Origin of the sequence: Enterococcus cecorum, assembly GCF_052119425.1 — a bacterium.
GTDB lineage: Bacteria > Bacillota > Bacilli > Lactobacillales > Enterococcaceae > Enterococcus_E > Enterococcus_E cecorum_C.
Map to the genome: position 1 here is coordinate 1 of NZ_JBQKFH010000020.1, position 43,683 is coordinate 43,683.

Genomic DNA, 43,683 nt, shown 5'->3' on the forward strand with positions numbered 1-43,683 from the left:
GCTAGGGTGGAAAAGTCCAGTTCAATACAGAATTCACCTTATGAGTGCATAAAAAAACGTAGTAGACAAAACTACTACGCTAATAAAGTCTAACTTTTGGGGGTCACATCATAAAGCATGTCGCTTTCTTCTTTTTTGTATTTTTTTCTAAAAAAAATCAAAAAAATGATTGACAACGATTTCAATCATGTGTATACTGAAAACGTAAACAAGGGACCGGTTCCATAAGAATGAAAGTTTTGCTCTTATCTTATTTTTTTGATCAATGTGGGAACGGTACCGTAAAGAAAGGAAGAAAAAAATGGAAAATCGTGAAATTGCCCAAGCGGTTATTGATGCTGTCGGAGGAAAGGAAAATATCAGAAGTGTTGCTCACTGTGCGACTCGTCTACGTTTAATGGTTAACGACCAAGATAAAATCGACGGTAAGACAGTTGAAAACATTGAAAAAGTTAAAGGCGCTTTCTTTAACTCAGGACAATATCAAATAATTTTTGGGACAGGTACAGTAAACAAAATTTATGATGAAGTGGTTGCATTAGGTGTTAGCGAATCATCAAAAAGTGAAATGAAAGCGGAAGCAGCCAAATCTGGTAATGTTTTCCAACGTATGATTCGTACCTTTGGTGATGTCTTTGTTCCTATTATTCCAGTCTTAGTTGCTACCGGGTTATTCATGGGGTTACGTGGATTATTGACACAACCACAGATTCTAAGTATTTTTGGCATGACACCAAAGTCAATTGATCCGAACTTCTTACTTTATACCCAAGTGTTAACGGATACAGCTTTTGCCTTCTTACCAGCTTTAGTTGCTTGGTCAACATTTAGAGTATTCGGTGGTAGCCCAGTTATTGGTATTGTATTAGGTTTGATGTTAGTTAACCCAGCTTTACCAAATGCTTATGAAGTTGCTTCTGGTGCTGCAAAACCAATTATGTTAATGGGATTTATTCCAATTGTTGGTTATCAAGGTACTGTCTTACCAGCCTTCTTTGCCGCATTACTTGGTGCGAAGTTAGAACAACGTCTACGTAAAGTGATTCCTGATACTTTTGACTTGCTATTAACACCATTCTTAACACTATTAGTGATGAGTTTACTTGGATTGTTAGCCATTGGACCAGTTTTCCACTCACTTGAAACAGTTGTCTTAAACGCTACTGAATTCGTATTAAACTTACCATTTGGTTTAGCAGGTATCATTATCGGTTTCTTAAACCAATTAATCGTTGTAACTGGTGTTCACCACATCTTCAACTTCCTTGAAGTACAATTACTAGCTAATACTGGTAAAAATGCCTTCAACGCAATTATCACATGTGCGATTGCTGCTCAAGGTGCTGCTTGTTTAGCTGTGGGTGTAAAAACAAAATCTGCTAAATTAAAAGCATTATGTTTCCCATCAGCATTATCAGCTTTCTTAGGAATTACAGAACCAGCTATTTTTGGGGTAAACTTAAGATATGTTAAACCTTTTGTTATGGGCTTAATCGGTGGTGCTGCAGGTGGTTTTGTTGCCAACATTTTAGGTTTAGCAGGTACAGGTATGTCAATCACTGTAATTCCTGGTACATTACTATACTTGAATGGCCAATTATTCCAATACTTATTGGCTAACTTAGTGGCAGTAGGTGTTGCCTTTGCATTAACTTATACAATCGGTTATAGTGATAAAATGCAAGAAAACGCGTAATAGAAATTAGAAGGGAAATATCAGATGTTAGATGGAAATGTAAAAAATTCAAAATATCCCATTGGTTATCATATTACACCTTTAGCTGGTCTATTAAATGATCCAAATGGTTTAGTAAAATTTGAAGGTATCTATCATGTGTTTTATCAATTAAATCCAACAGATACGATTCATAAAAATAAACACTGGGGGCACATCTACTCTGAAGACCTTATAACTTGGCATCGGGCGCCTATCGCTTTGGCTCCCGATGCTTGGTATGATAAAGATGGGGTGTATTCAGGTAGTGCAATTATTATCGAAAATCAACTACATCTTTATTATACAGGTAATGTCATCGATGAAGCAGGAGAGAAACATAGCTATCAGTGTTTAGCGATTTCAAAAGATGGCTTTACTTTTGAAAAACAAGGGCCAATTTTCGAACATCCAAAAGGTTTTACGCGCCATGTCCGGGATCCAAAAGTTTGGTATGATGAAAAAGAGCATTGTTATTATCTTGTTGTTGGCGCCCAAAGAGAAAATTTAACGGGGACAACTCTACTCTATCGTTCAATTGATGCCAAGAATTGGGAATGCTTAGGCGATTTAGTTACAAATCCAGACATACTTTCTCAAATTGGTTATATGTGGGAGTGCCCAGATTTAGTATTTATTGATAATCAAGCTGTTTTTATCTATTCACCTCAAGGAATTGAAGCACAAGGGAATCAATATCATAATATATATCAAACAGTTTATGCATTGGGAGAGTTTAATGAAGGGCATTTGCTGTTAGATGATGATATGCAAGAAGTTGACTTTGGCTTTGAATATTATGCGCCCCAAAGTTTTTATGATGGAGATAGAATTTTATCATATGGTTGGATGGGAATCACTCAGCCAGAATATGAATCAAGCATGCCAACGATTGAAGAAGGTTGGATTCATTGTTTGACAATCCCGAGAGAGTTAACACTAGACGGAAATAAATTATGCCAAAAGCCTGCAAATGAAATCTATCAATTAAGAAATCAAGAAGTTCAACTATTGAATGGAACGCAAGAAATACAGTCATCTATGATTGAGCTTATCTGCGAAGAAGAAGTTCAAGATGATTTTAATATTACGATTGATGATGTTTTCACCTTAGCCTATCAAGCCGACACCCATGAAATAACTTTGATACGAAAAAACTGGTATACAAATGAGGAAGAATACCGTAAAGTTATACTTGATGAACCATTACAAAATTTTGACTGGTTTATCGATGGTTCGGTAAGTGAACTATTTGTAAACTCGGGTAGATATGTTGCAAGTGCACGTCTTTTTAATTCAACTTATTGTCAATCAAAGAAAATTGAAATTAAATCCTCGCAGTCATTTGTTAAAGGTTATCAATTAGATGCAATGAATGTTCATTAATCTGAAATGGTTTTAGTCTTGTACTAGAACCATTTTATTTTTATAATTAGGAACGAGAAGGGATGAAATGCAACTAAGATTAGCACAATTAGAGGATTTATCTGACATTTTAACCATTTATGAATCAGCTATTCAATTACTGGCCGAGCAAGGTTCTACTCAATGGCAAGATGGCTATGGACCAACAAAAGAAAATATCCAGGTTAATATTTTGAATCAGGAACTATATTTATTAATCAATGATAGCCAAATTGTGGCGCTTGGAACATTACAAGCTGGTATTGATCCGGTGTATTCTGCCATCATCGGTCAATGGAAGGGTAAAAATAACTATTTATCGATTCATCGTATCTCTGTTAATCCATCGGTTCGACAAAAAGGCTACGCGAAACAGCTACTTCAAGCATTGATTTTACAAGGAAGAAAATTGGGGTATCATGATTTTAGGATTGATACACATCATCTCAATAAAGGTATGCAAAAAGCTATTCTAGATACTGGATTTCAATTTTGTGGCGAGGTCCATTTTCCAATCCCTGATGGACACCGTTATGCTTATCAGTTATATGACAAGGTTGATTAATACTTGAAATATTGTTAATATAAGAAGGTAAGGACGGTGCAATATGAAGAAAAGACTAAAAAAGAAAAAAGCGTACAAAAATTATATTCGTTCTATTTTTAAGGGCTATGAAGAAATGCTTGAAAATCCTGAAATTAACGAATTACGCTTTGAATACTTAAAAGAAGAAACGATTCTATCAAGAGATGACAAACAACAAATTCGCTTTAGAACTAAAGATAAGTGAGAAAGAACAATTTAGGCTTGATACATCAAGTCTAGATTGTTCTTTTTTTCAAGCGATTTCATGTAAATTTAATAAAAAGTATGTTAGAATAAATATAAAATGTTAGGAGGGATTTTCTATGCCTACATCTCAAGAGCAACAGCCAAGTTTTGGTGAGGTAAAAGCTAGTGCCTCAAAAAATATTGGACAATTATTACAAGATTTGCAGTCTTTTGAGCATGCAATTGAAACTGAAAATGTGGCTGAAATTTATCGCATTTATCAAGGAAAACTGCATAAAGAACTTAAAGAAACCTCAAACCAAAATCATGAAATTGACAACTTGTTAGCCAGAAAATTACATGATGCTTTATTAGCTAGATTTGAATATCTACAGTTTGTCAAAAAATTAAGTCCAACACTTTTACAATATCGAATTGGACAATATTATCATCAACGTCCAACGATTATGGTTGATGTCAGTGTGCCTAAAATCTATATTGAGCCAACAGTTTTAAATGAATGGCGTAACTTTAATGAAACGGATCAATCTCAACTAAAAGAAATCGAACAAAAAATCAATCAATTAGATGTACAAAATCTAACGTTACAGTCTGAAGTAGAAGAATTAGAGAAAAAATTATCGCCAATTAATAAGCAGATTCAACAAATGTCTCAACAAAAAACGATTTTTAACCGTGTGAAAAACGAGGAAGAATATTTACAATTGTTGAATACCAAAAAACAATTAGAAGCGGATATACAAAAGCTAAATGCCCAAAAAGATGATGATACAACGCTAAATAGAAGAAAAGAGGCTTATCAGCAAGATTATTTCAATATTCAGCTACATCGGGCATTAATTACAAAAGAATTGCGCTTAGTTCAAAAATACGCGACTTCTTTAGATCATTTAGAAGCTGAATTAATGCAATTTATTACTGATTATTTATTACCAAGAGAGGAGGGTCAAGCAAATGACAAAGGATTCTAAACTTGAAGTACAAGAAAAAGAAGTGATGCATTTTTCTGAATCATCCATTCCTCGAGAAGATATTGATTATACCGCTGTCAATGAAGAAATGAATATCCAGACAGTTTATGATGAAACCAAACAAAAAGATCATCAAAAAATTCTTTCATTAATTCAAGCAGCTGAAGATGAACTCGCCGATTTGAAATTACGTCGGGTGATTATGGAAGCAAATTTTGAAAAATTATTGTCGCTTTTTCATCATCATGTATTAGATGAACATAAAATCTCCGCTCTAGCAAAGCAAATTTTAATTGAATATATTAGCTACGAACTTCTTAGACCGTTATCTGCCATTGATTTGCAAAAAGGAGATAGCTTCAATCGTTGGTATACCAAGCATTTTCAAGTCATCCATCGCTTAGACGAGCAAAATAGACTCATTTTTGAATTTCAATTAAACGTCTTAAACCCAAGCATGAATGCTGCATTTATTCCATTGCTAGCTTTTGATTTACTTTCAAAAGAAGTGGAAATATTTGATCATCATATGGCTTCTTTGATCCGTTTATGGTATGAAGACCATATTTTATCCAGAAATCAACTGGCTTTATTTAATCATGACTTAAATCAGCTCTTACTCTATGCCAAAAAATTAGGATTTACGGTTGAGCAAAGTTTATTAGATAATGCTTATGAATTGATTGTTAACTTTACTAGTCAAAGAAAAGTTTCAGAGTTAATCATTGATCGCATCTTTATTAAATTAATGTCTGTCAAAGAATATGATTTTGAATTAGTTGAGCAGCAGGCTTTCGAAATCCTGCTTGATCATCAGCAAAAAGTAAAATTTTATCTTGATGAAAATCAGTTTGCTCAAATTACCATCGATTCTGCTCAACAGCGACGATCGATTCTTGATTTCTTAACTAGTTATCCATTCTTAGTGCCACTGTTAATTGGTAGCGAGTGAGAATGGTTGAATCTAATTGAAAATGAATTTTCTAACCAATATAAGATTTTACAATATGAACCAATTTTAAAATTATAATAATTATAACTAAAAGGTTGACCGATAACATATTTTTAGTTATATTTATATTGAGAGTTGTCTCAAATATTTAAATTATTGGAGGAATAGCCATGTCATTAATTGGTAAAGAAGTAATTGAATTCAAAGCAAATGCATTTCATAACGGAGAATTCATCGAAGTTACAAATGAAGATTTTAAAGGTCATTGGAGTGTTGTTTGCTTCTATCCTGCAGACTTCTCATTTGTTTGTCCAACAGAATTAGAAGACTTACAAGAACAATACGCTACGCTAAAGAGCTTAGGAGTTGAAGTATACTCTGTTTCAACAGATACACACTTTACCCACAAAGCTTGGCATGATCATTCAGAAGCTATTTCAAAATTAGAATACATTATGATTGGTGATCCATCTCATCAAATTTCATTAGGTTTTGATGTATTAGATGATCAAGGTTTATCACAACGCGGAACATTTATTATTGATCCAGATGGCATTGTTCAAGCACTTGAAATCAATGCTGATGGTATCGGACGTAATGCTGCGATTCTTGTTGATAAAATTCGTGCAGCCCAATATGTTCGTACACATCCAGGTGAAGTATGCCCAGCCAAATGGAAAGAAGGAGCAGAAACACTTAAACCAAGTCTAGATTTAGTTGGTAAGATTTAAGAAAAGGGGATTGTCAAATGGCTTTAGATACTGAAATTAAAGCGCAATTAGCCCAATATCTTGAATTACTTGAAAATGATATTGTTTTCGCCGCTCATTTAGATGAAAGTGAAAATAGTCAAAAGGTTCGCGAGTTCCTAGACGAAATTCAAGCAATGTCGCCTAAAATATCATTGGTTAATAAATCATTGTCTCGTACACCTTCCTTTATGATTAATCAAAAAGGGCAAGTAGATAGTGGTATTGAGTTTGCTGGATTACCACTTGGCCATGAATTTACTTCATTTATTTTAGCATTATTACAAGTAGGTGGACGTAAACCAAAAGTTGAAGAAGATGTGATTCGTCGTATTGAAAAAATCAATCGACCTTTACACTTCGAAACTTATGTTAGCTTAACTTGTCATAATTGCCCTGATGTTGTTCAGGCTTTAAACATTATGTCAGTCTTAAATCCAAATATCAGTCATACAATGATTGAGGGCGGTATGTTTAAAGAAGAAGTAGATGCTAAAAAGGTTATGGCCGTGCCTACTGTCTTTTTAGATGGTGAAGAGTTTGCAAGTGGACGTATGAGTATCGAACAGCTTGTAGATTTGGCTGCTGGTCCAAGTTCTGCTGAAGAATTTGAAGATAAAGGATTATTTGATGTACTTGTTGTCGGCGGAGGTCCTTCTGGTAGTTCAGCGGCAATCTATGCTGCTCGTAAAGGTATTCGTACCGGTATGGTTGTAGAAAACTTTGGTGGACAAGTAATGGAAACAGTCGGTATCGAAAATATGATCGGGACACCATATACTGAAGGTCCAAAATTGATGGCTCAAGTCGAACAACATGTCAAAGAATATCCAGTTGAAATCATGAAAGGTCAACGTGCAAAAGATATTCGTAAAACAGATGTCGTGGAAGTTGAACTTGAAAATGGTGCTGTATTAAAAGCTAAATCAGTGGTATTGGCTTTAGGAGCTAAATGGCGTAATATGAATGTGCCGGGTGAACAAGAATTCCGCAACAAAGGAGTTACTTATTGTCCACACTGTGACGGTCCATTATTTACTGGTAAGAAAGTTGCTGTAATCGGTGGAGGAAATTCAGGTATTGAAGCCGCCATTGACTTAGCCGGTTTAGCCGAACATGTCTATGTTTTAGAATTTTTACCAGAATTAAAAGCCGACCAAGTTTTACAAGATAGAGTAGCAAAACTAGACAATATTACTGTATTGAAAAATGTTGCTACAAAAGACATTGTGGGCTCTGATGAAGTAACTGGGCTTAACTATGTTGATCGTGCTACGAATGAAGAACATCATATTGATTTATCTGGCGTATTTGTACAAATCGGTCTTGTACCAAATACTGCTTGGTTAAAAGATAGAGTAGAACTTACAAATCGTGGCGAAATCATTGTGGATAAACATGGCCAAACAAGTATGCCTGGTGTCTTTGCTGCAGGGGATTGCACAGATTCAGCCTATAAACAAATTATTATTTCTATGGGTTCTGGTGCTACAGCTGCCCTTGGAGCTTTCGATTACTTAATTAGACAATAATAAATATCAATCGTCTAGAGAATAGTACTAGCTATTTTTCTAGACGATTTTTTTATAAAAAAAGTCGCAACGTATATTGCGACAGATTTAATATCTATGATGAGCAGTGGGATATTCTTGATCATAAATATAGAAATAATTGGATTGATTTTTGCTCTTTTGTTGTTTCATTTTACGTTTTAACATACGATTACGACGATCATCCCAAGCCATAATCCATAATATGACGATAGGCGCTAGATAGATAGGGATTTGATGATTGCCATAATCCCCAATGAATAAACCAAGAAAGAAAATGATGAGTAATAAGCCCATTTGTCGAATAAATTTCATAAATACCCCTCTTTTCGAACGTTTGTTTGTATATCATTATTATACGAATGTTTGTTCGAAAAGTAAAGAAAAAAATAAAAAATCTTCTAAAATAGATAAATAGAAGATTTTTTAAAGGAATTAATAATTACGATATAGGCCAACTACAACACCTAGAATCGTTACTTCATCTAATATAATCGGTTCTAACAAATCATTTTCAGGCTGTAAACGAAAATGATTGGCTTCTTTATAAAATCTCTTACAAGTGGCTTCATCATCTGCTGTCATCGCAATCACGATTTCACCGTTACGTGCAGATGATTGTTTGCGGACAATGACTTGGTCACCATCTAAAATACCTGCATTAATCATACTTTCTCCACGAATCGTAAGCATAAATAAAGGTTCACTTTCATCCGTTAATTCTGGTGGAACAGGGAAGTAATCCTCGGTCTGTTCAACTGCTAAGATTGGATTTCCGGCTGTAACTACACCAACAATCGGAATTTGTTGTTTGACGATACCAATTTTTTCCAAACCAAGTGCGGTGAGTTCTAAAGCTCGTGGTTTTGTTGGATCACGATGAACTAAGCCTTTTTTTTCAAGTCTTTCTAAGTGTCCATGTACAGTTGATGATGACGCTAAGTTTACAGCTTGGGCGATTTCTCTAACAGTCGGTGGATAATTCTTTTCTTGTAAGAAATCATGAATATATTTTAAAATATTCAATTGACGTTCTTCATTATATCTAGGCATTTTCATCACCTTTTCTTCTTTTTTTACAATTATAACATACTGCCACCGTTAAATCAAACAAGCGTTCGCAATTTGATTTAGATTGTTGCTTTTTTAGGAATATTTATATTATTATATAGTTATCACAAATATTCGGAGGAATAAAATGTTATCAGAAGAAAAAATTAAACGAATTAATGAATTAGCAAAAAAGAAAAAGGAAGAAGGACTCACTGAGGCTGAACAAAAAGAGCAACATTTATTGCGTCAAGAATACTTAGAAGCTTTCCGAGGTGGGATGCGTCACCATATTGAAGGGATGAAAGTTGTTGATTTGCAAGGAAATGATGTAACTCCTGAAAAACTTAAAAAAATTCAAAAGCAAAAAGGGTTGCATAATCGATAATTGATTATAAAAAAATGGTTTCATCAAGCTATTGCTATTTTTAGTAAATTTCGCTATAATGTAAGCGTAATTAAAGTAAAAAAAACTAAAAATGCTGGGAGGCAATATTACTATGTTTGATACAATCGATCAATTAGGCGTCAATACTTTACGTACACTAAGTATGGATGCTATCCAAAAAGCAAATTCTGGACATCCTGGTTTACCTATGGGCGCTGCGCCAATGGCTTATGCGCTATGGACAAAACACCTAAAAGTGAACCCAACAACTTCTAGAAATTGGGTAGACCGTGATCGTTTCATTCTTTCTGCTGGCCACGGTTCAGCCTTATTATATAGTTTATTACACTGTGCTGGATATCAAGTTTCTATTGATGATTTGAAAAACTTCCGTCAATGGCAAAGTAAAACACCTGGACATCCTGAAGTCAATCATACAGATGGTGTAGAAGCAACGACTGGTCCATTAGGTCAAGGTATTGCAATGGCTGTAGGTATGGCAATGGCAGAAGCACATCTAGCTGCTAAATTTAATCGTGATCAATTCAACGTGATGGATCATTACACTTACGCTATTTGTGGTGATGGTGACTTAATGGAAGGCGTCTCACAAGAAGCAAGTTCATTAGCTGGACACTTGAAATTAGGTAAATTAATCGTTTTATATGATTCAAATGATATTTCTTTAGACGGTCCAACAAGCAAAGCCTTCACAGAAAATGTTGGTCAAAGATTTGAAGCTTATGGTTGGCAACATATTTTAGTTAAAGACGGCAATGATTTAGAAGCAATTTCTAAAGCGATTGAAGAAGCTAAAGCAAACACTGAACAACCAACACTTATCGAAGTTAAAACAATCATTGGCTTTGGCGCACCTAAACAAGGTACATCTGCAGTTCATGGTTCACCACTTGGAGCAGAAGGAGTCAAAGCCGCTAAAGAAAGCTATGGTTGGGAATATCCTGAATTTACAGTTCCGGATGAAGTAAAGACACGTTTCCAACAAGAAATTATCGAAAAAGGGAAAAAAGCAGAAGAAGCTTGGAATCAATTATTTGCTGAATATGAAAAAGCTTACCCAGCATTAGCAGAAGAATTCAAACAAGCCTTCAGCGGTGAACTTCCTGTGAAATGGGATCTTGATTTACCAAAATATGAAGTTGGTTCTGCTCAAGCAAGTCGTGTCTCAAGTAAAGAAACGATTCAAGCTATCTCTAAAGCTGTTCCTTCATTCTGGGGTGGTTCAGCTGACTTAAGTGCTTCAAATAATACAATGGTTGCTGCTGAAAAAGATTTCGAACCTGGTAGTTATGAAGGCCGCAATATTTGGTTTGGTGTTCGTGAGTTTGCAATGGCAGCCGCAATGAATGGTATTCAACTTCATCGTGGTACAAAAGTTTACGGTGGTACTTTCTTCGTATTCGTCGACTATTTAAGACCAGCCATCCGTTTAGCTGCTCTACAAAAACTTCCAGTAACTTATGTATTAACCCATGACTCTGTAGCTGTTGGGGAAGATGGACCAACGCATGAACCAATCGAACAATTATCAAGCTTACGTAGCATGCCTAATTTGAATGTGATTCGTCCTGCAGATGGTAACGAAACACGTGCAGCTTGGAAAGTAGCAATGGAGTCTACTGAAACACCTACTGTTTTAGTATTAAGTCGTCAAAACTTACCAGTCATTGAAGGAACGAAAGAACATGCAGACGAAATGGTTGCAAAAGGTGCTTATGTTGTTTCTCCAGCTAAAAACGAAACGCCAGAAGGTATTTTAATTGCAACTGGTTCAGAAGTTAATCTTGCAGTTCAAGCACAAGCAAAATTAGCTGAAGAAGGCATTGATGTATCTGTTGTTTCTATGCCAAGTATGGAACTATTTGAAAAACAAAGCGATGAATATAAAAATACTGTTTTACCAAAAGGTGTTAAAAAACGTGTCGCTATCGAAGCAGGCTCTTCATTTGGATGGAGACAATATGTAAAATGTAAAGGCAAAATTATTTCTATTGATGAATTTGGTGCCTCTGCTCCAGGTAATTTAGTACTTGATTCATTTGGATTTAATGTAGAAAACGTAGTAAATACCTTCAAATCTTTCTAATATGTCTGATTTAAAATATTTATGAGAAACAAGGATAGTTTCGCTTATGAAGCTATCCTTGTTTATTTTTCTTACTTTTGACCGATAAAAATTCTTTATCACAACAAATTGAATGATTTGTGTTTTTCTATTTCATTCGCTAAAATAGAATCAACAAAAGCATAGAAGGTGAATCTAATGAGTAAAATTTATAATTCTATTACTGATCTTATTGGGAATACCCCAATTGTAAAACTAAATCATTTTGCTCCTGAAAATGGTGCTGATATTTATGTGAAGGTTGAATCATTTAACCCTGGAAGCAGTGTGAAAGATCGTATTGCATTAGCGATGATTGAAGCCGCTGAAAAAAACGGCCAATTAAAACCAGGTGATACGATTATTGAACCAACTTCTGGTAATACTGGGATAGGTTTATCTATGGTAGGAGCGGCAAAAGGCTACAATGTTATTATTGTAATGCCTGATACCATGAGTATTGAACGTCGTAAATTAATGCAAGCTTATGGCGCTAAATTAATCTTAACTCCTGGTAGCGAAGGAATTAAAGGATCTATTGAAAAAGCAACTGAATTAGCAAAAGAAAATGGCTACTTCTTACCATTACAATTCGAAAATCCGGCGAACCCTCAAATTCATGAAGAAACAACAGGAAAAGAAATTGTTGAAGCATTTGGTCAAGATGCGCCTGATGCATTTGTCGCTGGTGTGGGAACTGGTGGTACAATTACTGGTGTCGGTCACGCATTGAAAAAAGCTTATCCAGATATTAAAGTCGTTGCTGTAGAACCTGCAGAATCAGCTGTATTAAGCGGACAAAATGCTGGTCCACATAAAATCCAAGGTATTGGTACCGGATTTGTTCCTAAAACATTAGATACCGACGTTTATGATGAAGTAATTGCTGTTAAGAGTGATGATGCTTTAGCTACAGGACGTACTTTTGGTCAAAAAGAAGGCATTTTAGTTGGTATTTCATCTGGAGCAGCCCTAAAAGCAGCTTACGATTTAGCTGTTAAATTAGGTAAAGGCAAGAAAGTCGTTGCGTTACTGCCAGATAATGGCGAACGTTATTTATCAACTGCTTTATACCAATTTGAAGATTAAGACTCAAATTTAATCCAGCTACAATATGTTGGCTGGATTTTTTGTTCTTTAAATATTTAGAATTATTAAAAATCACTAGCATTCTTCACAAATTAATAGTAGAATAGAATTAGTTTCAGAAATGGAGGGATTCGTTTGAGCACAACTTTAGAACACGCAATCTCTAAATTAGAATCAGAAAATGTTCGATTAACCTCACAACGTATGGCTATATTAGAATATTTGGAGAATCATCATATACATCCCACAGCTGAAGAAATTTACCACGGAATCAAAGAAAGTTTCCCTGGTATCAGCGTGGCAACTGTATACAACAATTTAAGATTATTTACAGATTTAGGCTTCTTAAAAGAAATGAGCTATGGTGATTCATCTAGTCGTTTTGATTTTACAATTAAGCCACATTACCATGTTATTTGTGAAAAATGTGGGAAAATTACCGACTTTTTTTATCCTGGTTTAGACGACGTGGAGATGGCTGCAGGAAAGATTACCAATCATTTAATCCATAGTCATCGTTTAGAAGTTTATGGTATTTGTGAAGAATGTCAAAAAAAGGGAGAGAAATAAAATGATTATTCATACAGATGATGCACCTAAAGCCATTGGACCATATGTTCAGGCAAGAATTGCAAACGGATTTTTATTTGCATCTGGACAAGTACCACTTGATCCAAAAACAGGTGAAATTGTTGGTCAAAATATTCAGGAACAAACTGCACAAGTCCTAAAAAATATTCAAGCAATATTGAAGGCTGCTAATCTTACTCCAGACAACGTAGTAAAAACAACATGTTTCTTGAAAAATATGGATGATTTTGTCGCATTTAATGAAGTATATGCAACAATGTTCAATGATAAGTTACCTGCACGTTCAGCAGTTGAGGTAGCTAGACTTCCTAAAGATTTGCTAGTAGAAATTGAAATTATTGCGGCAATTGATTAATTTATTTTTACTAACTGGTTCAAACTACATTGAGCCAGTTTTTTTCACTTTTAATAAAAAGGGAGGTATCTATTTGCTTAGAGAGTTCCAAGAAGCAGGACAAACCGTCGTAAGTAATTTGATATTAGATTATTACCAAAAAATAGGCATGAATAATGAAGAATTCATCATCTGGTTGCAACTGTATCGTTATGTACAAGAAGGGAATCGATTTCCAGACGCCAGTGTCATTGCTGAAAAATTAAATTTACCCTTAAACACCGTATTTTCTACCATTAATAATTTGATACAAAAAGAATTGATCCTCATTACGCAAAAGGAAGATGCAACTGGTAAAAAAACAGATTGTTATGACTTTTCGCCAATTTACGATCGTATTGAGCAGTTAATTACGCAATCTTCAAAACAAAATGAAAAAAATTCAACGCAGATGAAAGTGAAAGAATTATTTCAACATTTTGAGGAAGAATTCGGTCGTACATTATCTTCTATTGAGTATCAACGCATCAATCAGTGGCTTCAAGAGGATCATTATTCAGTTGACTTAATCTATTTAGCCTTGAAAGAAGCAGTTATTAATCAAGCCTATAGTCTCAATTATATAGACCGTATTTTGTTAAGTTGGGAAAGAAAAAATATTACCAGTCCTCAGCAAGTAAAAGAAGAGCAAAATAAACGTAAGCAAAAATTTACCTCCAATGGTCAAACTACAAATCATAAATCACCTAAATCTAAAATTACCATGTATAATTGGTTGGAGGGAAAATGATGTTAGGCAAAGAAAGAACACAAAAAGTACTTGCAATCATGTATGAAATGTTTCCTAATGCAAAGTGTGAATTAAACTATGAAACACCTTTTCAATTACTTATTGCTGTCATATTAAGCGCTCAAACTACCGATGTAAGTGTGAATAAAGCAACGCCACAATTATTTGCGCGCTTTCCTGATGCTTATCATTTGGCCAATGCACCGATTGAAGAGGTGATAGCATGTATTCGCTCCATCGGCTTATATCGCAATAAAGCCAAAAATATCAAAGCATGTGCCCAACTATTATATGAAAAATATGATGGAGAGGTACCACAAACAAGAGAAGAACTTATTGCTCTACCAGGCGTGGGGAGAAAGACGGCAAATGTTGTTTTAGGAGAAGCTTTTCATGTACCGGCTATTGCTGTAGATACACATGTTGAAAGAGTAAGTAAACGATTGGCAATTGTGAAAAGCGAGGCCAGTGTATCAGAAGTAGAAGAAACGCTAATGAAGAAAATTCCCAAAAATAAGTGGGTACAAACACATCATACATTGATTTTCTTTGGTAGATATCATTGTACTGCAAAAAATCCAAAATGCGATCACTGTCCGGTGTTACAATATTGCAAAGAAGGTAAGAAAAGACTTGGTATAAAATAAGGCACAAGTTGTAGATTTATCTCTACAACTTGTGCCTTTTTAATTATTGGTTATTATTGGTTGCACCGTTATTGTCGTTATTAGAGTCATTTGGCGGCGTAGCACCATTATTAGTTGTTGCATTATTGGTATTACCATTTCCGTTTTGGCTGCCATTTGCACCACTATTTTGCCCTGGGTTATTTGGCGCTACTACAGTTGTTGTATCTTCAGATGAGGTTGAAGTTTCTTCCTTATCTTCAGTTTTTGTTTCTTCTGTCGTAATTGAACTGACCTCATTTGAGCTTGACGACTGTATTGTGGTAGTATCTTTTTTAGCTGAAGAATAACCTTTTGAATTAGCAAAATACAACTCTCGTCCATATCGTACAAGTCCTGATGGCATCTTCCAATCTTTGCTTTCATTGCCATCTGTCATATAGCTCATCAACTCACGATACACATCTGAGGCAACTTGTGAAGAATCATCGGTTACTGGCGTTTTACGATCATTATAACCAGTCCATACAGCCAATGAATAATTAGGTGTATAGCCGACAAATGAAATATCAGGATAGGCACCTCTTGAAGTATCAATATTGGCTAATTCTTCAGTTGTATAGTTTGAAGTACCGGTTTTCCCTGCTTGAATTAACCCACTAATTTGGGCATTTGTCCCTGTACCATATGTGATAACATCTTTTAGAATATCGGTAATCATATAAGCCGTAGTTGATTCCATTGCTTTTGTACCATCTGCGTCAAAAGCTTCTTCTGTACCATCTTGATAGACAATTTTATTTACATATTGCGGTTCATAGTAAGTACCACCATTCGCAAAAGCAGCATAAGCAGCGGCCATTTTCAGACTAGAAACACCATATTTGGTACCATCTTGCTGTTCGGTATTGCTTGAAATTGCATTAAATTGTTGTAAATCAGAGTAATCGATGTCCAAACCATTTAAAAATTTCTTTACATTTTTTACACCAACATCCATAAATAATTTAGCTGCAGGAACATTTCTTGAAAGATACAATGCTTTACGTAAGGTCATTGTACCATAGTATCGATTATCCCAATTCTTTAATTGAATATTCGTTCCAGCATAGGTATAAGGTTCATCAACAATTGTTTTACCGGTTGAGTATTTTAAATATTCAAAAGCAGGGCCATAATCAGTAATTGGTTTCACTGTTGAACCAAAATCACGTGAAGTACTTACTGCTAAATTATATCCTAAAATCGTACCTGCAGGAATATTACGACCACCAATCTGCGCAAGAACCTTTCCTGTATGAACATCCATTAAAGTAGCAGCAACTTGCATATTTTTATCAGGATAATAGACATAGTTTTCAGAATTAACAATATCGTATAGGCGTTTTTGGGCATTCACATTTAAGTTAGTATAAACTTTTAGGCCATCTGTATAAATATTTTTTCCAGTTTTTGACTTCACTTCATTAATGACTTCTTTGATGTAGTTATCATAATACTTCCAATCAGCGTTTTGCGTGGCAGGGGTGGTTAGTAAGCCATCATTAATTGGTGTCGCCACAGCTTGTTCATATTCAGATTTATTAATTTTTTTATTTTGATACATGGTTAGTAAAACAATGTCTCTACGTTTTTTTGCTGAATCTGGATTAGCATATGGATCAAACAAGGTAGGGGCGTTTGGTATGCCAGCTAATAACGCAGTTTGTGGTAAGGTTAATTGGTCTAAAGGCTTACCATAAAAAGCTTTCGAAGCAGTTTGCATCCCATAAATACCATTTGACATATAGACTTTATTAATATAGTAAGTCAATATCTCTTGTTTAGATTTCATACGTTCTAATTTAATTGCTAATACGGCTTCTTGTGCTTTTCGCTTTAAAGTTTGGTCTGATGCTTTAGTAGAGAAGAATGATAATTTAATCAATTGTTGTGTTAACGTACTTCCTCCTTGTAATCCACCGGAACGTACATTAGAAACCAGTGAGCCAACGATACGAATTGGATCTACACCGATATGTTTATAAAATCTTTTATCTTCCACTGACACAACCGCATCAGCAAGTTGTTGTGGAATCTCAGTTGCACTGATTTTTTCACGATTTTCAGCACCGATATCTGTAATTTTTTCACCGTTTGCATCATAAATGATTGATGAGACAGTCGTATCTAAGGATTGGTCTGTTAATTCTGGCGCATCTTTTGCATAGAAAAAAAATAGACCGACACCCGCTAAGAATAATACAAGACAAGCAGCAAACACAATACCGATTAGTTTCACAAATAATGAGCCGCTTGAATTTTGCTTAGATTTCTTATTCATCGGTCTTTTTTGATGGTGTTTGGCCTTTCTAGTCGAGGTTTGATTTGCCATTTCTGTGTTCTCCTTTATTTTCTAAAAATTGTTTAACCGCTGCTAAATAATCAATTCTAGGAGCGATTTTCATGGTAATTTCAATTCCTTTTGCTTCTATTTCGTTTAGCGTAATCGATTTTCTCTGTTGCTCTTGACTATCCCATTTTTCAATTAATGTCTTTGCATCTAGAAAAAAACAACGCTTCAAAGCACTAAAATAAAGCAATACAAAACAAATTCCGCCTTGGAGTAAACAATTTCTCATATGCTCAATCTGATGAGAATGGAAATTTTTTAAAGGAAATGAAGTTTTATTTTGGGTAGCTTTTGCCTCAAAATCAAGATAATATCCTTGATAAACCCCATTATAATCTGTAGTTGAAGCTTCTTTAAAATAGGCTTCTTTGATTGTTGCTGCACTACGTTTGGGGTAGTCGACTTTCACAATTTGAATGGGGGTGGGCTTTTTATGTATGACAGCAATTTGTTTATTTAAGTAATATTCATTGCTTTCATTAATAGCCTCTTCAAAACGCATCCCACGATTGGCAAAAGTGAGTGGCGATTTTTTTGCTGACTTCCATTCTGTCTTGTGATAAACTTTTCCATTGGGATAATGAAAGTTCATAAATTTCACACTCCTGAAACTATTATACCAAAAAATAAAATAGAAAGAAAAGTGTAGATGAAAAAACGGAAAATTATTGTCATCACTGGATATCGTAATTATGAATTAGGGATTTTTCAAGCAAAAGACCCGAAATTAGCAATACTTTATAAATTTATTAAACATTCTTTACGACAATTAATAGATAATGGTGCACAATGGTTTATCATAGGCGGTAATTTAGGGGTTGAATTGTGGAGTGCACAGATGGCTTTTGAATTAAAAAATGAGGGATATGATATTCAGATAGGTGTCTTACTACCTTTTCAAAATTTTGGCGAAAATTGGCAAGGTTATAATCAACAAACATTTGAAGAAGTCATCCAACAGGCAGACTATCTCAATTTTGTTAGTCAAAAAACTTATTCTGATCCTTCACAATTAAGAAATCATTCCCAATTTATTGTGTCACATGCCGATGTAATGTGGGCAATTTATGATAAAGAATTTCCTGGCAAATCCCAATATTTACTGAAAGAATGGGAACAAACAGGAAAAGAATTAATACTAAATTCGATGGATGACTTACAAAGTTTTGCAAATGACCTCTTTGAAGAAGGGTAAATGATAAGAATTAGCTTTTTGGTTAAATTTTTATGAAAAACAATAGAAATTTTCTAGAAATTGTTTGCTTTTATTTATGGTTTTATATAGAATAGAGAAAGAAGTGTGGACAAAAGAGACTATGAGGTGAAAATAATGGCAAAGTATAACTACAAAGCAATTGATATTTTTAATAAAGAATTCAAAGTAAAAATGAGAGGATTCGACCCAGATGAAGTGGATGAATTCCTAGATAATATTATGAAAGACTATGAAACTTTCAATAAAGAAATCCTTGCATTACAAGAAGAAAATGACCGTTTAAATGCTAAAATTAACCAATTAAACAAGAGTCAAGCAGTAATGTCAAAAATCCAACCTGAAAGCCAAAAGAGTCAAACAGTAACAAACTTTGATATCTTAAAACGCTTATCAAACCTTGAAAAAGAAGTCTTTGGTAAAAAATTAGATCAAGAAGTAACTATTGAACCAACATCTTCTTTAAATGGTTTGAGTTCTAATTATACCAACAGCGAAGATGATTTAGATAAAACTCGTCTATTTTAATGATGTATATATTTGTGATTTTCGGATAATCGCGGGGTATTTATTACCCTGAGGAAAGTCCATGCTCACACAAGCTGCGATGCTTGTAGTGTTCGTGCTTAGCGAAACAATAAGCTAAGGTATAGTTTTACTATAACGGCGGAAGTAATGGCTAAGGAAATTTCTATGCCAGAGAATTCCTTAACGTGCAACAGTGACGATAAATAAGAGAAATCTTATTGTGAAACGGGTAAACCCCTCGAGTGAGCAACCCAAATTATGGTAGGGGCGCCTTTTGGACGGAAATGAACGGATCAAAGGGGCATTGAATGCAGATAGATGATTATCCATATCTTTTTTCCCTGGATAAGATAGGACAAAACATGGCTTATAGAAAATCACAATAAACAGGGTTTGGCTGACAGTGGTTCAGCCGTTTTTTTTAGTAAAATTTAGGAGGAAATTATGCAAAAAGAGCAGACTTTTCAATTAATTGCAACTGCAGCAAGTGGGTTAGAAGCATTAGTCGGAAAAGAATTACGAGAAATGGGCATTGCATGTCAAGTAGAAAATGGCCGTGCTAGATTTCGTGGAAATATGGAGACAATTGCTAAAACGAATCTATGGTTGAGATGTGCAGATCGTGTCAAAATTGTAGTTGGCGAGTTTGAAGCAACTAGTTTTGACGAATTGTTCAATAAAGTAAAAAGTTTACCTTGGGAAGATTATCTACCTTTAGATGCAAATTTTCCTGTAGAAGGTAAATCAATTAAATCAAAATTGTTTAGTGTTTCTGACTGCCAAGCGATTACAAAAAAAGCTATTGTCAACCGTTTGCGTGAATATTATCATCGACCAAGTCATATGCCACTTCCTGAAACAGGGGCATTATATAAATTAGAAGTCGCTCTGTTGAAAGATAAAGTGACCCTCACACTTGATACCACCGGACCAAGTTTATTTAAACGAGGATATCGTCTGGATAAAGGGGGCGCGCCGTTAAAAGAAAATATGGCTGCTGCAATGGTCATGTTAACGAATTGGCGAAAAGATCGTCCTTTTATCGATCCAGTATGTGGTTCTGGAACATTATGTATCGAAGCAGCGTTAATCGGTCACAATATTGCACCTGGCTTTAATCGTGAATTTGTCTGCGAAACATGGAGTTGGTTTGATCAGGATATTTTCGAAAAGGTTCGTACTGAAGCGGATGAACAAGCAGACTATGACGTTGAACTAGATATTTTGGGAATGGATATTAATGAAAACATGATTGAAATTGCCAAACAAAATGCACTCGAGGCTGGACTTAGCGATTCAATTACCTTCAAACAACAAGCTGTTAAAGACTTTAAAACAGATAAAGAATATGGTGTAATCGTTGCGAATCCGCCTTATGGAGAGCGTTTAGGTGAGCGCGATACTGTTAGAAAACTCTATCGCGAAATAGGACAAGTCATGAAACCACTAACGACTTGGAGCAAATATATATTAACAAGTGATTTAGCTTTTGAAGAATTTTATGGGCAAAAAGCAACTAAAAAACGAAAACTATATAATGGGGCGTTAAGATGTGATTATTTCCAATATTGGGGAACACGGCCACCTAGAAAAGAGAAGAAGGAGGAGATAAAATGAGTTTTGCAGCCTTTCAATTACAAGATTATTTATTGACTGCGATTGCGGATAAGGGATTTAAACAACCTACAGAAGTGCAAGAACGATTAATACCTGTCATTCAAGCTGGTCGCAGTGTTGTGGGACAGTCTCAAACAGGAACAGGGAAAACCCATACCTTTTTATTACCGATTTTTAATCAATTAGACTTGGAACAACAAAATGTGCAAGCCGTTATTACAGCGCCTAGTCGAGAATTAGCTACTCAAATTTATCAAGCGGCCAAACAATTAGCTGATTTTTCTGATGAAGAAATTTCAATTATGAATTTTGTTGGTGGGACGGATAAATTACGTCAAGTAGAACGATTAGCCACCAAACAACCGCATATCGTTATTGGTACACCAGGCAGAATTTTGGATTTAGTCACTTCAGGGGATTTATTGATTCATACCACGCAAGTTATGGTTGTCGATGAAGCTGATATGACATTAGATTTGGGATTTTTAGCTGATGTTGATCAAATTGCCGGTAGAATGCCAGATAATTTACAAATGCTTGTATTTTCAGCTACAATTCCTGAAAAATTACGTCCATTTTTGAGAAAATATATGAACAATCCTTTAATTGAAGAAATTAAACCCAAGACGGTCATTTCAGAAACAATTGATAACTGGTTAATTTCAACTAAAGGTAAAGACGTGAACCAAATTATTTATCAATTATTAACAATTGGACACCCTTATTTGGCGATTGTATTTGCGAACACGAAACAAAGAGTAGATGAAATCAGCCAATATTTGAAAAACCAAGGATTAAGTGTCGCAACGATTCATGGCGATATCTTACCTCGTGAACGTAAACGCGTCATGAAGCAAATTCAAAATTTAGACTTTCAATATGTTGTCGCAACCGATTTAGCTGCACGCGGTATTGATATCGAAGGTGTATCTCATGTTATCAATGCCGAGATACCGGATGATTTAGAGTTCTTTATTCATCGTGTAGGAAGAACCGGACGGAATCAATTACCAGGCACAGCTATCACTCTTTACGAACCAAGTGATGAAAGAAAAATTAATGAAATTGAAGCGCTAGGTATTACTTTCAAACCAAAGGAAATCAAGAATGATGAGGTCGTTGATTCCTACGATCGTAATCGTCGTCAAAAACGTGAAAAGAAACGCGATGAACTAGATACGACATTGATTGGCTTAGTGAAGAAGAAAAAGAAAAAAATTAAGCCTGGCTATAAGAAGCAAATTCAACGAGAAATTGAGAAATCAAATAAACAAAAACGTAAAATGGAACGTCGACAAAAAGGACGTACTGCAAGAAAACATAAGAAAAACTCAAGTATATAATTCAAACAGTCTCCCAGCTTATATGAGGAGGCTGTTTTTATTCTATGGAAAATTTTGAAAAACATTCATCCGATTAATGGCAAGTATGTTATAATGTGAGCAAGTATAATGGTTTTGGGAGTGATTACATGAAGGTTATCGATGCATTGGATTGGTCAAACTGGAAAAATTATTCTGTGAGCACTAAAAGAGACTTATTTAGTCAGATATTGGCTTATTATGTCAGTCCACTTAAACAAGTAAGTCATATTACTCTGAGTCAGTTTGAATTAGCAGGTGTAAAATGCGAAACTTTTGAAGTCAATTTAGATGAGGAAACTTTTGTCTTTTTACCAGGAAAAAAAGGCGCCATTTTAGGTTGGGATTCTGGTACACAGCCTTTACCTGCTTTTTATTGGGATATGAAAAATGCCATTTATACGAAAAAAGTGCAAGACTATCAAAAAAATTACGGATTACAGACAACCGAAGAATGGGATGTATTTATAAATGAATCAACTTCTAGTTTGCGCCAAGTAGATATTCCACCGATGTTAGTGGCAAAATATGCTTTACCAGTCGGTTGTAGTTATTTAGGTGAATTTCAAGCAGTAACGGGTGAATTTGTTGGGACAGTAGATGAATTTGCAAAGTTTGAAGATCAAATCAAGCAAGCATTAACGCCGCCGCAAAATTTTGAAGACTCTTTATTTTTTGAGTTTCCTAATGAATTATTTCATGAAAATCAATTTTATGCCAAACTAAATCCTGAACTAGAAAGCTACACGGTATATTCTCATCAACTCTGTACGCAAGAAGAGTTACGTAAATATTTACAAAAAGAAGTCATGGATTTAATGAATGAAGACCAATGGGAATATGCGGTAGGTGGTACGACTCGCCGATTATTTAGATGGGGCAATGAGCTGTTAGAAGACCATTCATTTTGGAAGAATCAGATACATAAAATTGTCAGTCGTCCGAATATGTTTGGTTTGAGTTTTGCTGGGGATTTGAAGCAATTTGAGATTACTGCTGATCAACAATTGAAACTTGATCAATGGGAATATTGCCAAGTCCCACTTTTAGATTATCTACCACTATCAACTTACTATCGTCCTAGAAAATCTATTTCGCCTTTTGAAGTTCTTTCGCCTAAAGATTATACTTATCGTAAGGCAATCATCATTGAAGCTTGATTAAAATATTTTTTACTTTTTTAACATTTCAATTTGTATTTAGGGGATGAAAATGCTAGTATTATCTAGTAATTGTTGTTTTTTAGGAGGATGAGGATGGATAAAAAAATTCTGAAAATTGTTATTACAATATTATTGATGGTTTCTGTATCTATCATTTGTATTGTAGGATACAAATATTCTCAACGGCATACAGATACGCAATCAAAAGATGTCATTGAGAATTTCATTGAAAATGTAGACCAACAATATGCCCAAGTGAATAAAAAAGTAGCAGCAGGTTACTTAAACAAAGAGAAGATATTCCTGGCTACAGATCTAGATCAAAAGAAATTAGATGATATTCAACAAAGTATCAATAATTTTGAAAATGAATATAATGCAGCTTTGGCTAATCTAAAAAGTTTGAATTCTGATGATTTAGCGTCTTATCAATCACAAGTTCAAGCTGAAAAAGATAAAGTAAATCAATTACTAACAAACTTCCAATCATTACAAAAGAAATTTGCTAGTCAAAAAGCAATCAATGGTTTATTTGAACATCCATTTCTGACAGGTGATAAGCAAAATAAGGAAGTATTGATTACGGCGTCTTTAAAGCAAGCTGATTTTGATCAAGTGAAAAAAGCAAATTATACGAAAGATGCCAAAGATGATTATCAAAAAGCATTAAATCAAGGGTTAGATATTGCTGAAGGACAAATCAAAGCTGTGACTCAAGCCAAAGACCTATATAACCAATTATATAAAGATAAAACTGTGACTGAACAGGCGAATCAAGCAAGCTTAGATCAGGTGAAACAATTGATTGGTCAAATTAAAAATCCAAAAATCAGAGATAGTTTTACGGAAGGCTTACAAGCAATTGAGGCAACGGTCCAAGCCCAAGCAACCACACAAACAGAAACAACAACTGATTCAGCTACAAACACTAATGGCGCAATGAATCAAGATACAACAATATATGATAATACTACACCAAATAATTATTATGGCGCTAATACGGGTGGAACAGGTAACCAAAATAATCAACAAAATAATCAAGGACAACAAACAGGTGGGAACCAAGATACTGGTACCGGTAGTAGTGAAGAGCCTACACCATCCACACCAGATCCAGAAACACCACAAAACGATAATGAGTTTATTGGTGAAAATGGCGGTAATTTTACTTGGAATGAGTAATTTGCATTGACATCTTATACAAAATTACCTATACTATGAAAAGTAAAGGATATGGTATTTAAGATAGTTGTTCTAGAGAGTCTTATGGTGGTGGAAGTAAGATACAGCCGTTAAATATTGCTCCCTTTATTCCATTGGTAGAAATATCAACGTGAATCTAGCGTTAATAGATATAAAGAGGTAATGATCAGACATCATTGCAAGCAGGGTGGTACCGCGAGTTTCGTCCTTGCATGCAGTGATGTCTTTTTAATTTTAAAGAAAGTAGGAGAATTATGAAAGAATTATCTAGTGCTCAAGTGCGCCAAATGTTTTTAGACTTTTTTAAATCAAAAGGTCACAATATCGAACCAAGTGCATCTTTAATCCCAGTTAACGACCCAACACTATTATGGATTAACTCTGGGGTTGCGACATTAAAAAAATATTTTGACGGTTCAATTGTTCCTGAAAATCCAAGAATTACCAATGCTCAAAAATCTATTCGTACCAATGATATTGAAAATGTGGGTAAAACAGCCCGTCACCATACCATGTTTGAAATGTTAGGAAACTTTTCAATTGGTGATTACTTCAAAACAGAAGCCATTCACTGGGCTTGGGAATTTTTAACTTCACCTGAATGGATGGCCTTTGATCCAGAAAAACTTTATGTGACTGTTTATCCAAAAGATACAGAAGCAAAACGTATTTGGCATGAAGAAGTTGGTCTACCTAAAGATCATATCGTGGAAATTGAAGATAATTTCTGGGATATTGGTGCTGGTCCAAGTGGTCCGGATACAGAAATTTTCTATGACCGTGGTCAAGAATTTAACAATGTGGCTGAAGATGACCCAGAAAACTATCCTGGGGGCGAAAATGAACGTTACTTGGAAATTTGGAATCTTGTCTTTTCAGAGTTCAATCACAAACCAGATGATACTTATGAACCACTTCCACATAAAAACATTGATACAGGGATGGGGCTTGAACGAATGGTTTCTATCGTCCAAAATGCACCAACCAACTTTGAAACTGATCTATTTATGCCAATCATTAAAGAAGTGGAAAAATTAAGTGGTAGTGTTAAATACGGACAATCACCATTAACAGATATTTCCTTTAAAGTAATTGCTGACCATATTCGTGCCTTATCTTTTGCGATTGGCGATGGAGCCTTGCCATCAAATGAAGGCCGTGGCTATGTTTTGCGTCGTTTATTACGTCGTGCGGTCATGCATGGTCAAAAACTAGGCATTAAGCAAGCTTTTCTATATCAATTAGTCCCAGTTGTTGGAAAAATTATGGAAAGCTACTATCCTGAAGTTCTTGCTAAAAAAGACTTCATTGAAAAAGTTATCAAAAACGAAGAAGAACGCTTCCATGAAACAATCAATGAAGGTCTGGCTATCTTAAACCAAGTCATCGCCCAATTAAAAGAAAATCACGAAGATACTTTACAAGGTAGTGATATTTTCCGTCTATATGACACTTATGGTTTCCCTGTTGAATTAACGGAAGAAATTGCCAGTGATGAAGGATTTAAGATTGATCATGCGGGATTTGAAGTAGAAATGAAAGCCCAAAGAGAACGTGCGCGTAATGCTCGTAGCAAAGAATTATCTATGGGAGTTCAGTCTGCCTTATTGACTGATATTAAAGTTGAAAGTGAATATGTCGGTTATGAAGTATTAGAAGCTGAAAGTGAATTATTAGTTTTAATCCAAGACGAAGCGATTGTCGATAGCGTTTCTGAAGGTGAAGTTCAAGCGATTTTTGCTCAAACACCATTCTATGCTGAAATGGGTGGACAAATTGCTGATACCGGAGATATTATCGATGGCAGTGGACAAGTGGTCGCTCATGTAACTGATGTCAAGAAAGCACCAAATGGCCAATTCTTACATGCACTTGAAGTAAAAGAAGCATTAACTGTGGGGCAAACTTACCAATTAGTAGTCGATAAAGCGCGTCACAACCGTATTATCAAAAATCACACTGCAACCCACCTTTTACACAAAGCATTAAAAGAAGTGTTAGGAAGCCATGCCAATCAAGCGGGTTCTCTTGTAACACCGGATCATTTACGATTTGACTTTACGCATTTTGGTCAAGTAACTCCTGAAGAATTAATTCGCATGGAACGCATTGTAAATGAGAAAATTTGGGAAGCTTTACCTGTAGTAACCATTGAAACAGATATTGATTCTGCTAAACAAATGGGCGCGATGGCTTTATTCGGCGAAAAATATGGCCAATTTGTACGTGTGGTAAATGTGTCTGACTGGTCTATTGAATTATGTGGTGGAAATCACGTGTCAAATACTGAAGAAATTGGTATCTTCAAGATTGTTGCTGAATCAGGTATCGGAGCTGGTGTGCGTCGTATTGAAGCCGTAACAAGTAAAGCAGCTTATGAATTGCTTGAAAATCAAGAGCAAATCTTAAAACAAATTGCAAGTTTAGTGAAAGCACCACAATATAAAGAAGCTACAACAAAAGTAGAACAACTTCAACAACAATTACGTGAAGTGCAAAAAGAAAACGAAGCACTTGCAAGTAAATTAGCGAACCAACAAGCAGGCGATGTCTTTAAAGATGTCAAAGTGGTCAATGATGTAAAATATATTGCTGCTAAAGTACAAGTGAAGGATATGAATCAATTGCGTCAACTTGCCGACCAATGGAAGCAAAAAGACATTTCTGATGTGTTAGTTTTAGCGACAGAAAATGATGGTAAAGTGAATCTATTAGCTGCCGTTAGTCCAAATGGCTTAGAAAAAGGAATCAAAGCAGGTGACTTAATTAAGGCTATTGCACCAAAAGTTGGTGGTGGCGGTGGTGGCCGTCCTGATATGGCCCAAGCTGGTGGTAAAAATCCAGCAGGCATTCCGGATGCATTAAATGAAGTGGCGAACTACTTAGCATAATAAATAAAAGAAGAAGCTCAGTAAAATGAGCTTCTTCTTTTTTATGGATTCATAATTTTTCTTAATCTGAACATTTGATACGTTTGGCTAAGCGCTAAACCAAAGAATAGTAAAGCAGTTAACCGAATCGCTTTAAAATGATAATGATGACTCAGTAAGGCAATGGTGAAAGCCCCAGCAAAAAATGACATGACAACAAATAAATAATGGAAAAATTGACGTAGATTTTGCTCTTTCCCATGCTCAAGATAATCGAATAAATTCGTTGCCATTGATTTTAAATTACCGGTAGTCATAATACTGGTATAACTCATACCGTTAATCCGTTCAAAACTACACCATTGCATCGCCGTAGCAAACGAAATAATAATGGTAATCACGGTAATCGGCAAATCTACAATAAACAAACTTAGCATAAAAAATACTAGTGTTTCAAAATATAGAATGCCTAGACGCCAGAATGGATGATTTTTTTTGCGAAAATAGCTCACTAAAAATTTCGTCAAGATAATCCCTAAAAAGAAAAAGAGGGTGGACAATAATTTCTCGCCAACTAAAGTAAACTCGCCCTTAACAGCATCGATAATAGCTAACACGAGATTGCCTGTTTGTGTGGCAGCGAAAGTATTGAAATGATAATACGTAAATGCATCAATGCCCCCTCCAATAAAAGTCAAGAGTAAGCCAACAAAGCGGTTTTCATGGAATGTAGTTTCCATTTTTTCAACTCCTTCAATTCATGCCTTATTAGCTTTAGAATAGAATAGTTTCTTGAAAATTTCAAGTTCATTTCACCAAAAAAAGCCCTCTAAAAAAGAAGGCTTCTCTTTAAAAGATATTTGAATTTTTATAACGAAAATGATTAATAATCGCTGAAATACCCATCACAATTAGAATAGCACCACCAAATTGAATAACCACTAAAACACCTGTAAATGGATTTAACAAAATGGTTAATCCAGCAATGATGATTAAAATACTGTAAATGATGCTGCCGATATGATGACCGACTGCTTGTTGAATGTTGAGATTCATCATTAATTGACTAATACCAGAAATCAATATGCCCAAACCAATAATAATCGGTAAGAAAGAAAGTAATAATTTTGATAAGAAAAAGACCACTAATGCTGCAATCAACAAACCAACCCCACTACTCATGCGACTATCATAATAACCCATTCGTTGTTTAAAGCGATAGGCATTATAACAATTTTTGGCACCAAAGAATAATAAGACAAGTGATAAAATTGTAATCACTAACTGTAAAGAGTTTTTTGGTGCAATGATTAATGGTAACCCTAAGATAATATAAGCAAGCCCAAGAAATAGTTGATTTACTTGGATGGTTTTAAAAAAGGTATTCATTTTATCCACCTCGATATATTTGATGATTTAATTATAACACAATAACCATATAATTAGAAATCAATCAAAAGTATGATTTTGTATAACTCGTACGCACGTTTCCATTAAATATTATGGTATAATAATCGTAAATAGTAATTATCGCAAAAGGAGTGGTTCTTTTGACTTTGCAGTTTATCTATGGCGATGGAACAAGCAATCATTTAACGAGCTTAATGCAAAAAGCGCAGCAACATTTAGCGCAGCCTAATCATCAAGTTATTTTCATCGTGCCTAACTATAATAAATTTGAACGCGAAATTGAAATATTAAAAGCCTATCAACAACTTGAAAACACCCAGGAATTTTCGAGTACGAATTTGCAAGTTTTTAGTTTTCAACGGTTAGCTTGGTTTTATACCCAGAAACTTCCTGTAGCCATTCACCATCCGCTACAATCCGTAACGAAAGAAATGATTTTACGTCAGGTATTGATTGAAACGAGTGAGCAATTACGCATTTATCGTGGTAAAATCATGAATCAAGGGTTTATTCAGCAAGTACTAGACTTATTTAACGAATTTGAAAATGGTCGAATTCAAATGCAACTATTACAAGTATCAAATGAATCCACGCAACATGCTGAATTAGCGGACAAACTAGCCGAATTACAAATCATCTATCAAGCATTTGTCCAAAAATGTCTAGATTTTGATTTCCATTATGAAACTGTTTATCAGCAATTTCTAAACATCTTAGCTGAATTATCAAGTGAAACGTCTACAAAATTAACAGTAAATGAAAAGCAACAACTCAAAGCAGAGTTTGGTCATACCTTATTTATTGTTACTGGCTTTTCAGACTTCACCAGTGAGGAATTTGAATTATTACAACATTTCATGGGCTACGGACAGCTTTGTATTGATTTACTCATCGACAATCCCAAAAAAGCTTTGAGTCCTTTAGATGTCTTTTATCCAACGAGCCAGACTTATCAACGTTTAATTGAAATGGCGAAAGAAAATCAATGTAAAATATTACTGGATGAAAAAGTGAAAGAGCCCGCGAATGAATGGCAACAAACCATTCATCAAATATGGATGAATGTCAATCAAAACGCTCAATTTGATATATCTCAGGCACAAACTTTTTCAATTGCTCGGGTAGAAAATCCACAAGAAGAGTTAAGAAGAGTAGCAGTCAAAATTAAACAGTTATTACAACAAGGACAGGGAAATTTGCGGCTAAGAGATATCCAGATTTTTGCTCCTGATTTATCTATTTATCAGCCTTTTTTACAATACACATTTGATGAGGCGGGGATTCCATTTTTTGTTGATACGCCTCAATTGATGAATCAACATCCTTTAACTGATCTTTTAAAATCGCTTTTTGCTTTTCATAAATATCATTTTCGTTTCACAGATGTTCTGCACTTTTTCAAAACAGAACTCTTTATCCTTGATGAATTATTAGAACAAGAAGATTTGCAACTTGGTCATTTACAAATGCGACGAATGATTGATGAGTTAGAAAATGTTGTTTTAGCCTATCATTATCAAGGAAATGACTGGGTAAAAGAGGAAGATTGGGTACTCCCACATTATAATTTCGAAGATGAAAAGGATATTAGTGAAGAAATCAAGAATTTACAAATGCAAGTTAATCAGTTAAGAAGAGCCTTCCAACAAAATGTGGTACCTTTTGTCCAAAAACTTAAAGAATTTCAAACTTTTGGAGAAGCTATCACATCACTTTATCAATGGTTGATGGACTGTCATATTGATCGTGAAATCCTTTATTTTAGAGATGAAGAACTTGCTGCTGGTCATTTAGAAAAATCACGATTACATGAACAATCTTGGCAGGCCTTAATGGATACTTTTGATCAATTTTATGATATTTATAAAGAAACACCGTTTGACTTGGACTTATTCGAAGCTATTTTATTTAGTGCCATTGATAATTATGAGTTTAGTCAAATTCCAGCAACCATTGATCAACTGAAAGTAAATCGTTTAGAGTTGATTCGCGCCAATCAGACAAAAGTAAGTTTTATCTTAGGGTTAAAAGAAGGGGCCTTTCCACGAAAATTTGAGAATAAAACGTTATTATCAGATGAAGAGCGAGATATTTTAGCCAACCAACTAGAGCAAACTCAACAATTAGGTGCAAATAGTAAGTCGCAAAGCCTTAAAGAGAGTTTCATCGCCTATAATGCATGGTTGAGTGGCTCGCAACAGGTCTATTTATCTTATCCAATGAATTATGATAATAGTCAAAATTTAAAACCATCTTTTTACCTTTCTCGTTTGGCCAAACAATTAAACTTAAATATTGAGACTTATACCGCGATTCAACCACAAGTATCTCCAAGTGATTATCTTGTGAGCCCGCGTGCTTTGATTCGTCAACTGAATGTCTTATATCGACTCACCCAAGAATCAAAACAAGCGCTGCCAACTGTTTGGGAACAACTCAAAGATTACTTGCTTAAGTCTAATCAAGCAACATTAGCAAAACAAATCTTTCGTAGTTTAAACTATCATAATACAGCCACATCTCTGGCACCTGAACAACCATCGCAGTTATATCAAAACAATTTATATAGCTCTATTTCTAGTTTGGAAACTTTCTATTCTTGCCAATATCGCTATTTCTTGAATTATGGCTTGAAGGTTAGAGAACGCCAAGAACAAATACTAAGTCCAGCATTAACTGGTAGCTACTTTCATGATGCTTTGGACCAAATCGTACAACAAATCATTTCACAAACAGAGCCTTTAACACAAGAAAAGCAAGCAGAAATTTTAGAAAAGGTATTAATCAAATTGTTAGGTGATAGTCGTTACGAAATCTTTGCAAGGTCAAAACGGATGGTTTATATTCGTCAACAATTAGAAAAAACCATTAAACAAATGTACTGGGTCATTCGTAACCAACAAGAACGTGGCTTAATGCAATTTAAACAAACAGAACTTGTATTTGGTCATTTAGCTGGCACTCGTGAGGCTCATGCAAAAGGTCTGACAATTGATTTAAATGACAAACACCATATACATTTACGTGGAAAAATTGACCGGATTGATCTTTTCAACCGTCCTGAAGAAGCTTATGTTAGTGTGGTTGATTATAAATCTGGCAACAAGCAATTTGATTTGACTGAATTCTACAACGGTCTTTCGATGCAGTTAATTACTTATCTAGAAGTGGCTATAAACTATGTGAAAGAGGAATTAAAGCGCGATGACATTAAACCATTGGGCGCGTATTATTTACATGTTTACCGTCCAAAAAGAAAATTTGAAGAAGCAACAGAAACCGATTTGCTTAAAAAATACAAGTATGAAGGACTTTTTATTAGTGAAGAACAAGCTTTTGAAGTAATGGATTCACAATTAGAAAACAAGGAAAATTCTTATGTCTTTCCATTACGTAAAAATAAAGATGGCCAGCTTGGAATTGTTTCCCAAAGTAAAAATAAATTCTATACAAATGATGAAATGAAACAGCTATTTGATATCAATCATCGAAATATGCAACAAGCCGGAAATGCCATTTATGAAGGACAACTGGAAATCAATCCTTCATTACACAACAATAAACGTGCTTGTCAAACTTGTCCATTTAAGAGTATTTGTCAATTTGATGCTTTATTACCAGAAAATCGTTATCGTATCATTGAAAAAGCAGTGCGTGACGAAATATTAACGAAAGAGGATGCGCCAAATGCCTAATATTCCTTTAAAACCTAATAATGAATTATTTACTGATACCCAGTGGCAAGCGATTTTTGATGATGGAGATAATATATTAGTCAGTGCTTCGGCTGGCTCAGGTAAGACGACTGTTTTGGTACGACGGGTAATTGAAAAGCTTAAACTTGGTAGCCACGTTGATCGCTTATTAATTGTGACTTTTACTGAAGCTGCAGCCAATGAAATGAAAGAACGGATTCAAGTAGCGCTACAAGATGCCATTAATGCTGAGTCAGATGAACAAAAGCGAGCCCATTTTAGTCAACAGTTAATGAACTTACCGACGAGTCATATCTCTACCTTACACTCGTTTTGTTTATCGGTTATTCGCAAATACTACTATTTGATTGACCTTGATCCTAATTTTCGTTTGCTTAGCGATGAGACAGAACAGACTTTATTGATGGATGAAGCCCTTGAAAATGTCATTAATCGCCATTATGAAAATGAAGATGCATCCTTTTATCAATTCGTCCAACAATTTGCAAATGACCGTTCTGACGAGGGGATGTTACGGCTTATTTTGGATTTATATCGTTTTAGTCGAGCCAATGATAACCCTGATAAATGGTTAAATCATATGGTTGAAAGTTATGAACCAGTTGAGGCGCTAGAAGATTATCCAATCTTTAATGAATACACGAAACCATATATCCTCTCTCTTTTAGCAGATATGATCAAATACCTTGAGCAAGCCCTAACGATGATTGAATATACTAGTTTGGAAAAAGTCGAACAGCTATTAAAAGACGATATCGCAATGATCCAAGCACCTATCGAAAGCCTAAAACAAAATCAATTGACACAAGCTTTTGAACAAATTCAAAATATGAAGTTTGCAAGGTTTACAACTGTGAAAAAAGATCATACAGACTATGACCAGGCACAATTAGCGAAGTCTTATCGCGAAATGGCGAAAGAATTACTCGGAAATGCGCAAAAATCTTGGCCAACAGATCCTGAGTTAACGCTAGAATTAATTGCTAAAAGTCAAGAAATGATCAAAATTGCGGTGAGTCTGACTAAAGAATTTATGGTAGAATTTTCGCAATTAAAACGGCAAAAAAGTGTCCTGGATTTCAATGATTTAGAACATTTCGCTTTAGCAATTTTACGTCATGAAGTCGATGGTGTAAGTATTGCAAGTGATTATTATCGCCAAACCTTTGATGAAGTCTTAGTAGATGAATATCAAGATGTGAATCGCCTACAAGAAACGATTATTTCTTATGTGCGAAAAGCCGAAAATCCTGGGAATATGTTTATGGTAGGGGATGTTAAGCAATCCATTTACGCCTTTCGTCAAGCTGATCCAACACTTTTTATCGAAAAATATACACAATTTGCACATGACGAGGGTGGACGTCGCATTATTTTAGCTGAAAATTTCCGTTCTAGAAAAGAAGTATTAGACTTTACGAATTTAATTTTTGAACAATTAATGGATCAAAAAGTCGGACAAATCGAATATGATGAAGCGGCTCAATTAAAATTCGGCTTCACAGCTTTTCCATCAAGTGAAGATTTTCATACCGAGCTTCTGATATATGAAAAACAAGCCGAACTTGATGATGATATGGCAGATGAATTTGGAATTGATGATAAGACACAAGGTGAATTTCACGTGATTACGAATAAAATCCAAGAGTTAATCGAACAAAAATTTCATATTTACGATAAAAAACAAAAGAAATTTCGTGACATTACTTATGGTGATTGCGTCATCTTATCTTCAACTCGAAAAAACCATCTCCATTTATTGGATATATTTGCGCAAAAAAACATTCCGGTCCAATTAGCCGATGCCCAAAATTATTTCCAAGCTACAGAGGTCCAAACGATTCTGGCGGTATTAAAAATCATTGATAATCCGTTACAAGATATTCCTTTTGTAGCTGTGCTTCGAAGTCCCATCGTTAGTTTAAATGAAAAACAACTAGCGCAAATAAGAATTAATAGTAAGAAAGAACGCTTTTATGATGCTTTCTTAGAGAATTTATCAATAAGCAGTGGCTATCAAGAAAAGATTACTCATTTTTATCAACAGTTGCTCAAATGGCGAAATCTAGCCAAGCGCGATTCATTAGAAAACCTACTTTGGACCATTTATCAAGATACGGGCTTTTTAGATTTTGTCGGTGGTATGCCTTCTGGAGTACAACGCCAAATGAATTTACTTAGCTTTATTAGTCGTGCTAAGTCTTATGAACAAAGCAGTTTTAAAGGGCTTTACCAATTTATTCGCTTTATTCAAATGATGCAAGAAAAAGAACATGATTTAGCGAAACCTGTTAGTGAAATCAAGGAAAATGCTGTACAGATTATGACCATCCACCAAAGTAAAGGTTTGGAGTTTCCAGTATGTTTTGTGGTAGATTTAGCCAAGAAATTTAATCAACAAGACTTCAAAAATTCATACATTTTGGAAGAAAAATTAGGGATGGGGACGAAATTTTTAGATGAGCAAGAGATTCAATACCCAACTTTACCTTATCTAGTTATTAATCAATTGAAAAAACAAAAAGCTTTCTCTGAAGAAATGCGAAAATTATATGTTGCTTTGACACGTGCTGAACAAAAATTATATTTAGTCGGAACCGTCAAAGACAAGGAATCTATGCTCAAAGAATGGCAAAAGGCGGCAATGCAAGAAAACACCGTATTAAGTCCGATGCTTAGATTAAATGCAGATACTTTTATCAACTGGATTGGCTATTGTTTAATTCGCCATGAGTCATTTGCCAAAGAAGTAGATGAATCAATTGCAACAGCCATGACCATTCAACATCCAGCTAAATTCGGCATTCATTTTTACCAAGCGGATCAACTCGTCGCACCAGAGCAAAATTCATCTGAAAGTTTAGCTGAGACAAGTCAGCAAGAAACAGCGAATCATCAGGCTTTAGATGAATATATCCAGCAAATGACTAAAGCTTATGATTATCCATTATCGACAAAAACAGCTAGTTATCAATCTGTTTCAGAGTTGAAGCGATTATACGAAGATCCAGATGAGGAAAAGCTGAATAAATTAGTTTGGCAAAATCGTTGGCAACAAGAAACACAAGGCTATCGTAAAACTTCAAATGAATTAGCGATGCCTAGATTTATGCAAGAAGTCAAAATTACGGGTGCTGAAATTGGTAGTGCGACTCACAAGTTGTTGCAATTGATTGATGTCACGCAGCCTATTACACCAGATTCCTTACATCAATTAGCACAAAGACTGAAGGAAAATCAGATTCTTGATGAAAAACTAGTCTCAAAAATACCTTATCAGCATATCTTATGGTTTTTCCAATCAACATTAGGACAAAGAGTCATCCAAAATGCTCAGTCCTTAAAACGAGAAGTGCCTTTTGCGATGTTAAAAGAAGCGAATGAAATTTTTCAAGACTTCGATGAAAAAGAATCACACATGCTTGTACACGGTGTAGTAGATGGCTATTTTATCGAAAATGAACAGATTATTCTTTTTGATTTTAAAACGGACTATTTTAAAAATAATATTGAAGAAACCGCCAAAGAACGTTATTATGGTCAGCTTAAACTTTATAGCCAAGCCTTAAGTCAAGCCTTACAATTACCAGTTAGCGAGAGAAAATTAGTTTTACTCACACATCAAAAAATATTAGATTTCTAAATTTTTGGTAATTTTTTTAACTCGCTTACTGACAATCAATAATATACGCGCTATATTGTAAAAAAAAGCCAAAGGATGATTTTAATTATGAATAAAAGATTACTATGTTGTGCCTTGCTTATTGGTGGCATTGGTTTTACTATCCCTCAATATGTAGAAGCTGATACAAGCAATGTCCCTGATTCAATCAATGCTATTGCTTTAGGAAATGCGTTAACAGACGATCAAAAACAGCAAACCTTAAATTCACTCGGGCAAGTGAAAGAAGTACCCATTTACACAACTGATGGTAATGATTTAATGGATTATATTTCTAAAACTGACTTTAATGCACAATGGAAAGTCTATTCCTCCGTTCATTTAGAAACAAAAGCAAAAGGCGAGGGAATTGAAGTAGAAATTGCAACTCCAGCAAATATTACTTCAATCACCGCTAATCAGTATAAAAATGCGGCTCAAACAGCAGGAATTACCGATGCTAAAATTACAGTGGCTTCAGTGATTCCAATCGATGGTTCGGGGGCCTTAGCTGGTGTGTATAAAATCGTAAAAGAAGCTGGCGGAACAGTAGATACTACACGGACACAAGCAGCTCAAGAAGAAATGAAAGTCTTAAATGACATCACCCAAGAAAATCAAAATGTCTCTGGTTATTCTGATGAAAAACTAAACGCGGCCCAAGAAGAAGCTAAAGAATTACTGGCTAAAGCAGCTTCGGAAGGTCAAAAAATTGATAAGGATACTGTTACCCAAGCCGTTAATCAAGCCCTAGAAAATCAAGGTTTACAAGATATCTTAACCAAAGAACAGGTCAATAAAATTATTGATTTACTAACAATGCTGAATCAAAAAAATATTTTTAAAGACTTGAGTAAAGAAATTGATCTATCTAATTTAAAGAATGAACTTGAAGCAAAATCCCAAGGGTTATGGGAAAAAATCAAGAGTTTCTTTGCCAATATTTGGGCAGCAATTTCAGGAGTATTTCAAGGTGGCAATGAAGAGCCCACGCAAACAACTAAATAACGACTGATACAAAGGAGTACAAAAAGATGAATCGAAAAAATATTGCTGGTTCCTCACTGTGGGAAGATATTGTTGGTTATTCACGGATGGTAGTAGTTGATGATTGTGTTGAAGTGGCTGGTACAACTGCGATGAAAGATGGCAAAGTCTATGCACCAGGCAATGCTTACGAACAAACCAAATATATTTTAACTACTATCAAAGACTTGTTTACTAAACATCAAATTCCTTTTGAAAATATTTATCGTACTAGAATGTTTGTGACTGATATTTCAAAATGGGAAGAAATTGGACGGGCACATGGTGAGTTCTTCAAAGAGATTAAACCTGTTGCTACAATGGTTGAGGTCAAACAACTAATTGATTCAGAACTCTTAGTAGAAATTGAAGTCTTTGCTAAAAAATAAATTTAAATATTTTTAAACTCTGGTTCTTGCTTGCAATTTACAAGAATCTCTTGTAAACTATTCATTAGTTAAATATCAAAAAAGACAATGATGAAAAAGAGTAACTTATTTCAAGCAGAAACAGGGAGACTTGCCATAGACTGAAAGCAAGGGCTGGGCGGATAAGCGAAGTTCACTTTCTAGTCAATCTAGTTATCTAGATCGGTAAACTTTATCGTTAACGAATTAAGTGCGTAAAAGGCTATATTTGCTTTTACGAATGAGGATGGTAACACGACAACTCGTTCCTTTCAATAGGAGCGAGTTTTTTATTTTCATCAACACTTAAACATCTATTTCAATCAATATTTTTTGATAGATTCAACTTATAGGAGGAATTTTGATGTCTTTACAAGAAAAGTTAGAAGCACTCAAACAAGAGACTTTGGCTAAAATTGAAGAAACAAAAGAATTAGCTGGTTTGAACCAAATTCGCGTAGAAACATTAGGTAAAAAAGGACCAATCACTGAAGTTTTACGTGGTATGAAAGATTTATCTGCTGAAGAACGTCCGAAAGTAGGTAGTTTTGCCAATGAAATTCGCGATTTGATCACAAAAGAAATTGAAGCCAAGAAAGAATTATTAGAACAACTTGCCTTACAAAAAGCTTTAGAAGACGAAACAATTGATGTGACCTTACCTGGAAAACCTATGAAACAAGGGACTCGTCATGTATTAACGCAAATTATTGAAGAAATTGAAGATATCTTTGTTGGGATGGGTTACGAAGTGGTCGAAGGATACGAAGTGGAACAAGATCACTATAACTTTGAACGCATGAATCTACCAAAAGATCACCCAGCTCGTGACATGCAAGATACTTTTTATATCTCTGATGAAATTTTAATTCGTACCCATACTTCACCGGTACAAGCGCGCACCATGGAAAAACACGATTTCTCTAAAGGGGCATTACGCATGATTTCACCAGGTAAAGTATTCCGTCGTGATACTGATGATGCGACTCACTCTCATCAATTCCATCAAATTGAAGGATTAGTAATTGATAAGAATGTCACAATGGCTGATTTAAAAGGAACATTAGAAGAAGTCATGCAAAAAATGTTTGGTGCAGATCGCAAAATTCGTTTACGTCCAAGCTATTTCCCATTTACTGAACCAAGTGTTGAAGTCGATGTTAGTTGTTTCAAATGTGGTGGTGAAGGTTGCTCCGTATGTAAACACACCGGTTGGATTGAGATTTTAGGGGCAGGTATGGTGCATCCAAATGTCTTGAAGATGTCAGGAATCGATCCTGAAGTTTACTCAGGTTTTGCTTTTGGTTTAGGACCAGACCGCATCGCCATGTTACGTTATGGTGTCAATGATATCCGTAACTTCTATCTTAATGATTTACGCTTTATTAGTCAGTTTAAGGGGGAGTAAGTGAATGTTAGTATCATATAAATGGTTAAATGAATACTTAGATTTATCAAAAGTCACTGCGAAAGAATTAGCCGATCAAATGTCATTAACTGGTATCGAAGTCGAAGCAGTAACAAGACCAATGGATGGGATGAAAAAAATTGTCGTGGGTGAAGTGAAAGAATGCGTGCCACATCCTGATTCTGACCATCTATCTATTTGCCAAGTAGATATTGGTGAAGAAGAATTATCTCAAATCGTTTGTGGCGCACCAAACGTCAAAGCCGGCATTAAAGTCATCGTTGCTTTACCAGGCTCTAGAATTGCTGGAAATGTCAAAATTAAAAAAGGCAAAATGCGTGGGCAAGTTTCAAATGGGATGATTTGTTCCTTACAAGAAATTGGCTATGCGGATAACGTCATTCCAAAAGAATATTCAGAAGGAATTCAATATTTACCTGAAGACGCCGTTTGTGGAGAGGAAGTCTTTCAATATTTAGATATGGATGATGATTTGATTGAACTGTCTATTACACCAAACCGTGCAGATGCTTTAAGTATGCGTGGAGTGGCTTATGAAGTTGGCGCCATCTATCGTCAAACACCACAATTCAAAGACTTATCGTTAGTAGAAAGTAATCAATTAGCTAGCGATAAAATCAAAGTTAGCGTAGAAGATACAAATGATGCCCCAAGTTACCAAATTCGCATCATTGAAAATGTAAAAATTGCGCCAAGTCCTCAATGGCTACAAAACCGTTTAATGAATGCGGGAATTCGCCCAATTAATAATGTTGTCGATGTAACAAACTATGTACTCATGCTATTTGGTCAACCTTTACATGCGTTTGACTACGATCGTCTAAATAGTCAAGAAATTGTTGTTCGTCGTGCGAAAGCTGGTGAAACCTTAGTTACTTTGGATGACGAAACACGTGAACTAACGCCAGAACAAATCGTTATTACCAACGGAAAAGAGCCTGTAGCCTTAGCAGGAGTTATGGGAGGTAGAGATTCTGAAATTATTGAAACAACTACAACCGTTGCTTTAGAAGCTGCTTTATTTGAACCTATTGCGATTCGTAAGGCATCTAAAGCCTTTAACCTACGTAGTGAATCATCTGCGCGATTTGAAAAAGGCATTAACCGTGCAACTGTGAGTCAAGCTTGTGACTTTGCCGCTGCGATGATTCAACAATTAGCAGGTGGAGAGGTCTTAGCTGGAGCAGTCGTTGGCTCAAGTGTGGATGCTAAAGATGTAACTGTAGGTGTCAAATTGGAACGTATCAATCAATATCTTGGAACTGATTTAACAGTTGACCAAGTTGATGAAATTTTTACAGCCCTTGGTTTTACTTTTGAGCGCAACGAAACATCTTATCAAGTTAATGTGCCACCAAGACGTTGGGATATCAGTATTGAAGCTGATTTAATTGAAGAAGTGGCGCGTATATATGGTTACAATCAACTTCCTTCAACACTGCCTAGTGGTGAAACAGTTGCAGGAAGCTTAACTCCTGAGCAAAAAGCTTTACGAAAAATTCGCACTTTATTAGAAGGCGATGGATTAAACGAAGCAATCAGTTATGCTTTAACGACTGAAGAAAAATCTAAACACTTTACATTTAAAGATAGCGTCGTGACACGTCTAGATTGGCCAATGACTGAAGATCGTAGTGTATTACGTATGAATCTAATCAGTGGGTTACTTGATGATGTGCAATATAATGTAGCTAGAAGAAATACCCAAATCGCCTTGTATGAAGTTGGTCGCGTCTTCTATCAAAATGAAAATCCTAAGAAAAACTTGCCTTTAGAAGAAAACCATATTGCTTTTGCTTTAAGTGGACAATGGCAGGCAAAAGATTGGCAAACAGCAAATGAAAAAGTTGATTTCTACCATGCAAAAGGTATTTTAGATCAATTATTTGAAAAGTTAAGTGTTGCTGATGAAATTAAATATCAACGTGCGCAAAACATGAAGGATTTACATCCAGGTAGAAGTGCCTATATCTACTTAGGGGAAGAATTAATTGGTTTTGTTGGTCAAGTACACCCAACAACGGCTAAAGCTTACGACATTCCAGAAACTTATGTCGCAGAATTAAATGTTGAAGCATTAATTGCTGCATCATTTGGCAAGTTTAGCTTTAAACCAGTTTCTAAATTCCCATCCATGTCACGTGATATTGCGATGTTAGTATCAGAAAAGATTGCAAACCAAGAAGTTGTCAGCGTCATTAAACAAGCTGCTGGAAGATTCTTAAGTGAGGTCGCTATTTTTGATGTCTATCAAGGTAAAAACATCGACCTAGGCTTCAAATCATTGGCTTATTCATTAACATTTACGAATCCTGAAGCAACATTAACAGATGAAGAAGTGAATAAAGCGATGGAAAAAGTAACCAAAGCCTTAACTGAAAACTTCTCAGCGATTATCCGATAAATCATTTTAAAACCACTAGTTCTCATTTTGAGTTCTAGTGGTTTTATTCGCTTTTTTTAGTTTTTCATGTTATGATACTTTACGCCAAATTTTATTTAAAGGAGGAGATTGTTTTGCCGACTTATCAGGACAATCCTATCGTTCAAAAAAATCGCTGGCTTATTTTAATTGCAGTGGCTAGTTTTACATTTATGTCCACTTTAGATGGTAGTATTGTAAACATCGCATTACCGGTCATTTCAAAAGATTTAAATATTCCAATGAACCAAGTAGAGTGGGTAGTTTCGATTTATTTAATGACTGCCTGTGCATGTCTGTTAGTCTTTGGTAAATTAGGAGACAGCATTGGAAAAATTAAAGTATTCCGTCTAGGGATGATTATTTTTACTTTAGGTTCTTTTTTATGTGGCTTCAACCATTCATTAGGTCTATTATTGGTCGCTCGTATTATTCAAGCAATCGGCGCAAGTATGACGATGGCCACCAATACCGGTATTATCACTGAGGTTTTTCCAATGAGTGAAAGAGGTCGGGCATTAGGATCCATCGGTGCTTTTGTCTCTCTAGGTTCAATCGCTGGTCCAGGAATCGGTGGGGTAATCTTAGGACAATTACCTTGGGGCTATATCTTCTGGATTAATATTCCAATTGGTATTTTAACTTTTCTGTTAGGTAGTAAAGTTTTACCTAAAGATATCCATCGCTCAGGCCACCCGATTGATACAAAAGGATTTGGCTTATTTGCCTTGTTTATCATCACTTTATTTGGTGGCATCTTTATCGGACAAGAGATTGGATTTACACGCATTTTACCAATCATTTTATTCATCGCCGCCATTTTGTCTTTTACAGGCTTTATTTTAGTGGAAAAACGCGTAAAATTGCCATTAATTACTTTTGGTATTTTCAAAAATCAAACCTTCAGCCTCAGTTTATTATGTGCAACTTTGATTTTTGCTTCAAACTTTTTTATTAATGTCATTGTGCCATTTTACTTGCAACGTACTTTAAATCTTAAACCAAGTGTGGCAGGAATGTTAATGATGGTTTTCCCAGTCGTTATGGTCGTTGCCTCACCATTAAGCGGCTTATTAACTGATAAATTTGGGCCAAAATATTTAGTTATTTCTGGATTAACAATTTTGTCAATTACCCAGATTTGTTACATGTTTTTAGATATCCATACGCCGATATTTGTCTATGCAGCGATAACTGCATTTGTAGGCTTAGGTAACTCATTATTCCAATCCCCTAATAATACAATGGTCATGAGTAGTGTGACGCGAGAAAATCTTGGCCTGGCAGGAAGTTTAAACTCATTTGCGCGAAACTTTGGGATGGTTGTCGGTATTAGTTTAGCAACCACTATTCTTTATCAAGCAATGAGTCTCAAAGCAGGGTATAAGGTAACCACTTATTTGAATCAACATCCAGAATTCTTTATTTATGGTATGAAAATCGCCTTTTTTGGTTCATTTTTACTATGTTTTAGCTCATTGATAATCAGTATCTATCGCTTACGTAAAATATAAGTTTAAAAGTAATCTAGAGAATTAGGATTTTTCTGATTTTCTAGATTTTTTTATTGTTTTAAAAAGCTTTTATTCATATTTTGCGTATTTATAAAGTAGAGCATAAAAAGAGGAGAGGATTACCATGAATGATGTAGATTATCAAGCAGTCTATTCAAGAAAATTATCGCAAAGAGGAGAAGCTAGATACATTATTATAAATGTGACAACTGGGGAAATATTAGATGATGCCCAAGGATTTGGTTATAAAAGTAAGAAAAAAGCTTATGCCGGGTATTATTATAAAAGAAATTATGCCAAAGAAAAAAATCAAAATAAGGCAGTTGAATACTGGTTACATAGTCATCCAGAATTTTGCGATGAACTGACTTATCACGTATTTGCTCATTTCAAAGAAGGTAAAAAAGAGAAACTAGATGAAAATCTGGTTCAAATGTTACTTAGAGAGTTTGGTTTAGATGCGCCCTGTAAAATTAATAAGTTAATTACCGTTTGGGAGAATTTAAGATAATGAAAAAAGGGGCTGACCCAAAAGTAGCCCCTATGTGAAAAAATAGAGGTCTTTCCATTTAGATAGTAGTGGAAAGATCTCTATTTATCTTTTGAAAGTGAATACAAAAATAAA

At 35.1% G+C, this 43,683-nt stretch carries 35 protein-coding genes, 1 other RNA gene and 1 pseudogene; 31 read left to right on the forward strand and 6 right to left on the reverse strand.

What is annotated here, in order from left to right:
* Positions 1-301: 301 nt before the first annotated feature.
* From ACTQZM_RS06465 to ahpF, 8 genes and pseudogenes are all read left to right on the forward strand, one after another.
* Positions 302-1,678 (forward strand): annotated as a pseudogene (locus ACTQZM_RS06465) (sucrose-specific PTS transporter subunit IIBC); the annotation flags it as partial.
* Positions 1,679-1,720: 42 nt separating this feature from the next.
* Complete coding sequence (locus ACTQZM_RS06470) at positions 1,721-3,100, forward strand: glycoside hydrolase family 32 protein (protein WP_441653263.1); 1,380 nt, start codon at positions 1,721-1,723, stop codon at positions 3,098-3,100.
* Between the two features lie 67 nt (positions 3,101-3,167).
* Entirely contained in the window at positions 3,168-3,683 is a 516-nt protein-coding gene (locus tag ACTQZM_RS06475; protein ID WP_441653264.1) for a GNAT family N-acetyltransferase, read from the forward strand.
* A gap of 43 nt (positions 3,684-3,726) precedes the next feature.
* Complete coding sequence (locus tag ACTQZM_RS06480) at positions 3,727-3,909, forward strand: hypothetical protein (protein ID WP_047342504.1); 183 nt, start codon at positions 3,727-3,729, stop codon at positions 3,907-3,909.
* 118 nt (positions 3,910-4,027) lie between these two features.
* Positions 4,028-4,882: a hypothetical protein gene (locus tag ACTQZM_RS06485; RefSeq protein WP_441653265.1), complete on the forward strand. Its 855-nt coding sequence runs from the start codon at positions 4,028-4,030 to the stop codon at positions 4,880-4,882.
* Positions 4,866-5,834 (forward strand): hypothetical protein, encoded by a 969-nt coding sequence (locus ACTQZM_RS06490; RefSeq protein WP_441653266.1) that lies wholly within the window; start codon positions 4,866-4,868, stop codon positions 5,832-5,834. The genes ACTQZM_RS06485 and ACTQZM_RS06490 overlap by 17 nt, the downstream gene beginning before the upstream one ends.
* A 170-nt stretch (positions 5,835-6,004) precedes the next feature.
* On the forward strand, positions 6,005-6,565 hold the full coding sequence (ahpC, locus tag ACTQZM_RS06495) for an alkyl hydroperoxide reductase subunit C (protein WP_047241917.1): 561 nt from the start codon (positions 6,005-6,007) through the stop codon (positions 6,563-6,565).
* Between the two features lie 17 nt (positions 6,566-6,582).
* The gene (gene ahpF, locus ACTQZM_RS06500) at positions 6,583-8,115 is read left to right on the forward strand and encodes an alkyl hydroperoxide reductase subunit F (RefSeq protein WP_441653267.1); all 1,533 of its coding nucleotides are present in this window, start codon (positions 6,583-6,585) and stop codon (positions 8,113-8,115) included.
* Between the two features lie 87 nt (positions 8,116-8,202).
* On the opposite strand, the gene ACTQZM_RS06505 is transcribed toward ahpF, so the two are convergent.
* Together ACTQZM_RS06505 and lexA are read right to left on the reverse strand one after the other, a co-directional pair.
* Positions 8,203-8,448, reverse strand: coding sequence for a hypothetical protein (locus ACTQZM_RS06505; protein ID WP_016252164.1), 246 nt, complete (start codon positions 8,446-8,448; stop codon positions 8,203-8,205).
* Between the two features lie 120 nt (positions 8,449-8,568).
* Positions 8,569-9,186, reverse strand: coding sequence for a transcriptional repressor LexA (lexA, locus tag ACTQZM_RS06510; RefSeq protein WP_047342510.1), 618 nt, complete (start codon positions 9,184-9,186; stop codon positions 8,569-8,571).
* A gap of 145 nt (positions 9,187-9,331) precedes the next feature.
* Between lexA and ACTQZM_RS06515 the strand changes: the two genes are divergently transcribed.
* From ACTQZM_RS06515 to nth, 7 genes are all read left to right on the forward strand, one after another.
* Positions 9,332-9,571 (forward strand): DUF896 family protein, encoded by a 240-nt coding sequence (locus ACTQZM_RS06515; protein WP_016252166.1) that lies wholly within the window; start codon positions 9,332-9,334, stop codon positions 9,569-9,571.
* A gap of 112 nt (positions 9,572-9,683) precedes the next feature.
* Positions 9,684-11,678, forward strand: a complete 1,995-nt coding sequence (gene tkt, locus ACTQZM_RS06520) for a transketolase (RefSeq protein ID WP_441653268.1) — start codon at positions 9,684-9,686, stop codon at positions 11,676-11,678.
* 177 nt (positions 11,679-11,855) lie between these two features.
* Positions 11,856-12,785, forward strand: a complete 930-nt coding sequence (cysK, locus tag ACTQZM_RS06525) for a cysteine synthase A (RefSeq protein WP_441653269.1) — start codon at positions 11,856-11,858, stop codon at positions 12,783-12,785.
* 135 nt (positions 12,786-12,920) lie between these two features.
* A complete protein-coding gene (locus ACTQZM_RS06530) occupies positions 12,921-13,355 on the forward strand; it encodes a Fur family transcriptional regulator (RefSeq protein WP_016252169.1) in 435 nt (144 codons plus the stop codon).
* 1 nt (position 13,356) lies between these two features.
* Positions 13,357-13,731, forward strand: a complete 375-nt coding sequence (locus tag ACTQZM_RS06535; RefSeq protein ID WP_016252170.1) for a RidA family protein — start codon at positions 13,357-13,359, stop codon at positions 13,729-13,731.
* 73 nt (positions 13,732-13,804) lie between these two features.
* Positions 13,805-14,500: a DnaD domain-containing protein gene (locus tag ACTQZM_RS06540; protein WP_441653270.1), complete on the forward strand. Its 696-nt coding sequence runs from the start codon at positions 13,805-13,807 to the stop codon at positions 14,498-14,500.
* Positions 14,500-15,147, forward strand: coding sequence for an endonuclease III domain-containing protein (gene nth, locus ACTQZM_RS06545; protein WP_441653271.1), 648 nt, complete (start codon positions 14,500-14,502; stop codon positions 15,145-15,147). Before ACTQZM_RS06540 ends, nth begins: the two co-directional genes overlap by 1 nt.
* Positions 15,148-15,190: 43 nt before the next feature.
* Here nth and ACTQZM_RS06550 read toward each other — a convergent pair whose 3' ends face one another.
* Both ACTQZM_RS06550 and recU read right to left on the reverse strand, forming a co-directional pair.
* Positions 15,191-17,500 (reverse strand): PBP1A family penicillin-binding protein, encoded by a 2,310-nt coding sequence (locus ACTQZM_RS06550; RefSeq protein ID WP_441653272.1) that lies wholly within the window; start codon positions 17,498-17,500, stop codon positions 15,191-15,193.
* Positions 17,478-18,110 carry a Holliday junction resolvase RecU gene (gene recU / locus ACTQZM_RS06555; protein WP_087403396.1) on the reverse strand — a complete coding sequence of 211 codons (633 nt, stop codon included), beginning with the start codon at positions 18,108-18,110 and terminating at the stop codon, positions 17,478-17,480. The genes ACTQZM_RS06550 and recU overlap by 23 nt, the downstream gene beginning before the upstream one ends.
* A 57-nt stretch (positions 18,111-18,167) precedes the next feature.
* Between recU and ACTQZM_RS06560 the strand changes: the two genes are divergently transcribed.
* The 8 genes from ACTQZM_RS06560 to alaS all read left to right on the forward strand — a co-directional run bounded on the left by ACTQZM_RS06560 (position 18,168) and on the right by alaS (position 27,494).
* Positions 18,168-18,713 carry an SLOG family protein gene (locus ACTQZM_RS06560; protein WP_171310150.1) on the forward strand — a complete coding sequence of 182 codons (546 nt, stop codon included), beginning with the start codon at positions 18,168-18,170 and terminating at the stop codon, positions 18,711-18,713.
* A gap of 135 nt (positions 18,714-18,848) precedes the next feature.
* Positions 18,849-19,259 carry a cell division regulator GpsB gene (gpsB, locus tag ACTQZM_RS06565; protein ID WP_248621498.1) on the forward strand — a complete coding sequence of 137 codons (411 nt, stop codon included), beginning with the start codon at positions 18,849-18,851 and terminating at the stop codon, positions 19,257-19,259.
* A gap of 17 nt (positions 19,260-19,276) precedes the next feature.
* Positions 19,277-19,634: RNase P RNA component class B (gene rnpB / locus ACTQZM_RS06570), an RNA gene on the forward strand.
* Between the two features lie 69 nt (positions 19,635-19,703).
* Positions 19,704-20,876, forward strand: coding sequence for a THUMP domain-containing class I SAM-dependent RNA methyltransferase (locus ACTQZM_RS06575; protein ID WP_441653273.1), 1,173 nt, complete (start codon positions 19,704-19,706; stop codon positions 20,874-20,876).
* Complete coding sequence (locus tag ACTQZM_RS06580) at positions 20,873-22,219, forward strand: DEAD/DEAH box helicase (protein WP_248624347.1); 1,347 nt, start codon at positions 20,873-20,875, stop codon at positions 22,217-22,219. Before ACTQZM_RS06575 ends, ACTQZM_RS06580 begins: the two co-directional genes overlap by 4 nt.
* A 128-nt stretch (positions 22,220-22,347) precedes the next feature.
* Complete coding sequence (locus ACTQZM_RS06585) at positions 22,348-23,397, forward strand: DUF7278 family profilin-like fold-containing protein (protein ID WP_441653274.1); 1,050 nt, start codon at positions 22,348-22,350, stop codon at positions 23,395-23,397.
* A 96-nt stretch (positions 23,398-23,493) separates the two neighbouring features.
* Complete coding sequence (locus ACTQZM_RS06590; protein WP_441653275.1) at positions 23,494-24,582, forward strand: hypothetical protein; 1,089 nt, start codon at positions 23,494-23,496, stop codon at positions 24,580-24,582.
* A gap of 275 nt (positions 24,583-24,857) precedes the next feature.
* Positions 24,858-27,494, forward strand: coding sequence for an alanine--tRNA ligase (gene alaS / locus ACTQZM_RS06595; RefSeq protein ID WP_441653276.1), 2,637 nt, complete (start codon positions 24,858-24,860; stop codon positions 27,492-27,494).
* Between the two features lie 41 nt (positions 27,495-27,535).
* Here alaS and ACTQZM_RS06600 read toward each other — a convergent pair whose 3' ends face one another.
* Both ACTQZM_RS06600 and ACTQZM_RS06605 read right to left on the reverse strand, forming a co-directional pair.
* Positions 27,536-28,213 (reverse strand): YoaK family protein, encoded by a 678-nt coding sequence (locus ACTQZM_RS06600; RefSeq protein WP_016252182.1) that lies wholly within the window; start codon positions 28,211-28,213, stop codon positions 27,536-27,538.
* Positions 28,214-28,322: 109 nt separating this feature from the next.
* A complete protein-coding gene (locus ACTQZM_RS06605) occupies positions 28,323-28,862 on the reverse strand; it encodes a DUF308 domain-containing protein (protein ID WP_113826783.1) in 540 nt (179 codons plus the stop codon).
* 152 nt (positions 28,863-29,014) lie between these two features.
* Between ACTQZM_RS06605 and ACTQZM_RS06610 the strand changes: the two genes are divergently transcribed.
* The 8 genes from ACTQZM_RS06610 (at position 29,015) to ACTQZM_RS06645 (ending at position 43,569) form a co-directional block, all read left to right on the forward strand.
* On the forward strand, positions 29,015-32,578 hold the full coding sequence (locus tag ACTQZM_RS06610) for a PD-(D/E)XK nuclease family protein (RefSeq protein ID WP_441653277.1): 3,564 nt from the start codon (positions 29,015-29,017) through the stop codon (positions 32,576-32,578).
* Complete coding sequence (addA, locus tag ACTQZM_RS06615; protein WP_441653278.1) at positions 32,571-36,242, forward strand: helicase-exonuclease AddAB subunit AddA; 3,672 nt, start codon at positions 32,571-32,573, stop codon at positions 36,240-36,242. Before ACTQZM_RS06610 ends, addA begins: the two co-directional genes overlap by 8 nt.
* Before the next feature lie 87 nt (positions 36,243-36,329).
* Positions 36,330-37,268, forward strand: a complete 939-nt coding sequence (locus tag ACTQZM_RS06620; RefSeq protein WP_441653279.1) for a DUF1002 domain-containing protein — start codon at positions 36,330-36,332, stop codon at positions 37,266-37,268.
* Between the two features lie 26 nt (positions 37,269-37,294).
* Complete coding sequence (locus ACTQZM_RS06625) at positions 37,295-37,675, forward strand: RidA family protein (RefSeq protein ID WP_441653280.1); 381 nt, start codon at positions 37,295-37,297, stop codon at positions 37,673-37,675.
* 382 nt (positions 37,676-38,057) lie between these two features.
* Entirely contained in the window at positions 38,058-39,101 is a 1,044-nt protein-coding gene (pheS, locus tag ACTQZM_RS06630; RefSeq protein ID WP_113784147.1) for a phenylalanine--tRNA ligase subunit alpha, read from the forward strand.
* 4 nt (positions 39,102-39,105) lie between these two features.
* A complete protein-coding gene (pheT, locus tag ACTQZM_RS06635) occupies positions 39,106-41,526 on the forward strand; it encodes a phenylalanine--tRNA ligase subunit beta (RefSeq protein ID WP_441653281.1) in 2,421 nt (806 codons plus the stop codon).
* A gap of 113 nt (positions 41,527-41,639) precedes the next feature.
* Positions 41,640-43,058, forward strand: a complete 1,419-nt coding sequence (locus tag ACTQZM_RS06640; RefSeq protein ID WP_441653282.1) for an MFS transporter — start codon at positions 41,640-41,642, stop codon at positions 43,056-43,058.
* Positions 43,059-43,182: 124 nt separating this feature from the next.
* A complete protein-coding gene (locus ACTQZM_RS06645; RefSeq protein WP_016252190.1) occupies positions 43,183-43,569 on the forward strand; it encodes a hypothetical protein in 387 nt (128 codons plus the stop codon).
* Positions 43,570-43,683 lie beyond the last annotated feature (114 nt).

Coding starts and splice junctions, on each gene's coding strand:
- ACTQZM_RS06585 (WP_441653274.1), top strand. CDS start 22,348: ATGAAGGTTATCGATGCATTGGATTGGTCAAACTGGAAAAATTATTCT.
- ACTQZM_RS06600 (WP_016252182.1), bottom strand. CDS start 28,213: ATGGAAACTACATTCCATGAAAACCGCTTTGTTGGCTTACTCTTGACT.
- addA (WP_441653278.1), top strand. CDS start 32,571: ATGCCTAATATTCCTTTAAAACCTAATAATGAATTATTTACTGATACC.
- nth (WP_441653271.1), top strand. CDS start 14,500: ATGTTAGGCAAAGAAAGAACACAAAAAGTACTTGCAATCATGTATGAA.
- gpsB (WP_248621498.1), top strand. CDS start 18,849: ATGGCAAAGTATAACTACAAAGCAATTGATATTTTTAATAAAGAATTC.
- ACTQZM_RS06620 (WP_441653279.1), top strand. CDS start 36,330: ATGAATAAAAGATTACTATGTTGTGCCTTGCTTATTGGTGGCATTGGT.
- tkt (WP_441653268.1), top strand. CDS start 9,684: ATGTTTGATACAATCGATCAATTAGGCGTCAATACTTTACGTACACTA.
- ACTQZM_RS06480 (WP_047342504.1), top strand. CDS start 3,727: ATGAAGAAAAGACTAAAAAAGAAAAAAGCGTACAAAAATTATATTCGT.
- ACTQZM_RS06490 (WP_441653266.1), top strand. CDS start 4,866: ATGACAAAGGATTCTAAACTTGAAGTACAAGAAAAAGAAGTGATGCAT.
- pheS (WP_113784147.1), top strand. CDS start 38,058: ATGTCTTTACAAGAAAAGTTAGAAGCACTCAAACAAGAGACTTTGGCT.
- ahpC (WP_047241917.1), top strand. CDS start 6,005: ATGTCATTAATTGGTAAAGAAGTAATTGAATTCAAAGCAAATGCATTT.
- ACTQZM_RS06625 (WP_441653280.1), top strand. CDS start 37,295: ATGAATCGAAAAAATATTGCTGGTTCCTCACTGTGGGAAGATATTGTT.
- pheT (WP_441653281.1), top strand. CDS start 39,106: ATGTTAGTATCATATAAATGGTTAAATGAATACTTAGATTTATCAAAA.
- ACTQZM_RS06485 (WP_441653265.1), top strand. CDS start 4,028: ATGCCTACATCTCAAGAGCAACAGCCAAGTTTTGGTGAGGTAAAAGCT.
- ACTQZM_RS06505 (WP_016252164.1), bottom strand. CDS start 8,448: ATGAAATTTATTCGACAAATGGGCTTATTACTCATCATTTTCTTTCTT.
- lexA (WP_047342510.1), bottom strand. CDS start 9,186: ATGCCTAGATATAATGAAGAACGTCAATTGAATATTTTAAAATATATT.
- ACTQZM_RS06535 (WP_016252170.1), top strand. CDS start 13,357: ATGATTATTCATACAGATGATGCACCTAAAGCCATTGGACCATATGTT.
- ACTQZM_RS06515 (WP_016252166.1), top strand. CDS start 9,332: ATGTTATCAGAAGAAAAAATTAAACGAATTAATGAATTAGCAAAAAAG.
- ACTQZM_RS06580 (WP_248624347.1), top strand. CDS start 20,873: ATGAGTTTTGCAGCCTTTCAATTACAAGATTATTTATTGACTGCGATT.
- ACTQZM_RS06590 (WP_441653275.1), top strand. CDS start 23,494: ATGGATAAAAAAATTCTGAAAATTGTTATTACAATATTATTGATGGTT.
- ACTQZM_RS06605 (WP_113826783.1), bottom strand. CDS start 28,862: ATGAATACCTTTTTTAAAACCATCCAAGTAAATCAACTATTTCTTGGG.
- ACTQZM_RS06550 (WP_441653272.1), bottom strand. CDS start 17,500: ATGGCAAATCAAACCTCGACTAGAAAGGCCAAACACCATCAAAAAAGA.
- alaS (WP_441653276.1), top strand. CDS start 24,858: ATGAAAGAATTATCTAGTGCTCAAGTGCGCCAAATGTTTTTAGACTTT.
- cysK (WP_441653269.1), top strand. CDS start 11,856: ATGAGTAAAATTTATAATTCTATTACTGATCTTATTGGGAATACCCCA.
- ACTQZM_RS06575 (WP_441653273.1), top strand. CDS start 19,704: ATGCAAAAAGAGCAGACTTTTCAATTAATTGCAACTGCAGCAAGTGGG.
- ACTQZM_RS06470 (WP_441653263.1), top strand. CDS start 1,721: ATGTTAGATGGAAATGTAAAAAATTCAAAATATCCCATTGGTTATCAT.
- ACTQZM_RS06645 (WP_016252190.1), top strand. CDS start 43,183: ATGAATGATGTAGATTATCAAGCAGTCTATTCAAGAAAATTATCGCAA.
- ACTQZM_RS06475 (WP_441653264.1), top strand. CDS start 3,168: ATGCAACTAAGATTAGCACAATTAGAGGATTTATCTGACATTTTAACC.
- ahpF (WP_441653267.1), top strand. CDS start 6,583: ATGGCTTTAGATACTGAAATTAAAGCGCAATTAGCCCAATATCTTGAA.
- recU (WP_087403396.1), bottom strand. CDS start 18,110: ATGAACTTTCATTATCCCAATGGAAAAGTTTATCACAAGACAGAATGG.
- ACTQZM_RS06560 (WP_171310150.1), top strand. CDS start 18,168: ATGAAAAAACGGAAAATTATTGTCATCACTGGATATCGTAATTATGAA.